At 40.8% G+C, this 57671-nt stretch carries 55 protein-coding genes (1 of these 55 running past the window's edge); 34 read left to right on the forward strand and 21 right to left on the reverse strand.

What is annotated here, in order from left to right; translation table 11 throughout:
* Window positions 1–676 precede the first annotated feature (676 nt).
* The 4 genes from KHS79_RS20560 to KHS79_RS20575 all read left to right on the forward strand — a co-directional run bounded on the left by KHS79_RS20560 (window position 677) and on the right by KHS79_RS20575 (window position 4298).
* Window positions 677–2245 carry an OprD family outer membrane porin gene (locus KHS79_RS20560; protein ID WP_212721474.1) on the forward strand — a complete coding sequence of 523 codons (1569 nt, stop codon included), beginning with the start codon at window positions 677–679 and terminating at the stop codon, window positions 2243–2245.
* Between the two features lie 162 nt (window positions 2246–2407).
* Complete coding sequence (locus KHS79_RS20565; protein WP_027707760.1) at window positions 2408–2674, forward strand: MoaD/ThiS family protein; 267 nt, start codon at window positions 2408–2410, stop codon at window positions 2672–2674.
* Between the two features lie 4 nt (window positions 2675–2678).
* A complete protein-coding gene (locus KHS79_RS20570; RefSeq protein WP_212721476.1) occupies window positions 2679–3479 on the forward strand; it encodes a HesA/MoeB/ThiF family protein in 801 nt (266 codons plus the stop codon).
* A gap of 198 nt (window positions 3480–3677) precedes the next feature.
* A complete protein-coding gene (locus KHS79_RS20575) occupies window positions 3678–4298 on the forward strand; it encodes a type II secretion system protein N (RefSeq protein WP_212721477.1) in 621 nt (206 codons plus the stop codon).
* 29 nt (window positions 4299–4327) lie between these two features.
* Here the strand turns inward: KHS79_RS20575 and gspM are convergent, their stop codons facing one another.
* The 4 genes from gspM to gspD are packed head-to-tail and all read right to left on the reverse strand — an operon-like array spanning window position 4328 to window position 9431.
* Window positions 4328–4798 carry a type II secretion system protein GspM gene (gene gspM / locus KHS79_RS20580; RefSeq protein WP_212721479.1) on the reverse strand — a complete coding sequence of 157 codons (471 nt, stop codon included), beginning with the start codon at window positions 4796–4798 and terminating at the stop codon, window positions 4328–4330.
* The gene (locus KHS79_RS20585; RefSeq protein ID WP_212721481.1) at window positions 4795–5934 is read right to left on the reverse strand and encodes a GspL/Epsl periplasmic domain-containing protein; all 1140 of its coding nucleotides are present in this window, start codon (window positions 5932–5934) and stop codon (window positions 4795–4797) included. The genes gspM and KHS79_RS20585 overlap by 4 nt, the downstream gene beginning before the upstream one ends.
* 6 nt (window positions 5935–5940) lie before the next feature.
* Window positions 5941–7488, reverse strand: coding sequence for a type II secretion system ATPase GspE (gene gspE, locus KHS79_RS20590; protein WP_212721483.1), 1548 nt, complete (start codon window positions 7486–7488; stop codon window positions 5941–5943).
* Window positions 7485–9431, reverse strand: a complete 1947-nt coding sequence (gene gspD / locus KHS79_RS20595) for a type II secretion system secretin GspD (protein ID WP_212721485.1) — start codon at window positions 9429–9431, stop codon at window positions 7485–7487. The genes gspE and gspD overlap by 4 nt, the downstream gene beginning before the upstream one ends.
* Before the next feature lie 136 nt (window positions 9432–9567).
* Between gspD and KHS79_RS20600 the strand changes: the two genes are divergently transcribed.
* The 3 genes from KHS79_RS20600 (at window position 9568) to miaA (ending at window position 12390) form a co-directional block, all read left to right on the forward strand.
* Window positions 9568–10239: an expansin EXLX1 family cellulose-binding protein gene (locus KHS79_RS20600; protein WP_051311143.1), complete on the forward strand. Its 672-nt coding sequence runs from the start codon at window positions 9568–9570 to the stop codon at window positions 10237–10239.
* Window positions 10240–10379: 140 nt separating this feature from the next.
* Window positions 10380–11120, forward strand: coding sequence for an MIP/aquaporin family protein (locus KHS79_RS20605; protein WP_094787298.1), 741 nt, complete (start codon window positions 10380–10382; stop codon window positions 11118–11120).
* A gap of 295 nt (window positions 11121–11415) precedes the next feature.
* Window positions 11416–12390 (forward strand): tRNA (adenosine(37)-N6)-dimethylallyltransferase MiaA, encoded by a 975-nt coding sequence (gene miaA / locus KHS79_RS20610; RefSeq protein WP_212721488.1) that lies wholly within the window; start codon window positions 11416–11418, stop codon window positions 12388–12390.
* 199 nt (window positions 12391–12589) lie between these two features.
* Here miaA and KHS79_RS20615 read toward each other — a convergent pair whose 3' ends face one another.
* A complete protein-coding gene (locus KHS79_RS20615; protein WP_212721491.1) occupies window positions 12590–13237 on the reverse strand; it encodes a DNA-3-methyladenine glycosylase I in 648 nt (215 codons plus the stop codon).
* On the reverse strand, window positions 13215–13664 hold the full coding sequence (locus tag KHS79_RS20620; protein ID WP_212721494.1) for a hypothetical protein: 450 nt from the start codon (window positions 13662–13664) through the stop codon (window positions 13215–13217). The genes KHS79_RS20615 and KHS79_RS20620 overlap by 23 nt, the downstream gene beginning before the upstream one ends.
* 108 nt (window positions 13665–13772) lie before the next feature.
* On the opposite strand from KHS79_RS20620, the gene KHS79_RS20625 reads away from it, so the two are divergent.
* On the forward strand, window positions 13773–14162 hold the full coding sequence (locus KHS79_RS20625; RefSeq protein WP_094787289.1) for a SirB2 family protein: 390 nt from the start codon (window positions 13773–13775) through the stop codon (window positions 14160–14162).
* A gap of 59 nt (window positions 14163–14221) precedes the next feature.
* Here KHS79_RS20625 and KHS79_RS20630 read toward each other — a convergent pair whose 3' ends face one another.
* A complete protein-coding gene (locus KHS79_RS20630; protein WP_212721496.1) occupies window positions 14222–16903 on the reverse strand; it encodes a collagenase in 2682 nt (893 codons plus the stop codon).
* Between the two features lie 452 nt (window positions 16904–17355).
* Here KHS79_RS20630 and KHS79_RS20635 point away from each other — a divergent pair, with 452 nt between their 5' ends.
* The 8 genes from KHS79_RS20635 (at window position 17356) to KHS79_RS20670 (ending at window position 23928) form a co-directional block, all read left to right on the forward strand.
* Window positions 17356–18066, forward strand: coding sequence for a WbqC family protein (locus KHS79_RS20635; RefSeq protein ID WP_212721498.1), 711 nt, complete (start codon window positions 17356–17358; stop codon window positions 18064–18066).
* Window position 18067: 1 nt separating this feature from the next.
* On the forward strand, window positions 18068–18805 hold the full coding sequence (locus KHS79_RS20640) for a class I SAM-dependent methyltransferase (RefSeq protein WP_212721500.1): 738 nt from the start codon (window positions 18068–18070) through the stop codon (window positions 18803–18805).
* Window positions 18806–18822: 17 nt separating this feature from the next.
* The gene (locus tag KHS79_RS20645) at window positions 18823–19674 is read left to right on the forward strand and encodes an NAD-dependent epimerase/dehydratase family protein (protein ID WP_212721502.1); all 852 of its coding nucleotides are present in this window, start codon (window positions 18823–18825) and stop codon (window positions 19672–19674) included.
* A complete protein-coding gene (locus KHS79_RS20650) occupies window positions 19667–20653 on the forward strand; it encodes an ATP-grasp domain-containing protein (protein ID WP_212721514.1) in 987 nt (328 codons plus the stop codon). Before KHS79_RS20645 ends, KHS79_RS20650 begins: the two co-directional genes overlap by 8 nt.
* The gene (locus tag KHS79_RS20655) at window positions 20631–21320 is read left to right on the forward strand and encodes a metallophosphoesterase family protein (RefSeq protein WP_212721527.1); all 690 of its coding nucleotides are present in this window, start codon (window positions 20631–20633) and stop codon (window positions 21318–21320) included. The genes KHS79_RS20650 and KHS79_RS20655 overlap by 23 nt, the downstream gene beginning before the upstream one ends.
* A 7-nt stretch (window positions 21321–21327) precedes the next feature.
* The gene (locus tag KHS79_RS20660) at window positions 21328–22302 is read left to right on the forward strand and encodes a glycoside hydrolase family protein (protein WP_212721529.1); all 975 of its coding nucleotides are present in this window, start codon (window positions 21328–21330) and stop codon (window positions 22300–22302) included.
* Window positions 22303–22312: 10 nt separating this feature from the next.
* The gene (locus KHS79_RS20665) at window positions 22313–23272 is read left to right on the forward strand and encodes a glycoside hydrolase family protein (protein WP_212721532.1); all 960 of its coding nucleotides are present in this window, start codon (window positions 22313–22315) and stop codon (window positions 23270–23272) included.
* Between the two features lie 152 nt (window positions 23273–23424).
* Window positions 23425–23928, forward strand: a complete 504-nt coding sequence (locus tag KHS79_RS20670) for a GNAT family N-acetyltransferase (protein WP_211233616.1) — start codon at window positions 23425–23427, stop codon at window positions 23926–23928.
* 106 nt (window positions 23929–24034) lie between these two features.
* On the opposite strand, the gene KHS79_RS20675 is transcribed toward KHS79_RS20670, so the two are convergent.
* From KHS79_RS20675 to KHS79_RS20690, 4 genes are all read right to left on the reverse strand, one after another.
* Window positions 24035–24637, reverse strand: coding sequence for a hypothetical protein (locus KHS79_RS20675; RefSeq protein WP_094787280.1), 603 nt, complete (start codon window positions 24635–24637; stop codon window positions 24035–24037).
* Between the two features lie 385 nt (window positions 24638–25022).
* Window positions 25023–26054: an asparaginase gene (ansA, locus tag KHS79_RS20680; RefSeq protein WP_212721537.1), complete on the reverse strand. Its 1032-nt coding sequence runs from the start codon at window positions 26052–26054 to the stop codon at window positions 25023–25025.
* Between the two features lie 136 nt (window positions 26055–26190).
* Window positions 26191–26700, reverse strand: a complete 510-nt coding sequence (locus KHS79_RS20685) for a hypothetical protein (RefSeq protein WP_027707744.1) — start codon at window positions 26698–26700, stop codon at window positions 26191–26193.
* 66 nt (window positions 26701–26766) lie between these two features.
* The gene (locus KHS79_RS20690; protein WP_212721547.1) at window positions 26767–27474 is read right to left on the reverse strand and encodes an SDR family NAD(P)-dependent oxidoreductase; all 708 of its coding nucleotides are present in this window, start codon (window positions 27472–27474) and stop codon (window positions 26767–26769) included.
* Between the two features lie 623 nt (window positions 27475–28097).
* On the opposite strand from KHS79_RS20690, the gene ptsP reads away from it, so the two are divergent.
* The 7 genes from ptsP (at window position 28098) to KHS79_RS20725 (ending at window position 38445) form a co-directional block, all read left to right on the forward strand.
* On the forward strand, window positions 28098–30629 hold the full coding sequence (gene ptsP, locus KHS79_RS20695) for a phosphoenolpyruvate--protein phosphotransferase (protein WP_233468533.1): 2532 nt from the start codon (window positions 28098–28100) through the stop codon (window positions 30627–30629).
* Window positions 30630–30692: 63 nt separating this feature from the next.
* Complete coding sequence (ptsG, locus tag KHS79_RS20700) at window positions 30693–32468, forward strand: PTS glucose transporter subunit IIBC (protein WP_027707741.1); 1776 nt, start codon at window positions 30693–30695, stop codon at window positions 32466–32468.
* Between the two features lie 274 nt (window positions 32469–32742).
* Window positions 32743–33396 (forward strand): 50S ribosomal protein L11 methyltransferase, encoded by a 654-nt coding sequence (locus KHS79_RS20705; protein ID WP_212721550.1) that lies wholly within the window; start codon window positions 32743–32745, stop codon window positions 33394–33396.
* Between the two features lie 498 nt (window positions 33397–33894).
* Entirely contained in the window at window positions 33895–34890 is a 996-nt protein-coding gene (locus KHS79_RS20710; protein ID WP_027709359.1) for a penicillin-insensitive murein endopeptidase, read from the forward strand.
* Between the two features lie 95 nt (window positions 34891–34985).
* On the forward strand, window positions 34986–36074 hold the full coding sequence (locus KHS79_RS20715; protein ID WP_212721553.1) for a HEAT repeat domain-containing protein: 1089 nt from the start codon (window positions 34986–34988) through the stop codon (window positions 36072–36074).
* A 403-nt stretch (window positions 36075–36477) separates the two neighbouring features.
* Window positions 36478–37185, forward strand: coding sequence for a substrate-binding periplasmic protein (locus KHS79_RS20720; protein WP_212721556.1), 708 nt, complete (start codon window positions 36478–36480; stop codon window positions 37183–37185).
* 102 nt (window positions 37186–37287) lie between these two features.
* Window positions 37288–38445: a tyrosine-type recombinase/integrase gene (locus tag KHS79_RS20725; RefSeq protein WP_212721558.1), complete on the forward strand. Its 1158-nt coding sequence runs from the start codon at window positions 37288–37290 to the stop codon at window positions 38443–38445.
* A gap of 145 nt (window positions 38446–38590) precedes the next feature.
* Here the strand turns inward: KHS79_RS20725 and KHS79_RS20730 are convergent, their stop codons facing one another.
* From KHS79_RS20730 to KHS79_RS20745, 4 genes are read right to left on the reverse strand one after another with little or no spacing between them, the layout of a single operon-like run.
* Window positions 38591–39037: a DoxX family protein gene (locus tag KHS79_RS20730; RefSeq protein WP_157365536.1), complete on the reverse strand. Its 447-nt coding sequence runs from the start codon at window positions 39035–39037 to the stop codon at window positions 38591–38593.
* Window positions 39027–39836 carry an HvfC/BufC N-terminal domain-containing protein gene (locus KHS79_RS20735; RefSeq protein ID WP_212721563.1) on the reverse strand — a complete coding sequence of 270 codons (810 nt, stop codon included), beginning with the start codon at window positions 39834–39836 and terminating at the stop codon, window positions 39027–39029. The genes KHS79_RS20730 and KHS79_RS20735 overlap by 11 nt, the downstream gene beginning before the upstream one ends.
* On the reverse strand, window positions 39820–40689 hold the full coding sequence (bufB, locus tag KHS79_RS20740; protein WP_051311638.1) for an MNIO family bufferin maturase: 870 nt from the start codon (window positions 40687–40689) through the stop codon (window positions 39820–39822). Before bufB ends, KHS79_RS20735 begins: the two co-directional genes overlap by 17 nt.
* A complete protein-coding gene (locus KHS79_RS20745; protein ID WP_230413378.1) occupies window positions 40689–40955 on the reverse strand; it encodes a BufA1 family periplasmic bufferin-type metallophore in 267 nt (88 codons plus the stop codon). The genes bufB and KHS79_RS20745 overlap by 1 nt, the downstream gene beginning before the upstream one ends.
* Before the next feature lie 296 nt (window positions 40956–41251).
* On the opposite strand from KHS79_RS20745, the gene KHS79_RS20750 reads away from it, so the two are divergent.
* The 6 genes from KHS79_RS20750 (at window position 41252) to KHS79_RS20775 (ending at window position 48915) form a co-directional block, all read left to right on the forward strand.
* The gene (locus KHS79_RS20750; protein ID WP_212721566.1) at window positions 41252–42178 is read left to right on the forward strand and encodes a tRNA-dihydrouridine synthase; all 927 of its coding nucleotides are present in this window, start codon (window positions 41252–41254) and stop codon (window positions 42176–42178) included.
* A 42-nt stretch (window positions 42179–42220) separates the two neighbouring features.
* Entirely contained in the window at window positions 42221–42556 is a 336-nt protein-coding gene (locus KHS79_RS20755) for a DUF2970 domain-containing protein (RefSeq protein WP_233468535.1), read from the forward strand.
* Window positions 42557–43265: 709 nt separating this feature from the next.
* Window positions 43266–44924 carry a nitrite/sulfite reductase gene (locus tag KHS79_RS20760; protein ID WP_212721569.1) on the forward strand — a complete coding sequence of 553 codons (1659 nt, stop codon included), beginning with the start codon at window positions 43266–43268 and terminating at the stop codon, window positions 44922–44924.
* Entirely contained in the window at window positions 44908–45402 is a 495-nt protein-coding gene (locus KHS79_RS20765; RefSeq protein WP_212721572.1) for a DUF934 domain-containing protein, read from the forward strand. The genes KHS79_RS20760 and KHS79_RS20765 overlap by 17 nt, the downstream gene beginning before the upstream one ends.
* Window positions 45403–45601: 199 nt before the next feature.
* The gene (locus KHS79_RS20770; protein ID WP_094787261.1) at window positions 45602–46771 is read left to right on the forward strand and encodes a cation:proton antiporter; all 1170 of its coding nucleotides are present in this window, start codon (window positions 45602–45604) and stop codon (window positions 46769–46771) included.
* 161 nt (window positions 46772–46932) lie between these two features.
* On the forward strand, window positions 46933–48915 hold the full coding sequence (locus KHS79_RS20775) for a monovalent cation:proton antiporter family protein (protein ID WP_212721586.1): 1983 nt from the start codon (window positions 46933–46935) through the stop codon (window positions 48913–48915).
* Window positions 48916–49013: 98 nt separating this feature from the next.
* Here KHS79_RS20775 and KHS79_RS20780 read toward each other — a convergent pair whose 3' ends face one another.
* The 3 genes from KHS79_RS20780 to KHS79_RS20790 all read right to left on the reverse strand — a co-directional run bounded on the left by KHS79_RS20780 (window position 49014) and on the right by KHS79_RS20790 (window position 51518).
* Window positions 49014–49787 carry a substrate-binding periplasmic protein gene (locus tag KHS79_RS20780; protein ID WP_212721588.1) on the reverse strand — a complete coding sequence of 258 codons (774 nt, stop codon included), beginning with the start codon at window positions 49785–49787 and terminating at the stop codon, window positions 49014–49016.
* 26 nt (window positions 49788–49813) lie between these two features.
* Complete coding sequence (locus KHS79_RS20785; RefSeq protein ID WP_212721590.1) at window positions 49814–50587, reverse strand: substrate-binding periplasmic protein; 774 nt, start codon at window positions 50585–50587, stop codon at window positions 49814–49816.
* Between the two features lie 133 nt (window positions 50588–50720).
* Window positions 50721–51518 (reverse strand): substrate-binding periplasmic protein, encoded by a 798-nt coding sequence (locus KHS79_RS20790; RefSeq protein WP_212721593.1) that lies wholly within the window; start codon window positions 51516–51518, stop codon window positions 50721–50723.
* Between the two features lie 359 nt (window positions 51519–51877).
* Between KHS79_RS20790 and KHS79_RS20795 the strand changes: the two genes are divergently transcribed.
* A complete protein-coding gene (locus tag KHS79_RS20795) occupies window positions 51878–52402 on the forward strand; it encodes a GNAT family N-acetyltransferase (protein WP_212721596.1) in 525 nt (174 codons plus the stop codon).
* Here KHS79_RS20795 and KHS79_RS20800 read toward each other — a convergent pair.
* Together KHS79_RS20800 and KHS79_RS20805 are read right to left on the reverse strand one after the other, a co-directional pair.
* Entirely contained in the window at window positions 52368–53024 is a 657-nt protein-coding gene (locus KHS79_RS20800) for an OmpA family protein (protein ID WP_027710110.1), read from the reverse strand. The two genes, KHS79_RS20795 and KHS79_RS20800, sit on opposite strands and share 35 nt — an antisense overlap.
* A gap of 334 nt (window positions 53025–53358) precedes the next feature.
* Complete coding sequence (locus KHS79_RS20805) at window positions 53359–53754, reverse strand: hypothetical protein (RefSeq protein WP_212721600.1); 396 nt, start codon at window positions 53752–53754, stop codon at window positions 53359–53361.
* A gap of 107 nt (window positions 53755–53861) precedes the next feature.
* Between KHS79_RS20805 and KHS79_RS20810 the strand changes: the two genes are divergently transcribed.
* The 4 genes from KHS79_RS20810 (at window position 53862) to KHS79_RS20825 (ending at window position 56883) form a co-directional block, all read left to right on the forward strand.
* A complete protein-coding gene (locus KHS79_RS20810) occupies window positions 53862–54641 on the forward strand; it encodes a substrate-binding periplasmic protein (RefSeq protein WP_094787254.1) in 780 nt (259 codons plus the stop codon).
* Between the two features lie 255 nt (window positions 54642–54896).
* Entirely contained in the window at window positions 54897–55463 is a 567-nt protein-coding gene (locus tag KHS79_RS20815) for a DUF4360 domain-containing protein (protein ID WP_027708725.1), read from the forward strand.
* A gap of 87 nt (window positions 55464–55550) precedes the next feature.
* The gene (locus KHS79_RS20820; protein ID WP_027708724.1) at window positions 55551–56180 is read left to right on the forward strand and encodes a DUF4360 domain-containing protein; all 630 of its coding nucleotides are present in this window, start codon (window positions 55551–55553) and stop codon (window positions 56178–56180) included.
* 70 nt (window positions 56181–56250) lie between these two features.
* On the forward strand, window positions 56251–56883 hold the full coding sequence (locus KHS79_RS20825; RefSeq protein ID WP_027708723.1) for a DUF4360 domain-containing protein: 633 nt from the start codon (window positions 56251–56253) through the stop codon (window positions 56881–56883).
* Between the two features lie 221 nt (window positions 56884–57104).
* Here the strand turns inward: KHS79_RS20825 and KHS79_RS20830 are convergent, their stop codons facing one another.
* On the reverse strand, window positions 57105–57671 hold the 3' portion of the coding sequence (locus KHS79_RS20830; protein WP_212721603.1) for a 2,3-dihydro-2,3-dihydroxybenzoate dehydrogenase. Its footprint extends 210 nt past the window's final position; the window shows 567 of its 777 coding nt (coding positions 211–777); the start codon falls outside the window, past its right edge — the gene reads right to left on this strand; it ends in the stop codon at window positions 57105–57107.

Raw genomic sequence — 57671 nt, forward strand, 5'->3', positions numbered from 1 at the left:
GAGCACTTGGATATTTGATAGTTTTACATTACCACGCTGAACAGGTAGCAAGTGTTCTATTATTTTAAATTGTTCTGTTGTAATTTCCATGAGCCTATTGTAACAGAATTAGTGTTAACAGGCCCTAACTTAAGAGGTAGTGGTTTGCTTTTTCTGGGGCAAAAGGAAATACTGAAAATCCAATTTTTGCTATATCCAATCAGCTCTAAAAGAACACTAATGGGATTTTTAATGATGATGGATTAGATCGAACAAAGGCATTATCCAGCCTTTGGGTTATATCAATAGTGTAGAGAGAAGTAGTTGGCAGTTATTCGATTCTCTTAGAATGTGCATGAAAAGCTACGACACTAATTGTGACCTATATGCTGTATATTTTATCTATATCTTTTAAAATACGCCGCGCAACAGTAAGTACTACACCTCAATCATACCTATAAAAATCAAATTAATTCGCCTGTTTTTAGTTAGTATTGAAATTACTGCTAATTATATTTTTGGCGAATATGAAATTGCATTAAATAAAAGAAGAGAATGTATAGAGAGCTTTTTAGACTCAGCTATATCCTTTAAACCCTGCGTTTAGGATATATAAGCTCAATTTTTGGTGAATAACTACAGACGAAATGATCATGTAGTTAGTATCATGGCCTGTTATGGACGGCAGTTGTAAACAATGTGGAACTTTCTTAAACGCTGGATTTTAAATAGCCATTTATCGACTACATTGGCTTTGCTTTTTTCCTTTAATATCTATGGATTGAGCTTTGATTCTCAATCGGTGAACAATTCACACTTTAATAGTGATCAAAAGCAAAATTCTTTTGATATTAGTTATGATAATCATTTTTTATCCAAAAATACTTCACAACGAAGTGAAATTTTTGACCTTGATGAGTGGGTGCATGGTTTAAAAATAGATTTTCAATCACGTTATTATTTAAATTTTATTGGAGTGGATGTATCTCTTGGTAGTGCGACCTATATCAACAATGGTATAGCCCAGGGTGGGAATAATAGCAATGGTTCAGGGAGCAATAATGTGGGGGTTGGTCAAAATCAGCAGCCAGGAACGGTTGAGGGAACCGGGGGGGAGCAAACATTTAATTATGTGAATGCAAGTTATGAAAGCCTGACAGGCGCATTAGGTGATGAAATTAAAACATGTAGTGCTAACCCAACTATAGGTTGTCAAAACATAGTGAATTCCACCAGTCAAGAGCGCGTTGACTACCTCCGTCAACCACAATTGGGTAACTCTTCTGTCAATGAAGTCTCTGCGGTAACCCAAGCTTACACGAAAATGCGTTTTGGCTCTGAGCAGCAACCATTTAATCTTCGTTTTGGCTTACAAAGTCTACATTTAGAAACGTTTTCTACTTCCGGGTCTTATGTACTGCCTAGCTCAGTATTTGGTACATTAATAAGTACTAACCTGTCTGGGGCTGATGTGTATTATGGGCGTTTTAATCAATATCATCAGCGAGGCTCAAGTCAGTTTATTCAGCCATTTACCAGCTACTCACAAGAACAGAGAGTGAAATACATTGATGTATTAGGCACCCAGTATACTTTTGAAAATGGCTTGGTAGGCCAATTTGAGATGGGGCGTGCAGGTAATCAGCTAAAAAAATACTTTGCCAAGCTTTATTACCTGATGGATGTAGCTGAAGGCATTTCATTGTCTCTTGATGGTCGGGTCGGGTTAGCACAGGGTAAACAAGCCTATGGTTATTATGACTGGCTTTCTCCTCTCAATCAGTTTTTCTATGTCCAGCATGAAGATTACAAAAGTCGTTATTACAATGTCACTGCCGCACTGCATACACAAAATAGCAAGCTCTACTTTGGCGTGAATAAAACTGAGTTAGCTGATTGGGGAAGTGGTTATTTTTATGATGACCAAAGTGCATTTAACTCCACATTAGCTTTGTATAAAAATTATAACCATAAAAATGAGTTGGCCTGGGTCATTGGCTTAGACTATGACTTTTCAGGTATAAAGTTACCAGGTCTTAATCTGGGAATTCATTATGCTCGAGGGAAGCGACCGGGTGAAGATATTGTCCTCGAACTGGATGAAAAAAATACTGAACAGGAAGTGGGTGGTTATATTGCTTATACCCTTCAGTCTGGCCTGCTTGAGGGCTTAACGTTAGGATGGCATTTTGCTCGGTGGCAGGGCTTTGAAAATAATGAAGAAAGTAGTCGTTTTCTTCTGACGTATAATTTGGCTGATTTTTAAGCAGTTTGGGTAAGTTGAGACTTAAACTTGCGATCGATAAAAGATTTGCCTAGCATATAGATCCGTCACATGCCGTATATACCCTTCGCGAATTCTGTTACCAGAGATGAGTGAAGGGTTAACGATTATTGGCTTTAAGGATCACATGGATAGGTGTATAACATGAAGTTAACGGTCTTTTTGCAAGGTCAGCTCCGTCATCTCATTGGTAAAGATGAAGTTGTTTTGTCACTTCCAACCCCTTCTCTCTCAGTGGCATTACATATGCTTTGTGAGCTTCCATTTGGCAGTCGCTTATTAGCGCAAGACGGCTCAATTTCTCCTAGCATCCTTTTTTTTCTTGGCGATCAGCAAATATGTGCAACTGATGATGTATCGTTCAAGCATGGAGATACGCTTACCCTGCTTTCTCCTATCTCTGGGGGGTAATGCCATGCAGCAAGAAAAGATTGACTTGTCTGATCAGACCAAAACATTGCCTGAATTGACGCCAGAAGAACATGCGATCTATGAATGGCAGATGTGGACGCCGGGTTTTGGTGAGTTAGGGCAACAAAAGTTAAAGTCCACGTCAGTACTGATTTCTCGAGTGGGAGGACTAGGCTCGATAGTTGCCTACCAGCTTGCTGCTGCAGGCATAGGTAAGTTAGTGCTGGCCCATGGTGGCCAAATTAAACCCTCCGACCTTAACCGACAGATTTTGATGACCTATCAAGGACTAGGCCAATCCAGGGTTGATTCGGCTAAAGAGCGGTTATTGCAGTTAAATCCCCGGCTTGATATTCAAGCATTTGATGAAAATATTAGCCGGGAAAACTGTGAGAGCATAATGGCCGAAGCAGACTTAGTCATTGATTGTGCTCCGCTATTTGCTGAGCGGTTTGCCATGAATGATGGTGCGCTTACTAAACGCATTCCGCTGATTGAATGTGCAATGTATGAGCTTGAGGCACAATTGACCACCATTATTCCAGGGAAAACGCCGTGCTTACGCTGTATTTACCCTGAAACACCACCCTTGTGGAAACGGGAGTTTCCTGTTTTTGGTGCGGTTTCTGGGACTGTAGGTTGTTTGGCGGCTATGGAGGCTATAAAGCTTATTAGTGGACTAGGCGCTCTACTCACTAACACACTGCTTACCATCGACTTACGAACCATGACAACGCGTAAGCTGCAGCTTAAACAAAGTCAACAGTGTCAATGTCAAGTGCTCACCAGCGCTCCACTTAGGTAGATTTTTTTATATAGTAGAATTACGCATATAAGGTGTCTTTTTATATTTCAAACTTATTGGTATTGGCTGGTGACTAACTTCACAAACAAGTTAATTACGCATTTGAGGTTGCAGCATAACACCGTATAGTGAGCGCCAATCATTTATGACGGGATATGTCATATTAATAAGACGCTTAGAGGTCGATGGATCATGTTAATGTCATCAAAAAAGCTTAAAACTTTAGACTATATTACTGCTTTGACAGTACTTTCCCTTGCCCTCACCTTTGCTTATTCTTCTATGTCAGTTAACTCTTTACAGTCTTCAGCATTAAGCTTTAATTTAGCTTTAGATACTGCATCTCATCAGGATACGGCCGTTCAACCATTAGCTTCCATCAATACTGAAATACCAACCGATTTATTTGGCGTAATCACCCAAGAGAAAAAAATAACTACACCCAAAATAGAGCCTAAAGAGACTAAGCTTGCGCTTACATTAGAAGCAGTGTTTCATTCATCGAAAGAGGCAGATTCTGTTGCTGTTGTTAAAGTGAATAAAAATGAAGAAAAGCTGGTTAAAGTGGGAGACGAATTACAAGCAGGTATAATTGTCAAAAATATTAATAAAAATCAAATCGTTTTTTCCCATAATGGAAGCCTAGAACGCTTAGCTATGGCAGATTATGATCATGGAAGCCATGCTGGTTCAATGGTCGCTTACCAGCCTACAACAAATGCAAAGAGAACAGCACAAGCGCCATTAAACCTCGCAGGTAAAATGACTCAAGAAGAAAAAATACGAGCGCGATTGCTTAATCTTCGTTCTAGCCTTTAGTCTACAGTTAAACGCTTATTAAACAGGTTCTAATAAAGCGCCACGCGAATATTCACCTTGCCACTTTGCTGACGGTCAACAGAAAGGCTTTTAATAACTAGCATATCTTGCTGTGTTAACTGCTGAAGCCAGCTCATACTTGCATTAAAAGGGACATTATTGAACCACACAGTGAGTTGCTCTTCAGCAGGTTCAACTCGCTGAATCGTTAATTTTAATTCCTCTGCTCGTTTGATTATCTGTTGGCGTTTTTGGGTAAGACTTACCAAATGTTGTGTTGTTTTTTGTTGTTGGCTGATTTTTACTAATTGTTGTTTGTGCTGTAAAACATAATGTGCATTTTCTTGCCAGGACTGCCACTCTTTATTTGCTGAATCTACAGCATTAAATGAAGGTAGAATGATGTAGTCAATTAAAATATAAAGAAAAATAAAAAAGCCTAGAAACCTTAAGGCATTTTTTTCCTGTAGTGAGAGTCCATTCCAGTACGCTTTAATCATAGCACCATACTCATGTACACAATGGCTTTAACGCCTTCATTTTGCTGGTTTGCGGACTTGAGCTCTATAGAAATATTTTGTTGCTTACTGGCTTGCTCGATAAACTGATCAATAGTTTTAATTGTACTTGCTTGTAGCACCACATTGATTCCGCGATCTTCATGAAAATTAAGTGACTGTAATGAAACACTGGTTTTAGGTAATTGTGTTATTGAATGTTGAATGTGCTTTAACAAGACAAATAGCGGCTGCTTTTTGGGACTTCTGCGATTTATGAGTCGTTCTAGCTGTAACTTAGGCTCGGTAAACTCAATGTCAGGAAAAAGCTTGCGAGTAAATTGTATGGTTTCATCTTGTAGAGCGATTGTTTTTTGCTTAATTTGATATGCCTGCCAGTAATTAAAGCCAGTGATCGCCAATAAAACAATGAGTGAAGCCACCAGTGATGTGCGAAACTGTCTTATCAATGAGGGTGTTACAGTGCCTTCACCGGAAAATGGTTTTACTAAGTCTGATCGATGTTTAGCATACATATCCAGCAGTTGTTGGAAGTACTCATTATCATCCAAAGCAACAGGCACAGTATTTTCTAATTCAGCAAATAAACCTAGGAGTTGTTTGTCATTGGGTAAACAAGTAAACCCTTTACTGCAGTTTATAATATAGTGGTTGTTTAGCTGGATTAGCTGCCACCCTAAAAGGCAGGTAAAGGGTGATTCTGGCAGTACTGTGCAATTTGGTAACGGTACTAAGGATAGCAGTTGTTCAAGACAGGATTTTTCTATTGCACAAATACATAAATAGGTTTTATCAGCGCTGTAGTATATAGAAAAAACATAGTGTTCAAGCGTGCCACATAATTTTTCCTCAATTAAAAATGGTGCTGCTTGAATATTGTGCTTTATGTTTTTTGAGGGAGGCTCACTAAACCAAACAATGGTATGGGGGAGAGGAAAAAAAATAATTACTTCCTTTAAGGTAGCTAAGGCTACATTCTCACTTAGTTCGCTCAATAAGCATTGGTTATACTGTATTTTCTTATCATGCCGGTCATCAATAGCATAGAAAACCGGTTGTTCAATGAGTTCATTGAAAGATTTAGGCTGTAAGGGAAAACGAATATAAAGCTTGCTCATGATTCGTTAACGATCCTGAGTTACTCGCATAACTTCTTCAAGTGTCGTAATTCCCTGCCTCACCTTACCTAAACCATCATTTCTAATCGATAAACTATGCTGATGAGCATAGGCTTGCATGTCTTGTTCTGCGGCCTGTTCGTAAATCATTTTTTGCAATACGTGATCTACCATAATAATTTCATAAATGGCAAGGCGCCCACGAAAACCTGACATATTACACTGATCACAGCCGACTGGAATGTAAAGAGCAAAGGATACATCAGTATCTGCAAGTCCGAATTGTTCACGAGCCAAAGGCGATGCAGGTTGTTGTTGCTTGCACTGATCACATAAGCGCCTCACTAGCCGTTGCGCAATTAAACCAATTAAACTGGTCGCTAATAAAAATGCTTCAATGCCCATATCACGCAATCGCGCGATAGCTCCAATGGCTGTGTTGGTATGTAAAGTCGATAAGACTAAATGACCTGTTAAGCTGGCTTGGACAGCAATATGGGCAGTTTCACCATCACGAATTTCTCCAACCATAACTACATCAGGGTCTTGTCTTAAAATTGAGCGTAACCCTCGTGCAAACGTCATATCCGTTTTGGGGTTCACCTGGGTTTGGCCAACACCTTCAAGATAATACTCAATAGGGTCTTCTACGGTTAAGATTGTCCGACTTTCTGTGTTTAAAGTGCTAAGTGCGGAATAAAGTGTGGTGGTTTTGCCTGAACCTGTTGGCCCTGTTACCAGAATAATGCCATGTGGCGCGTGGAGTAATTTACTAAAGTCCTGAAATGGCTGTTGTTCCAAGCCAAGGTTGTTGATATCCAGTCGACCAGCTTGTTTATCCAGCAAGCGGAGGACAATACGCTCATTAGCAGTTGCTGGTAATGTTGAAACCCGGATATCCACTTCACGACCGGCAATTTTGAGAGAAATTCGGCCATCTTGCGGAATGCGCTTTTCAGCAATATCGAGCTTGGCCATAACTTTAATGCGGGAAATCAGCAAGGGGGCCAGCTGTCGTTTAGGTTCAAGAACTTTACGCATTACCCCATCAACCCGAAAACGGATAACAACACGTTTTTCAAAGGTTTCAATATGAATATCGGAGGCTTGTTCATGGATAGCTTGCGATAGTACCGCATTAATTAAACGAATAATCGGGGCGTCATCCTGTTGTTCTAAAAGATCTTCACTTTCTGGCACTTGATCCGCCAGCTGCGCCAGATCCACATCATCTCCCAGTTCTTCCATTGCCTCACGGCTTTCTGCGGGACCTTGGTATAGCTTACTTAGTAATGCAGTAAAGTTTGCTTCTGAAACCTGGGCATACTCTAAAGCTTGCGTATTGGGCTGCGGGTCGTGTTTTAACTCATTAATAGCAATACGCAGTAGTTCACTATGCACCGCAGGACATAAAAATGCTTTGTACGTACACAACAGTGGCGCTGCTTCAGCCTGCTGAATAAGCAATACACCATGCCGTTTAGCGTAACTGTAGGGTACGACAGGATCTTGAACGTAACCTGACAGTGCTGCTGGGTCAATTTCATGGATCATGGCTTATTATTCGACTTAGTAGAGGTGTTATTGGAACTCCTATAAGCATTACCAAACCGTGATGCTTCAAAGCGTTTAAATACCTCATCCAAACGCTGTTGGAATGGTTGATTATTTGATTTTAGGTTCTGATAGCGAGTCTGTGTGATGTGTTTAACTTGCTTCTTGTTTTGAATAATCGTCGGGCGAAGAAATACCATTAAATTACGTTTTGATTGTTTAGTGCGTTCGCTTTTAAATAAATAGCCAATCACCGGTAAATCCCCTAAAAAAGGGACTTTGACTTCATCCTCTTCCTGCTCGTCACTGATTAAGCCTCCAATAACGAGCACAGTGCCACTTTCAACTAAGACACGGGTTTTGATAGAACGCTGATTAGTAATAATATCTGAGGCTTGGGTGGAATCCGTGACACTGGATATTTCTTGGAAAACTTCAAGAGTGACGGCATCACCTTCATTTATTTGTGGGGTAATTTCCAATTGAATACCGACATCTTTACGTTCAATGGTTTGGAATGGGTTGGATGTACTGGATGACTCGCTGGTGGATCGTCCTGTTACAAAAGGAACGTTCTGCCCTACTGTGATTTTAGCTGTTTCATTATCCAGGGTTGATACGGTTGGGGTTGATAAAATATTCACGGCATCATCACTTTGCAGTGCACGAACCAGAGCGCGCAGTGAACCGTTATGGTAAATACCCAATGACAGCCCTGAACCGAGGCTCACAGGATCACCTGGAAAAACATCTAATGATTCAATATTGTTGAGTGGGTTGCGAGTTCCACCAAATACACCCTCATTATTTAATGCACCAGGTGATGTATTCCATTGAATACCCAGCTCATGACTGGTTTCTTCCCCAACCTCTACGATCAGTGCTTCAACCATTACTTGAGCACGTCGAATATCAAGCTTACGCACCACACTCTTGAATTTTGCCATCAAGGGTGGTGGTGCAGTGATAACTAATGCGTTGGTACTGTCATTGGCTTGAATAGATATTTCCGCACGCTCAATACCAATATCTTTTTGTTCTTTTTTAAAACCTCCGGCCAGGTTTTGCAGTATAGGTGCCACCTCTGAAGCTTTAAGATAATAAAGATAGACGACTTCAGTATCACCACTGCCTGTTTGTGGCTTATCAAGTAAGGCGATAACATTTTTTAGTTGTTGTTTTTTTACCTGTTCACCGACAAGTAAAATACTGTTGGTTCTGTCATCTGCTGCAAAGCTAACCCCTAGTGCTTGGGAGGTATTTGCACCTCCACCTTTAGGTACCAGGTTAGTTAAAATGCCCACAATAGCCTTGGCTTCAGCGTGTTTCAATGTAATTATTTCAACATCTAGCCCCCCTTGTTGATCAATGTGTTGGATAATTTTGAGTAGTTGATCAATGTTGGCTATACGGTCTGATAAAATTAAAGCATTACTTTCTGGGTATGCGACTAACAAGCCTGACTGGGGAATAAAGGGTTTTAATAAACTGGCAAGCTTATCAGCAGCAATATTTTTTGGTTTGAGTACACGTACTACCATTTGATCGTGTTGAGGAGATGAGGGTGATTGGTCGATCATGGGCAGAGCTGAGTGCTTAGCCTGAGTATCAGGAATAATTTTGATGACCTGGCCAGTGGTAACGGCGGTAAAATTGTGTACTTGTAGGACAGATAGAAAAACTTGATAGGCTTCTTCTGGCGTTAAAGCCTCATGAGAAATAACATTGATTTTGCCTTTTACGCGTGGATCAATCACAAAGTTTTTAGCTGTACGTTCAGCAATCCACTTAATAAACGTACGTATATCAGTGTCCTGCATATTGATAGTGACCGCTTCACTACTGACTTCAGTGTCAGTGTTAGCAGGAACCCCGACTAAAGGGTTTATCACAAAAAATGCACAAACTAATCCGCAAAAAAACTTCAAAGTACACAACTTCATAGAACTACATACCCTTTACCAGTAACATGCAGCACTTCATTTTGTCAGGGTATTGCCTGGATAAGCCATTGATTTCAGGTTAGCAATAAGGTTCTGGTATAGCCAATTAGTCAGTGTTGGTGTTGTGGGGTATTGAATGAGCGGTATACGACAATATTTGAGCTATGCGTCACTTTTATTATTGATGATTACTATTAATCAGTCTTACGCGAGTGCCTGGTATCAGCAGACGTATAAAGGTCAAGCAAGTTATTATCATGCTAATGGTACAGGCAACTGTAGCTTTTCACCCTCCCCGCAAAATCTCAATGTTGTCGCATTAAATAATCGTGATTACCAACGTTCTAACAGTTGTGGTGCTTTTATTGAAGTAGAAGGTCCCAAAGGTAAGGCAATTGTCCGTGTGGTTGATCGGTGCCCAGGGTGTAAGCCTGGTGGTTTGGACTTAAGTAAACAAGCCTTCCAACAAGTAGCGGATTTACGGCAAGGTCGTGTCCCCGTTCGCTGGCGATTTATACCTGGTAATGTCACTGGTAATATTCAAGTGAAGTTTACAAAAGGTACAGGGGGACGTTTTTTAGCACTGACTGTATTAAATCATAAGTACCCAGTACGTTCAGTCGCTTTACGCAATGGACAAGGCCAGTGGTTTGAGCTTCAACGAAAGCCTTACAATATATTTGTTCGCCGTGCACGCTTTGGTCAAGGCCCTTTTACTCTGAGGTTAACAGATATACGTAATGAAGTGCGTTTAACACCAATACATATCAAACGTGGCCAACATGTAACAACAGAGGTGCAGTTTTAACTATAAAATATTGTTTCTTATCCCATTTGCAGGTTAAATGTGCGTTGCAAGGATTGACGATAACTGTCGTATAAAAGTTGTTCAATAATAATAGCCCCATATTAAAAGAATAATGGGCGATCCTGCTTGGGAGAATAATAATGACACCGTTTATTGCAGAATTAATAGGAACGTTCTTTCTTATACTACTAGGTGCAGGCGTAGTTGCAAATGTGAGTTTACAGAAAACCATTGGCCATAATGCGGGTTGGATTGTCATTACATTTGCATGGGGGTTAGCCGTTTTTACTGGCGTAATTGTTGCCGGACCTCATAGTGGCGCTCATTTAAATCCTGCGGTAACAGTTGGTTTAGCCATTGCTGGGTTGTTTCCCTGGTCATCTGTCATAACTTACTGTATTGCACAAATGTTAGGTGCTGCCTTAGGAGCTTCTGTCGTCTGGTTAATTTATAAAGACCACTTTGACGCCACTGAAGATGACCAAACCAAACTGGCTGTTTTCTCGACAGGTCCTGCCATACGTAACCTTCCCAGGAATTTTTTATCCGAATTGGTGGGTACCTTTGCTTTGGTTTTTGTCATCTTATATATGGCAGGACCCAGTCTGCAGCTGGATGGTTTAAGTCAGGCGAAGATTGGCTTAGGGTCTATAGGTGCACTTCCTGTGGCATTATTAGTAGTGGTTATTGGTATGTCACTGGGAGGAACAACTGGCTATGCGATTAATCCCGCCAGAGACTTAGCGCCGCGGTTAGTATATTCAGTTTTACCCATTGCAGGTAAAGGCAGTAGTAACTGGAGCTATGCGTGGGTTCCAGTGTTAGGACCTTTAACGGGAGCAGGGATCGCCAGTATGCTCTATTTGCTGCTTTCCCATTAACTAAGTTAAAGTTAAGTCTTCTCTTCTAACAGTAACCTCTGACGTTAATACTTATGGCTAGAGGTTACTGCACTTCCTGCAACTTTTGCTCAAAGCCTGCATAACTCCCATCGAACTACAGACTTTGTTTACCACTGGTATACATTAGAATATTAAGCACGCAGCCTATTGGTATACTCTTTATCTGCATTTAACTCTTTCGATAGCACTTGCCTCAGTATAAATAACTTTGTTAAGTTAGCTGGCGCAGTACACCCTGTTTATTAAATTGACTTTGATAGAGATTTTCCTGGTCATGCCTTCTTCCCTCGACTCGACTCGTTTTGCTGCTGTGCACAACAATCCTGATCAAATCAATCTTATTGTGGTGCTAGGACCTACCGCTTCAGGTAAAACACATTTAGCGGTGCAATTAGCAGGTTGGTTGCAAGGAGAAATTATTTCAGCTGACTCACGACAAGTGTATCGTGGTATGGACATTGGCTCAGGTAAAGATCTAGAGGAATATGGTTCCTGTCCTTATCACTTAATTGATATTGTGAACCCTGGTGATGAATACAATGTTCATCGTTATCAACGGGATTGCTTTAGTGTTATACAAGGCTTATGGCAAAAAAACTCCTGGCCTGTGATGGTTGGTGGTACAGGTTTATATATTGAGTCAGTGATCAACGGTTATCGCTTTGTTGATATTCCAGAAAATCCAGAACTTGATGAGGAGCTTAAGGATCTTTCAATTGAGCAATTACAGCAACGACTGCTTACATTAAGTCAACATCGCCAGCAACCATTACATAATTCGTCTGACTTACAGCACCGTGCTCGCTTGGAACAAGCGATTAAAATTGCAGAGGCTGAATTGGCAGGCTTCTCTGTACCTAAATTACCCACCATTAATCCCTTATTAATAGGTATACGCTGGGATCGACCTACTCTACGTAAGCGTATTACTGAACGCCTAATGCAGCGGCTCAACAATGGCATGATTGAAGAAGTGGAAGGCTTACTGCAACAGGGGGTGACCCACGAAATGCTGGATTGGTGTGGTCTTGAATATCGATTTGTCAGTTTATATTTGCAAAACCAGTTGAACTTTAATGACATGAAGCAAAAGCTCAACTCGCAAATCCACCAGTTTGCCAAGCGGCAAGATACCTGGTTTCGTCGTATGGAGCGTCAAGGGTGGACTATTCACTGGCTAGAGGCTAAACAGGATATTACCCAACAACTGCAGTCTGTTTTAACGCAAAATCAGTTATATATGCCTTAAGTATCAAATAAAAGTCTAAGCTTTTGATGTGGACATAACAGCGCTTTATCATTTAATAAATATTTTTTATTGATTAAGTGTATTCAAGTAATCATGCCCCTAAGTAAAGTTAAAAAGTTTGCTTTACTTAGTCCTTAGAATTCTTTATTTAATTATTTTTTGTATTAAAGTTTTAACTCATGTTTTTTATCTGATTTTATTAAGTAAATTCTTTTCCTAACTCTTGACACTCCTGGTGCTGAGGACACATCACCAGATGGTCGTTGATCATACCTACCGCTTGCATAAATGCATAGCAAATGGTGCTACCGACAAATGAAAAACCGGCTTTTTTAAGTGCCTTGGACATTGCGTCAGACTGGGGAGTATTTGTGGGGGCTTGATCCAAGCTTTGCCAGTGGTTTTGAATAGGACGTCCATCGACAAATTGCCAAAGAAACTCACTGAATGATACGTTACTGGATTGGATAGCCAGAAATCCGCGCGCATTTTTGATGATTGATTCAACTTTAAGCCGATTTCTGACAATACCTGGATTTTGTAAAAGTTGTTCAACTTTCTGTTGATTATAGCGAGCGATAATTTCTGGGTTAAATTGGTCGTATGCAACTTCGTAATGTTGTTGCTTTCGTAAAATAGTAATCCAGCTTAATCCGGCTTGTTGTCCATCCAAGCAGAGTTTGGCAAAGAGTTCTTGATCATCTTTAACAGGACGCCCCCAGACTTCATCGTGATAACTGACATAGAGTGGATCGGTACCACACCATGGGCAACGTTGAGGCTCATTGCTTGCAGCGATGGATGCCTTTGAAGCTTTAGATTTTTTATGCGTCGTTTGTTTTTTCATTTTTTTCATCAACCAACTGATTACTGCAATAGTCGCCTAATTGGGTCAACGTAGAGATACAAGCTTGCCCTGACTGGTTTTGCTCAGCACAAAATGTCGTCGCCCAAGTCACCATGGTTACACTACCCTCTTGGTATGGGATTGATTGACAAAAGACTTGAGTATCCTGGGTATTATCAAAGCATACTTGCATAAATAGTTGTGCTTTTATTAAACAACTCATACCAAATGAACCACAATCACCAGCTTGTTTGGCAGACTCTGTTGCGCAGTCTGATGCTGTACGGTTTTCTGCAAATTGAGTTGCATAATCCATCATCTCAGTAAAGTCATCTTCCTGACTTTTAATCCAGGACGTAAACCACCAAACACCAATACCCGCTAGTACCACAATGACGAGCAAGATACCCAAGATCCACTTAACCATATTGCCTCTTGTATCTGTTTTGATGGATTGACATATTTGTCATGAGCATGTTGTATACGGCTAAATCAGACGCTTTTTATATCAGTAAAGTGAAGCTAAGGCGAATTAATGAGTTACCTTTTGTGGAAACATATTCATTTAACCTGTGTGGTCCTAACCTTTATTTCATTCAGTGTACGAGCCTATGGCATGCTGACGGTGTCGCCTTGGCTCAATAGCCGTATAGCACGAATTTTACCACACATTATTGATACAGTGTTGTTAGTGAGTGCCATCGTTTTGACGATAATACTGCATCAGTATCCTTTTGTTTATGGCTGGCTAACGGCAAAAGTCTGTGCATTAATTGTTTATATTCTATTAGGTACAGTTGCGTTAAAACGCGGTAAAACCTATCAGCTAAGGCTGTTTGCACTTATTGGCGCATATTTAGCCTTTTTTTATATAGTGGCTGTGGCATTAACACGTAGCCCCAATTTAGGTTTACTGCCATTCTAAAAAGCAAAAGGCGACTGCAGGTAAGCTGCAACCGCCTTTTATTGTTGCTTTAAAACAGGTTAGTTACGGCGTGGTGGTCTTGCTGTACTATAGCGACGTTGCTGTAGTGGAGAATGCGCTAAACTATCCCGTTTGTGATATATGGTTGCCGCTTGTAAATCACTGGCTACATAACGGTCAGCTGCAATCATAGGACTTGATTGTGTAAGTTTGCTATCGCGCCACGTAGTGAATTTATCACCAAAGTGTTCACCCAATTTTCCTAAACGCTCTTTGTAGATTGCTGAGTCTTTTTCACGTAAAGCACTGGCCAGATCTAAGTATTGTGTAGGAGTGTTTTCATCTAAATACCAGTGGAGTAAGTAAGACCAGCGATAGACCATATCATCACCCTGATCATACGACGTTTGTGCGATATCGGTAAAACCTGGACGGCGTGCAGGTGTATAACGTTGCATAACACTCATACCACGTTTGTTGCTTTTACCATGGGCCATATATTCTGCCAAGCCTTCTGCCCACCAAGTGGTCAATTGCAGTGGGTGATGACCAAAACGACCATACTGGTTGAAACGGCTATCCAGATAGTGCACATATTCATGACGTAAATTCCAGACTTGCCATTCACTTAAGTCATGGCGTTCATAAGCATAGAAACGTGCCTGATTACCTTTTTTAGAAGGATCACCCTCTATATAGATACCTCCATTGTCAGTGGACACCTGGAAAAGCACACCACCGTATTTATGCCAGTCATCTGGACTGTCAAAAATCACCAGCTCTAAGTTTGAGTTATAGTCATCAGCAACAGGCTGCTGTTTAGTTGAGCTGGTGAACTTCTGATGGAAGGTGGCTTCCATATCTTTTAGTTCACTACAGATGTAGCCCAGTTGTGCTGTGGTTAACTCTTGCGCTTTGACTTTAAGTGTGGAGCTACAGGTATGCTCAACAGGTAGTATTTCATCAACTTTGTAAATATGACACAGACCAGAGAAGTCTTTTTCGCAAGCTTCCTCTGCCGTAGTATTACGATCATAATAACGTGTTTTATTTACGTAGTAGACGTAAAAGTTACTTTTTAACTCTTCCTGGTCTGCATAGTGTTGATATTGGCGTACTAAATTTGCTGCATAATTATCAAGTTGCTTATTCCAGTCGGAATCATCACGTAAATACAAATTTCCCAGAGCTTCAATGGCATTAAAGAGTACGAATGCATCTTTACCTTGCCAAAGCCCTTGTTCGCTTCCCCCTAGTTTGGCAACACGTTCTGCGAGATTGGCTTGTTTAACCTTTTCTTTCACTGACTTATAAGCAGTTTCGCGCATATTTTTCGAGTGATAACCCAACTCATCAACAATATTAAGGGTCTCGAAAATGCTGTCGGCATGGCGCTTAATCTTACTGATGCCATCCTGCTGAAAATGAGTCAATAGCTGAGCAACAACATCAATATGTGATAAGAGTTGTTCTGCGATGCGAGCTTGTCGGAATAAACCGCTTAGTGCGACAACGTAACCTTCTTGAACGGCAGCTGCTGATTCCTGGTTAGTATAAAAGTCTGACATTTGTGTTACAGCCAGAAGCGCATTATTAAGTAACGCTAAATCTGCAACAGGTATTTCCTTCATATTTCCATAGTAATTGAAGGCACGGATGTAATAGAGCAATTTGTCTAAATCACCATCTGTGGTATCACCGTTGCGTGCAAGAAAGTCGATAGCAAGTGCTACATCATGCAAGCGATTAGTGGCACCATGGTTAAATGTTGGAGAAAAAAAGTCATTACTTAGCACTTCTTTTACATTGGCAGAGAAATCGTCTTTTGATCGATACTGGTCAATAGGTTTTTCGGGGGTTTTGGTCGTAGGCGTTGATGGTTTATTTGGTGATTTATTACCAACTGTAGGCTGCTTAGGTTCTGTTGGCTGTTTTGTTGTTGGTTTTTTAGCAACAGGTGTCGTAGGTTGTTTTGGGGTATTTGGATTATTGGTGGTGGGTGTCGTGGGCGATACAGGTTGTGTAGGTTTGAGGTCTACATAATTAAGCATTAATTGTACGGTGGCAATTTTAGATGTGCTTTGACCATCCGACACTTGAAACTTAAATTCATCATAATTCGCTTGGTTACTTTGAGGAGTATAGGTATAGCGGCCGGTTTTACGGTCAAGTTTAAGCTTTCCATGTTTAGGTGCTTGTACTACCTGAAAAGTCATTTGATCCCGGTCTTTATCTTGAGCCCAGACATGGCTGTGATGAGGAGCAAAAGACGTCAGTTGTTCAGCCTGGCCCCTTGCTTCAGGTGCTTGGTTGTTACTGTTATTAGTGTTGTTTGTATGTTTAGGGTTGGTGGGCTGTTCTGGCTGTTTCGTATGGGTGGTTGGTTTATTGGTTTGCTTAACCGTAAAGTTAAGTTGGACGGGTGCTGATGCAGACCACTGCTGTCCATCAAATACCCGAAAAGAAAACTCGTCATAATCTGTGGACTGACTTGGCTCATAGGTATAACGACCAAGTTTGGGGTCTAATGTAACCTTACCATGCCGTGCAGGTTTGACGATTTCAAATGTCAGTGTTTGACCTTCTGGGTCTTGTCCCCATACCCAGCTTTGATGCTTACCTGCTTGACGAATGGTTTCACTTTGACCGCGCACTTCAGGTGCTTGGTTAGCAGCCCATACTGCTACAGATAACTGACTAAGACCCACTAATAACACTGTGGATATTGATTTATGTACCATGATGCAATTCCTGCTATTTCTATCTATACCCTTTGTTAACGATTTAACACATCGTTAGGAGTATTTTGGGCTTGTAAATATCTAGAAAAGAGTGCCAACCTACTAATATTCTGAGTCATACTGTTATAAACACGTAGGCGTCACTGGTTGTGCAAGTTAATCAAACCACAAAAAAAATGTAATCTATGTTTTATTAATAATGTGAAATTGAGCAACTTTATGGTGTGGCAATTGTTATAGCTTGAACAATAGTGCTGTTGATTACAGAGTCAAATACCGCTTTGACTGGAGCTGATTTGGTCATTAGCAAGTAAATTTTGGACACTAAAAGAACAGTTAGTTTTGAGCTGAAATACAGGTTTAACAGGAGTGGACTATAGTGTTAACTATAAGGTTAAATTTTAACCACACTTAGGCTGTTTAATTTATATGCTAAGCTGATGAACCTTGTGATGAAAGTAGCCATTATGCAACCTTACCTGCTACCTTATATTGGTTATTTTCAATTAATAAACGTTGTTGATCAGTTTGTGATTTATGATCGTATTGAGTTTACTAAGAAAAGCTGGATCAAACGCAATCGTTATTTATCAAATCACCAGGCAAAGTATTTTTCGTTGCCAATAAAAAAAGACCATGATCATTTGTCTATTATTGAGCGGCAGCTTGCGCCAGATGCACAACAAGACTTAAATAAGTTACTGCGTCAGTTTGAACATGCCTATCATAAAGCGCCCTATTTATTGTATGTTAAGCCATTAATTAAGGATATTTTTACTGTAAAAAATTACAATTTATTTTGGTTTATTTTTCATTCCTTAACTAAAGTCTTAAGTTATTTGCATATTAAGACGCCCCTGATTGTTTCTTCAGATATTAAACAGATTGACCACAGCTTACGATCAGAACAAAAAGTAATCTCTATCTGTCAATCTTTGGGGGCTACGCAATATATTAATCCAATAGGAGGAAAACAGCTCTATAATCATTGTGCTTTCAACGCAGCAGGTATCAAGCTGGCTTTTTTAAAGCCCAACGCAATTGAGTATACCCAGCTTGGTAGTACTTTCGTGCCGTGGCTATCGATTTTAGATGTAATGATGTTCAATTCTATTGAGAAAATACAGCAACTGTTGCAACAGTTTACTTTGGAAACAGAATAATATGAGCAACCCACTTGATCAACTTGTTGCAGCCTATGATGATAGTAACCCCTACGCTTTTGATAATGAGATTATGCTGCATTGGTATGCCCATCGTATTGCCAAACTGGTTGGTGTTGTGCCGAGGCTTTTAGAGCTTGGTATAGGACATGGTATTGCCTCTGAAATGCTGTCTAAACAGGCTAGTTCTCATACGATTATTGAAGGTTCTGAATCGATTATTCAACGTTTTAAAAAGCAGTACCCTGGATGCACCAGCAATATTATACTGAGTTATTTTGAAGACTATTTGCCTCTTCACAACACGCTGTTTGATGTCATTGTTATGGGGTTTGTTTTGGAGCATGTTGATGATCCCCATGCTATTTTAACAAAATATAGACATTACCTTGCTCCTAGGGGCAGACTATTTATTGCTGTACCTAATGCAGATGTATTAAACCGGCGATTAGGTTTTTATATGGGGCTGCTTGATGACTTAAAGGAGCTGTCACCGAATGATATAGCCCTTGGTCACCAAAGATTTTATAACATAGACAGTATTTGCCAAGAAGTCCGCAAAGCAGGTTTTATTATTACTACGAAAGAAGGCATTTACCTAAAGCCGTTCACCAGTGAACAAATGAGATCCCTTAAGTTAAATCGTTCAGTTTATCATGCACTTTGTCAAGTTGGCATCGAATACCCTGAGTTATGTTGCGGCTTACTGATAGAAGCCTGTGTAGAACCATCACCGTAAAAGGAATTATATGGGTTATGAAGATTCTACTGACCGGTGGCAGCTCTTCATTAGCACAACAGCTTATTCCTTATTTGTCACGTTATGCTGATATTATTACGGTAGGACGGCGCCATTGTGATATTTATTTTGATTTAGAAAATCCTGTAGAAGACGGTATCGTAGATAGTATGGGTAACATATCAGTACTTATTCATACAGCGGCTTATTTTGGAAAGTCCGTAAAAGATAATCCAGAAGATGTTCTGAAAGCTGAAGCAATTAATGCTATAGGTACCTATAAAGTCTGTTTGCTTGCAGAAAAATTAAAAGTACAGCATGTTATTTATATATCGACTATTTTTACACTACTTGACCGTCACTCCCCCTTTTTTAATAGCTATGCATTATCTAAAAAGCATGGAGAAGAACTTGCTGCCTTTTTTTGTGCCGGATATAAAATTCCAATAACTATTTTGCGCCCCGCCCAGTTTTATGGAAGTGCTCAGTGTAAAAAACATCAGCCTTTTTTTTATAAGCTTTTAGATGATGTCTTTTTAGGTAAAACCATAGCGCTTTATGGCACAGGTAAAGCAAAACGAAATTATATACATATTGATGATGTCGCTCAAATTATTGACAAAGTGGTAAGACAACGGGTTGTTGGAACTTATCAATGCCTTCATCCTAAGAATATAAGCTACAAAGAGCTTGTCCAAACAGCCGTTGAGGTATGCCAAAGTAACAGTAAGCTTAAATTTAACCCTGATCAAACAGATGGACTGGATAATATATTTAGTTATGCGCCTACGCTCTATCAGCAAATTGGATTTGAACCCCAAATAACCCTTGCTGCAGGCATTAAAGATTATTATAAAAACTATGGATGAACAAACTGCAATCTTAGTCACTGGTGCCAGTGGCATTGTTGGGTATGGTATTCTTAAAACGCTTAAGGAAGCCCCTTTTCCTTTAACACTATTTGGATCATCAATTCATCCAGTGTCAGTTGCTAGTAAATTTTGCCATACCTTTATACAAGCACCAGCTACCAGTAATAGTGGTTACTTAAATTGGTTGTTGGAAACCGTCACAAACTTTAATATTCAGGCCATCATACCAGGAATAGAAGCTGATGTATTTTTTTTAAACAAGCACCGCCAACAACTTGCCGATAGTAACTGCTTTCCTTTACTTAATCAGGAAAAATTAATTAACCTTTGTCGAGATAAATGGCTTTTTTTTGAGTTTTTACAACATTATAACTTACCTTGCCTTATCCCTACCCAAAAATGGAACGGTAACATTAGCTCACTTAATCATGCCTCTTATCCTATATTGTTTAAACCAAGAGAAGGCTATGCTGGCAGGGGACATCAATTGGTTGAAAATAAAGCTGGCCTTTCTTCATTACCACCTTCATTTGTTGATACTTATATTGTTCAACCCTATATTGGAAACAAAGCGAAAGAGTATAGTGTTGCTGTATTTGGTGATGGTCAAGGTGACTTCTTTAATAAACTGTGTTTAAAGCGTACATTGTCTCCAATGGGATACACCGACTTCGGCCAATTTGTTGAGCTAAATGATATTGATAGCACTTTAAAAGCGCTATGCACTATTTTAAAACCATTGGGTCCTACAAACTTTCAGTTTAGGCTTCATAAAGGAGAGTATAAGTTACTCGAAGTTAATCCGAGGATATCATCTTCCACCTCAATACGTGCTTTGTTGGGCTATAATGAGGCTGTAATGGCACTGAATTACTTCTTAAAAGGACACAATCCACCATTACCTGTCATAAAACCTGGCTATGTTGTCCGTTACATTGAGGACTGTGTATTTTATGAAGATGGGAGTCATTTCTGACGTACATGGCAATTATGTAGCATTACAACGCGTTCTTAAAGCGTTAGAAACTGAAAGCGTTGATGCTATTTATTGTTTGGGTGATATTGTTGGTTATTACCCGCAAGTCAACGAGTGTTGTAGAGCGCTCAGACAACAGCATATCCATTGTATTATGGGAAATCATGACTGGTACATGGTGGGTGGATATTGCGCACGTTCGAAGAGTGTTAACATATGTATTGATTATCAACGTTCGATTATTGATGAAGACCATTTAAATTGGTTAAGCACGTTACCTCTGTATAGAACTGTTAATGACATACACATGTTGCATGGTGGATGGACAAATCCTCTAGATGAATACCTAAAACCTGAAGCAGCATATTTTTCCAAGCTTCGAGGACAGTTTTTTTTCTCTGGGCATACTCACAGGCAAATATTGTGTGACTATGGTGATCAAATTTATTGTAACCCTGGCTCAGTAGGTCAGCCTCGAGATAATGATCCAAGGGCAGCATATGCCATTTGGGATCATGGGGATATTCAATTATTCCGTATAGAGTATCCAGTAGATGAGGTATTTAAACTTATGAATAACGCCGGTTTTGATGATTATTATTATGGGTGTTTGTTAACAGGTGCTTCTCATTTATGCAAATTGCCTCCTGATTACAGAATATCGTAGGTTTAGTATGTTTGTATGGCAAAAGCTAGGACGCATTTTTGACCCTCAAACCGTTTACACTCTTTACTGGTTAAAACATTTTGCCCAATCCCCTACCCTTTTAAAATTAGGTGATCGTTTTCGTATTTTTTTTTCAAGTCGACCTGATCCTGATGAGTTTGGTAATTTTGTAAGTTACACAGGTTATTTAGACTTAAATAAACATGACTTTTTTGATATTCAATGTATTTCCGCTGAGCCTGTATTAAGTCTGGGTAAGTTAGGCTGTTTTGATGAGTTTGGTATTTACCCTGCCTGCATCGTTGGTCACGACAACCGTTATTGGCTTTTTTATGCGGGCTGGACCCGTTGTGAGGCTGTTCCATTCAACGCCGCTATAGGGTTGGCAGTCAGTGATGATGGACAACACTTTGAACGGCTGGGTGATGGCCCAATTATTAGTTATAGCATTGATGAGCCCTTTGTTATTGGTAGCCCTAGAGTACGCATTTTTAATCATCAGTGGTATATGTGGTATAGCGCCGGTGTTGAGTGGTTGCCAGCTTCACTACAGTGTTCGCGTCCTGAGCCTATTTATAAAATTAGGATGGCAGTTTCTGATGATGGTATAAATTGGCTGAAGCAAGGAAAACCTGTCATTCCAGATATTTTGGATGAGCACGAGTGCCAAGCCAGTGCTGATGTCACTTTTTTTGAGGGACTATACCATATGTTCTTTTCATACAGGTATACGACTAATTTTAAAAATGCAGCACGTGGCTATAGGATAGGATATGCTTATTCTGCAAACCTGTATGATTGGACAAGGGATGACTCTAAAGCAGGCATCAAACCTTCTACAACCGGTTGGGATGCTGAGAGTGTCAGTTATCCGCACATATTTGAGCATGATAATACGCTATATATGTTGTATCAGGGCAATGGCATTGGCAAAACAGGTTTTGGACTCGCTAGGTTGATTGATTATAAGGCTTTAAAATAAATCATATTATATGAAATGGCGAAAGTTAGGATTAATTTTTAATCCGTATAATCATAATTTACCTTTCGGATGTTTTGGTTATGCGCAAGCACCACAGGTATTAATACGGGAAAATAGTATCCGTATTTACTTTTCTCTGCGGAAAGTTGATCAGAATAATAAATACCTCAGCCATATTGCGTTTATTGATATGGATGAATCATTAACAAATATAACAGTGTTATCTCAACATACCGTGCTTGAACTTGGAAAACTAGGATGTTTTGATCAACATGGTATTTTTCCTCTTAATGTGCTCCATCATGGCAATAGAATTATAGGTTATACCAGTGGTATACATCGAAAACAGTCGGTGCCGATTGATACCGCTATCGGTTTTGTTGAAAGCTTTGATGGTGGAGATACGTTTCAAAGAGTGGGGCTTGGGCCAATACTCTCAGCTACACTTCACGAGCCTTGTATTATTGGAGATCCTTTTGTAAAGGTTATAAATGGTCAGTTTCATATGTGGTATATTTTTTCACCTGAGTGGCTACCTGCATCTAGAAAAAATATGATGCCTGAAAGAGTCTATAAAATAGCATATGCATACTCTGATGATGGACTCACCTGGCAACGAAGTGGAAGACAGATTATACCAGACAAGATTAATAAGTATGAATGCCAAGCACTACCTTCCTTGTTTTTTTTTAATCATCGTTTCCATTTGTTTTTTTGTTATCGACATGCCACAGATTTCCGCACAAACCCTTCATGTAGTTATCGAATTGGTTATGCTTATTCTGATGATCTTGAACATTGGTATAGAGATGATGAGAATGTAGGTATAGATGTGTCTAAGACTGGTTGGGATTCAAATATGCAGTGTTACCCTCATGTTTTTGTTAACGATGGAAATGTCTATATGTTGTACAATGGCAATGACTTTGGTAGGGAAGGTTTTGGTTTGGCGGTATTAGAACAGATATAGTTTTAGTTAAGTAATTTTTATTAGAATAAATGTTAGGATGGTCTATATTACATTTAGATTCACTACTTTGATAATGTTTTTATGGCGCGAATACGTCTTACTGGTAAGATCTGTGTAAAGAGAAGATAAATGAAACGGTTAGGAGTTTGCTTGTGAGTTCATCTTTTCAACTCGATGATTCTCGAATATCACTGCGCTGGGCAAAACCAGAAGACATCCCTCTTATTCACTCCATGATTAAAGGCTTAGCTGACTATGAGCAGCGCCCACATGATATGATCGCTAAGCCAGAAAACCTGCATGACTGCCTATTTGGAGAGTCTCCTCTTGCAGAAACAATTCTTGCATTCAATCAAAGTCAACCTGCTGGTTTTGCTTTATTTCAAACCTTATACAGTACCTTTTTAGGGAAGCGTTATATCTATTTAGAAGATATTTTTATTCTCCCTGAGTTTCGTGGCAACGGTATAGGTAAACATCTGTTTACTTCACTAGCGAGAGTTTGCTTATCGCGTGGTTACGCCGGTATGGAATGGAGTGTACTTGATTGGAATGACCCGGCTATTAGCTTTTATAAAGCCATTGGTGCTACTAAAGCATCGGGGCATTTACATTATGCGTTGACAGGTAATGCTCTTCGTCGGCTAAGTAAATAAAGCCGTTAAAAGTTTATTTAATCCTGTTTACTGTAACAGCAAGCTATAAAAACAAGGTGTATTGCAAATACACCTTGCTCTACTATATAACATTTACATGTAACACTTACTGCATACAGGCTTTTTTCCGCTGAGGACACCAAACCAACAAAACTGACAGCATAAGGCCTAAGCTCAATGGTTCACTGACCACACTGGCGGTGAGCAACTGTACCTCATCAATGAGTAACTGGCCTTTACCAGGCATACCAAATCCTTGATAGCCAAATGCCTGGTTAAAAGGAGTTCCATCGCTGTCAAAGGTGTATGTAAATGTATGCCATTTTCCAATTTCACCTGTCAGATCTAAGCGTTCAGATACCGATATACCATTGTCCAGCATAAGAAAAGTAGCTGCGACATTGGCATCAGTAATTAACCATTTAAACTGAAGCTTATCACCAGCATGCCACGTCAGCATATTGTTGAGTAAGGCACTGCTAGTAGGCAGGCTAGCCATATACGCCCCTTCGGCAGCTTTGTAATGCCTTCCATCTTGCGATATTACATCTTTAACAGCAGCTACTGGTTCGGGGTTAGCATCATAATACCAGCCATCATCTATATCTGCTGACTCAAAACCACCATTTCGAATAATCCCAGCCTGTACTGTTGATGCACTCAAAAGTGCTACAGCAATAACCACAAAGCTGGCAAGTTGTTTTTTCATGATCCTATCTCAAGGTAAAAAGTCCATATTGAATACATGAAACCAACCCAGGTAAAACGCCACCCGCCCCTGCCAGCATTTAATTTTTATCATCATCCTTGTTGGCAATAATATAGTATGTGGCTTCATCCCTGATGTTGAACATGTAACCACGCAGTTTTACTACCATTGAATTTTTAAAAGTGTGCAGGCAACTTATTACAGCTTTTTATACAGCTTTGTTTATATACCCTTCACTCACTATCTTTATAATTCAGTAGTAGTACTACGCGTGTCAGTATTTCATAAGTTGTAGGAAAAAACTGTCGTAAATTCCACATTTTAGCCTTGATACTTAATAACTTGCTTAAATAGTTAATATCAGTGCTTGTAGCTAAGTTGTTATTTAAAGGTGCGCTGTCAACTCGCCTCTTAAATTCTGTTGAATTAACTGCTCTACTTGCTGAGATGAATAACCTTTACCAAATAAGTAGAATAATTTTGTGAGCGCTGCTTCAGGCGTCATATCATAGCCACTCACCACCCCCGCAGCAGCCATACCTGTTCCTGTCGCATAACCTGTGATATTTACACGTCCCGACCAACACTGCGTGCAATCAACTAATACCACACCTCGTTGATGTGCTTCTTGCAGTGCTGCCACAAACTGGGGATCTGCACTAGGCCCATTACCCACACCATAGGCTTGTATCACTGCCCCTTTGAGGGGAGCCTGTAAAAAGTTACTGACGACCTCTGCCGTGATTCCAGGAAAAAGCCAAAGAATCCCTACATAAGGATCCATTTCTTTGTGTAGGCTTAAGCCACCATGTTCAATTGTTGGCTCTGCGCGAACTAGTTGTTGGTTAACCTCAATATTGATACCGGCAACAGCCAATGGAGGATAATTGGGCGAAGCAAAGGCTGACAAATTATCACAATGCGCTTTAACTGCACGACAACCACGGTATAAATACTGGTCAAAGTAAAGCGATACTTCAGGAATTGATTCATGAGCTGCGATGAGGAGGGAATTGGTTAAGTTACGGATGGCATCTGTCCGAGGTTCAACCATAGGTATCTGTGAACCTGTAAATACGACAGGTTTATGTAAATTTTCCAACATAAAGGATAGTGCAGATGCACTATATGCCATTGTATCCGTACCATGCAAAACAATAATCCCATCGTAGTCATCAATGCGCTGTGCTACCTCTTCAGCAATCATCACCCAATTACGTGGAGTCATATTTGACGAGTCTAACAAGGGTGAAAATTCGTAGATGTCATATTGAGGCATAATATCACTATGAAAAACCGGGTTATTTTGCATCATCTCAGCTAAAAAACCCGGTGCCGGTGCCCAACCACTGGCCGTCTTTTTCATACCAATGGTGCCACCAGTATAAGCGATAAAAACTTTCTTCTTGCAAGACATGCATTGCTCCATGATTAATGACTTACCATTGTGTCACTGACACGTAAGGCATAACCTCGTCACGGTTATTATGGCGCGCATTGTAAAGAGGCTAATAATAAATTCCTACCCTCTTATGAAAGGCTGTATGCCAAGTCTATACCTGAACTGCTCGCCCCAAATAAACCGAGCCTTCATTCACACGGATCGCCAACTCTGGCAAAATTTTTAACAATACGGCTTGTGGCGACAGATTTTGTTCTCGAGCATGATCCAGACGATGAAACAAGTCTTGTAACTCTCCCTCCAGAACATGAACGCCATCACCCGCTAATGTAAAGAAGAAGTCATTACCATATTCTTCTGGCTCATATTCAATAGCATTAAAGTATGAAAAAAAACGCTGAGCACCTGCCTTTGCTAGCGCTTGAATTAAATCACTTGAAGCAATTCGACCACTGTCCAATTCCCACCAAATACATGTCAAACCACTCTCTCCTACTGACTCTATGCAATCCGGACAAGGTACCTCTGCAATTTCAAGAGGACGAGGGTTTGTTTTTTCTGAACTGTTTTTATGCTGTAACTGATGTAAAAGCACTGCCACGCGGTTACGTGTGACGTCATCATTAAAAAGTGCATGAAGGGCCACCGATAATGCAGACATAATGAGAGTCTTCCCTATTTTCAATTTTTTGTGGTAAGTAGACGTCCCTGTTCAACAACTAAGAATTTACCTCTTTTGTTTATTAATGACTATATCTGCCGTGTAACAACTAGGCATTTCCTGTAAATTTGCCATAATTACACTCGCTACCTCATCAGGATTCATATAGTGTGAATACTGATCATGGTTAACGCTATGCGCTTGCCAAAAGTCTGTTTTCATACCACTGGGATACACACCCACTACTTTTATATTAGTATCAGCAAGTTCCGCTCGTAAGGCCTCAGTAAAGCCTCGACATCCCCACTTCATTGCACAGTAGACTGTTTCATTGGCTTTTCCTATTTGAGCAGCACTGGACATCACGTTTATCAGTAATCCTGGTGTATGCTGACGACACATTAAACCTATAGCAGCTTGTGCTACTAGCATCATGCTGAGCAAATTATCATTTACCATTTGCTGTATCGCTGCTTGATTATACTCCCCTATGGGACCAAACTTGCCCGAACCTGCACAGCAAAAAACCTTAGTAAATGGCTCTTGCCAATTAGCCAGTGTAGAAAATATTTGCTTCACATCCTTTTCACACGATAAATCCACTTGAAAGGGAGTAACCTGCTTATACTGTGCGGCTAACTTCTCAAGCTTACTCTCAGTTCTTCCTAGTGCTGCCACATGATAACCCTGGGTGGTTAACTGTGCTGTTAGCGCAGAGCCTAGACCACTTCCAGCCCCTGTAACAATTGCATTCTTGTTTTCCACTACTGACATAAAAAGGCTTACTCCACTTACATTTCAGTCAATCTGTCCATGATGCGAGGTGCTTTACTTCCTTTCTTCTTTTTCTACGCTATGCCACATCTTATGTATAGTTATTTCTATATCAGTTAATCCATTTTAAAACTACTTTCTGGATCAGTAGATCTACGTTACTGTTTTGTGAATTCAACCAGTAGCTGTTCGCTAATCCCTTATTGTGTTAGTGAAGATAGGTACATTACTATACACCACGCTTCACTTCCCTAGAAAAACTGCTATGGACCTGTTTTAGATAAGCACTAAGTTTTCATCTATTTCATCCATTGTTAAATTAAATATATCTTTACAAATACCTCGCCTTTTTTACGTTAGCATCTTCTAAGCAACAAAAAAGATGCTTTGTCTTCCTTTGTAATATTTCTGTTACAAAGCTAAGTTTAGTTGAGTATATCCTTACACTTTGTTTCTTAGCTCATCCTGCTTAATTGCGATAAATCAAGTATTTTAAGGGTAACGGTGCCTACACTGAATTTACTAAATTAAGCAGCAATCAAGACTGTATATAACAATATCCGCAGCATGCCTTGCCCAAAAATGGCTTTTAATCCGTGTGGGTATGGAAGGAGATGTTAATAATGCCCCAAGCAGTTTCTGCCAAGAAAATTGTCCTTAAAGCCCCCTTTACGGGATATTTACTTCCCATTACCGAAGTACCAGACCCTGTGTTTTCACAAAAAATGGTTGGCGATGGTATTTCAATTGACCCTGTCACTAATTGCTTACTGGCACCTTGTAGAGGTGAAATAAGTCAGCTTCACTCAGCAAATCATGCAGTCACCATTGCCACTGACGACGGTATCGAAGTCATGATACATATCGGCTTGGAAACGGTAATGCTGAAAGGAGAAGGCTTTAAACCGCTCGTAAAAAAAGGCGATAAAGTAAAAGCAGGTGATGCTCTGATTGAGTTTGATATGGATATTGTAGCGACTAAAGCTGCAAGCCTACTCACTCAAATTGTTATCACAAATAGTGATCAGGTGGCTAAGTTTCAATACGCCGAAGGTCCTGTTGAAGCTAACCGTGACACCGTATTAACTCTTCATCTAGGAGAATATACTGAATCTGCCGCCGCAGCTCCTAGTGAAACGGTTACTACTGAGTCTTTTCCAATCCCTAACCCTTCTGGCTTGCATGCCCGCCCCGCGGCAGTGCTTAGCAGTATTGCTAAAAAATATAAGTCAGCCGTTCATCTCCATAAAGGAGACCAGCAAGCTAATGCCAAGTCCGTTGTAGCCATTATGGGACTGGATGTTGGCAACAATGAAATCGTTTACCTTTCTGCCTCTGGTGAAGATGCTGAAGCAGCCTTAGCAGAAGTCAAGAATGCCATGTTAGACGGGCTGGGAGAAAAAGGTGCGGAACCTGTTAAGAAAAAGCGGGTACCACATGGTGTCAAACCTCTCCCTGAAACCAGCAATGATCCTAACCTGCTATGTGGAGTAAGCGCCTCTCCAGGCCTGGCTCATGGCTTTATCGTTCAGAAAAAACAGCAACAATTTGACATTCCAGAAAGAGGTGAAGCACCTGCTATTGAACGTCAAATGTTACAAACGGCTATTGAGCATAGTAAGCAACAGCTTTTAGCTCTCCAGCACAAAATGGCTGCCGATGGTGATGCTGAAAATGCCAAAATATTTGAAGCCCATTGTGAGCTGTTAGATGACCCTGATTTACTTGATATCGCTAATGACGCTATTGATCAAAACAAAAGTGCTGCTTTTGCCTGGCAAGGTGCTGTCAATACGCATGTTAAAGTACTGTCCTCTCTTAGCAATGACTTAATGGCTCAGCGTGCTAACGATTTAAGAGATGTTGGTCGTCGTGTACTGAGCTGCCTACTGGGTGAAGAAGAAAGCCATATAGAACTACCTGAGAATGCTATCTTAGTCGCAGAGGACTTAACTCCATCCGACACCGCAAACTTAGACCGTAGCAAAGTTATTGGACTTTGTACCGTACTGGGTGGAACCTCCTCACACGCAGCAATTATTGCCCGCTCTCTAGATGTGCCCTATGTTGCTGGCCTGAATGAACGCTTACTCGAAGTGGCTAACAACACTCCAGCGATCTTAGATGGTGGAAAAGGTGAGCTTCGCCTAAACCCTGATCAAGCAACAATTGATGAAGCTATTGCTCGCAAAAAGGCTATTGCTAAGAAGCGTCAAGCAGACTTAGCAGCCGCAAATGACCCTGCAGTAACCACTGATGGCCATCGTATTGAAGTGGCGGCTAATATTGGTAATGAGCAGGAAGCTGTTGAAGCCGTTAAAATGGGCGGTGAAGGCGTTGGTCTATTACGCTCTGAGTTTCTTTATCTTGACCGCACTACCGAGCCTAGTGAAGAAGACCAATTCACTATTTATAGCAACATCGCTAATACCCTTGGAAAGAATCGTCCACTTATCATCCGTACGCTGGATGTAGGTGGTGATAAACCCCTACCCTACTTGCGCTTACCTGACGAAGAAAACCCCTTTTTGGGACAGCGTGGTATCCGGATTGGCCTTGCCTACCCAGATATTCTCCGTACTCAAATTCGGGCAATCTTAAAAGCCGCTAACGGCTGTAAGATGCGCATTATGTTTCCAATGATTGCTAACCTTGACGAACTCCGCCAAGCAAAAGCAATGATTCGGGAAGAGCAAGAGAAACTAAATGTTGGCTCCGTTGAAATAGGAATCATGGTTGAAGTGCCTGTTACTGCAGTGATGGCAGAGCAGTTTGCCCGTGAAGTTGACTTTTTCTCAATCGGCACCAACGACCTTACTCAATACACCCTCGCGATGGATCGGGGACACCCCGAACTGGCAGCGAAAATTGATAGCCTCCATCCAGGTATTTTGCGCCTGGTAAAACAAACGGTTGAAGGTGCTCACCAGCATGGCAAATGGGTAGGAGTATGTGGTGCTGTTGCTTCTGATCCTCAGGCAGTACCTCTACTTGTCGGGCTAGGTGTTGATGAGTTGAGTGTCAGTGTTCCTTGTATACCTGAAATAAAAGCTCAGATTAGAGGCCTCAAACTTGCTGACTGTCAGCAGTTAGCAGAGAAAGCCCTCAATCTTGAGTCTGCAGCCGAAGTAAGAAAAATTAATTTAGAAAAATGAAATGAGCAGTACAAAACAATTTAAATAAAAAAGCAGTTTCCTTGAAAAAGGAAGGAGGACACAATGATTGACTTCAAGTCTTCTTTTGCATTCTTGCAAAAGATCGGTAAGGCGCTGATGCTACCAGTATCAGTACTACCGGTAGCAGGTATTCTGTTAGGCGTCGGTGCCGCAGATTTCACTTGGTTACCAGAAATGCTCTCCAGTGTAATGGAGCAAGCGGGTGGTGCTATTTTTGGCAACCTGCCACTAATCTTTGCCATCGGTGTAGCATTAGGCTTAACCCAGAATGACGGGGTTGCCTCTCTAGCAGCCGTTGTAGGATATGCTGTACTTCTAGGTACGATGGGTGTTATCTCTGGTGCTAACGGTGTTGAAACCAAAGCCATTATGGGGATCAACTCCATAGATACTGGGGTATTTGGTGGTATAGCCATAGGTGGTATTGCGGGAGGCTTATTCAACAAGTTCTACCGCATAAAGCTTCCCCAGTACTTAGGCTTTTTTGCCGGTAAGCGCTTTGTGCCAATCGTGACCGCATTTGCTGCCATCGCATTAGGTGCCGTCTTAAGCTTCATTTGGCCTCCTATTGGCGGCGCGATCAAAAGCTTCTCTCACTGGGCAGCGAGTGAAAGCCCTGGCCTTGCCTTCACCATCTACGGGGTTGTCGAGCGCTCATTAATTCCTTTCGGTTTACACCATATCTGGAACGTACCTTTCTTCTTCGAAGTGGGTGAGTTTGTTAACAGCGCAGGTGAAACTGTTCGTGGTGAAATCCACCGTTATATCGCTTATGATCCAACCGCAGGAAACTTAGCGGGTGGCTATCTGTTCAAAATGTGGGGTCTACCTGCAGCTGCTATTGCTATTTGGCATACCGCTAAGCCTGAAAACCGTGCCAAAATTGGCGGTATCATGATGTCAGCCGCGTTGACTTCATTCCTGACAGGTATCACTGAGCCTATCGAGTTTGCCTTCCTGTTTGTTGCTCCTGTTCTATATGCTATCCATGCTTTATTAGCTGGTGCAGCTTTCTACACTTGTATCGCTCTGGGTATCAAACACGGTACTACCTTCTCTCATGGCTTGATTGATTACATAGTACTGTTTAATCAATCTTCAAATGCACTGTGGTTCTTAGTAATTGGACCTCTCTGGGCAGCTGTTTACTACTTCGTATTCCGCACAGTAATCGTCAAATTTAATTTGAAAACACCTGGTCGTGAAGATGAAGTTGTGGGGCATACTCTGGAAGAAGCTCATGCAGATGGAGCCTTTGCCTTCTCTAAACAGCTTGTTATCGCTTTCGGTGGTAGACAAAACATCACCAGCCTTGATGCATGTATCACTCGTCTACGCATCTCAGTCAACGATGTAGCGAAAGTTGATCAAGCTAAACTAAAAGCCTTAGGTGCTGCTGGCTGTGTTGTAGTCGGTAACGGGGTTCAAGCAATCTTTGGTCCTCAGTCTGAGAACTTCAAGACAGATATGGAAGAATATCTGAAAAACTCATCAGCCGATGATGAAGTTGTTACACCTGTAGCTGCAACTTCAGCTGAAGGAGTACCCACCAGCCCAAAGGCGCATGACCCCAGCGTACCAGAAAAAGTTAAAAACTTTATTCTAGCGTTGGGGGGAGCCTCCAATATCAGTAACGTTGAATGCTGTGCAACAACACGTCTACTGATAGAAGTAAAAGATGGTAACGCTGTTGATACAGCTACCCTTGAACAAGCTGGTGCAAATGGGGTTGTTAAACTTGATAACAACAAATTGCACTTACTTGTTGGCTTAAATGCTGAAGCATTTGCCAAAGAAATGAGTAACCAACTCGTATAACTACTTGGAGCATTAACCTTTGAGGGGCATTTGCCCCTCTTTTTTTTGCTTACGTATTTTTATGCCACCTCATTTGTAATTTCCAAGTAAATGTGATTACATAATGGTGTTCATTTGTTAGGTCAAATATATTAAAGCGGGTGAAGTCTATTACTCCATCCGTTATTTTTTTATTCATATTTTATCTTTCCCTGGTTATCTCCTTTCTCCTAATCTAACCCTAATAGTCAAAATGGAATCAAAGAAAGCACCTGATTAATCACAGGGAGCAATCGTGCGTATTCCAGAAAATATTTCTCAAGAAACCTATTGCCAACTCTGGCTCACAGCGAATCAACAGCGCTTCACTAAAAGTTATAGCGTTGCCAATATTCCCATCATTGTTTATCAACAAGTTTTTTGTCCAAGCACGGAGCTGACCCACTCTACTAGTTTTCTATTAACTAAACTGCCTGACCTCTCTGAAAAAGTTGTGCTTGATCTTGGAACTGGTAGTGGTATTTTAGCGCTTTACTCAGTATTTCAGGGGGCCAGAAAAGTCGTTGCTTGTGATATTGACCCAGTAGCCATTGCAAACTGCAAAGAAAATATTGCCCGACACCAAGTAGATAATATTTGTGTTTATCAGGGTTATCTCTTTGAAGCATTACCAGCAAACAGCAAGCTTTTTGATGTAATCATTGCCAACCTTCCAATCCTTGAAGGTGGCTGGGATTATTTAACTATTAACATAAAAAAACTATATGATGACTTTTTAAGTCAAGTCCACTTTTATCTAAAGACTAACGGTCAATGCTATTTAAGCTTCGCGAGCTTTGGTGACTATCAGACATTAAGTGGATTAGACACATCTCCACTTTATTGGCATTTACACCAAGCCTATCGATTTGGTTGCTATTGGCAGGTATTTGAAGCAACGAAAACCTAGTGCCTAACAGTAAAAACTGAAACTATTCTTATACCTTGCTTTTAACCAATCCATTTTTTCAAAGAGCCATTCCTAAAACAGCTGCATCTAGTTGCCCCGAAACAGTAATTGTCCTGCACATTAGAAATGTGTGGATACATCCAGGCTTATAACCATTCGAGCCTTGCAATATCGCAGATATTACGAGACTTAAGTTGCAAAATTTTAGAGACATCAATAGCAGATTGATTAATAAGTTTTATAAAAAAATAACAATTGAACAGTCTGTTACATACTTCATATACATTCTTTTCTTTTATTTGCACTCTATACACCTACCAACTCAATCAACACTACACGTATCAGTAAAAGCATGCATTTACCCCCATATGGCAAAAACCACAAGCAATACAACACAGTTAAAAAAATACGGGGGATTTGTCGTATCGTTTTTCTGGGGTGTTCGCGATTTCAATTATTTTTCAAACATGAGTCGCTGTTGGCAATAGGTCTTAATTTATGCAAGTGAAGTTAACTGCTAGCAGAGCATTACTACAAAAATTAACCCTAGTATTGCTGTATTCTTTTAGCTTAATCAGTGTTAGCGCATATGGTGGTCAGAGCATTAAGGTCAACGCGACAGCACTTAATGTGAGAAGCGGGCCTGGTACTCAACATAAGATCATCGGTCGTATCAGTCAAGATCAGGTCTATGTATCCATTGCTAAAAGCAGTGGCTGGCACAAAATCTGGATTAATAATCAGGCTGGCTGGGTTTATGGTCAGTATGTTGTTTCAAGCAGCTTACCAAATGGCGTTGTTACCGCAACACAGTTGAAAGTTCGAAGTGGTCCCGGCACCTCTTATCGTGTTGTAAACTTAACGAGCAAAGGGGCCGAATGGGCTTACTCTATAAAACGCGGGCCTTGGTTTAAGATATTTTTTAATGGCAATGAACGTTGGGTTCATGGCAAATACTTAAACGGTGTTAGCTCCTCCCGTCCTAAATCCAAAACCAGTTTTATCCAAATGCCTGCAGGAGGCCGTGGCTTTTATACTTATACATCAGCTAAACGTGCTTGGGGAAAGCCTAGATTAGTTTATGGACTGCAACGTGTTGCCGCCGCGTGGAAAAAAGAGAAGCCAACCTGGGGAGAAATTGGGATTGGTGATATATCCTTTCAAAAAGGTGGTTTTATTCGAGGCCATGCAAGTCACCGTAAAGGTATAGATGTTGATATTCGGCTTATTAGAAAAGACGGGCTTCGCCAAGGCTCAACGATTTATAAAAATAGTTATTCATACAAACGCAGCCGAGAATTTCTTAATAGCTATCTGCAAAAATACTTCAAAGTTAACTTAGTCTTTTTCAATGACAAAAACATGTTCAGCATGCTACCTCGTTATGCAGGTAAGCGAAGAGCTGAATGCCGGCAGAAACCCGGTAAGTCTGGCTTATCATACGTCATGTGTTGGCCAAACCACCATGATCATTTTCATTTAAGAATAAATTAACACGTTATGACAGTTTTCAGGATGAACACTCAACGCATGTTCATCTTAAGCATATATCTTAAAGGAAGAGAGTGTCTCAGTCGTAGGAGATTAAAATGAACCTGAACATGAAGCTTAGCGCAACTGTGTTATGCTCTTCGTTGATCAGTACTGTAGTTGGTTTTTATTTGGGACATTCAAGCACTACCACAACACCAGCAGTCCCTCCCTCTCCTGCTGTAGTTCAATCAGATACCACTATTAATACGTGTTCTGATCCTAACATATCGGCTATTACTCTCGCTGAAAACAAGCCAGATTTAACAACTCCCATCCCCAAGCCTGAAGTTGAAGCACAAACATCAGAAGTGACTGAACCACCCAAGGCTTTAATGGCTAAGGATTTATTTGGTCAATTAGAAGAAGCCCTTAATCAACCATCACCTTATGCAGAAAGCATTCAAAGTGCGCTTCAAGCACAGCTGTTGTATGAAATGAGCCATAACCCAGCTGCACTAAAATGGGCTATTACACAGTTTAAAAATGGGTTAAATTCAGAAACAGGTCAGATCTTAGGCGCTTTACTGGGTGTCATTCAAGATCCTGAAGTTGAAGCGGCATCCCTAGAGCTTGTGGAAGGAAGCACATCAGAAGAGAAAATTGCCGGGTTAGAGCTAATGGCAAGGCTGGGTATCTATGGAGAAAAACAGCGAGGCCATGTTATCAAGCTTCTTTCCAGTACAGCCAATAAAAACGTTATGGGGGCAGCCCTTTATGCGTTACCAAAACATCCTGCAAGCCCACAAGAAACAACTCAAATAATTAATACCTTAAAACCATTAACGCAAAATGATGATCCTGAGTTACGTCGACGCGCAATGATCGCTGTTGCTAACTGGGCTAATGATAGGGAAAACCTTGACCCGGTTGTTGACGCATTACAGGACAACTCAGCAGATGTTCGTGCTGGTGCCGCTTTTGCCCTTGCACAATCTCGATACTCAGATCAATCTGTTGCCAGTGCACTTGCAGATCTTGTTAAAAATGATGATGAAGACTGGGTTGTACGAGAAATTGCCTGGCAAGCACTTGCTGACCTTCCCATGTCAGAAACTCACTATAAGGTCTTTGAGAAGTTTCAAGCAGAGTTAGATGCTTCTGCTGAAGTGGAAACTGCATCGACCACAGAACCTGTGGCTCCTTAAACAGGTAAAGCAAGCTACCGCTAGAATTAACTGCTACTCTGATTACTCATGGAGGTGTGGTCATTATTAGTATATATACCCAATACGAATGGTTTTTAGGTGCGGCCATCGAGTGACGAAGCCCCATGAGTCTATATTACCCATGAGCCTATATTAATAGGTGATTGGGGTGAGGAATGAAGATAACAAAACCTAGAAATCATTCGTGAAGGGTATAGTTAATTCATGAAGCCGTTTATTACTGAGCCCCTGAATGAGTACTCATTGGCTTTACATAGCTTTGCTTCTAATCGTTTCATCAATAGGTAGTGCAGCAACAACTGATAAGCCTGCTACGATCAGTTTCTGTTACATACCTAAAGCAAATTTTCCTTTTGTGCTCAATACAAAGGACGAGCCTATTGTGAGCTCAAAGCCAGGTATTAGCCTGCAAATCATCCAACATCTGGCCGAGAAGTATCATTTTAATGTGGTCCATGTCCGCTCCCCATGGAAACGTTGCCTAATGCAACTTAAACAAAATAGTATTGATGCCACCTTCCACTCAGTCTACCTACAAAAGCGTTTAGAATTTGGTGTTTACCCTTTCAAAAACGGCCAAATCGATACCACTAGAAAAATGATTAGCAACAGCTTTCATCTATTTAAGCTAAAAGATGCTCCAATTACGTGGGATGGTGCAGCCTTTGAAAATTTAAATGGCCCTTTGGGAGCAACACTGGGTTTTTCTATTGTGGATACACTTAATAATATGGGTATTGATGTTGTCGAAGACTTTAGTCAGGAAAAACTACTATTAAGAGTAAAAAAAGAACACCTAGCGGGCTTTGTTGGCTTCTATACAATCGCAAAACCACTTTTGGAAAAGGATGACCGCTTTAAGGATATAGTGATGGAACCCATCCCTGTCGAAACTATTCCAATGTACTTGATGTTTTCCAAACAGATGCAAACAAAGTACCCTACATTTGTTAAGGAAATATGGGATGAATTAGGGGATATTCATTCAAAAGGACTATACCGCCAGTGGATGCAAAGCTATTTTGACTATGATGCATGCAGCGACCCTGATTCCGTCAGCAAATGTGTCAAGCAGCTTGGCGAATATTAAATTAAGGCCTATACAAATTATTTATAGTATTCTTGTGGTTCAGCTGGCATCTCTCTAATATAGAATACTTCGAGAGTCAGTTGATTTATAGCTCAAACCAGAATGAAGCCACTTGAATTAAGCATCACAGCTTTAGCTGAGACATCCACCCTATCACATTTACCCTCACCTCCCTCAAATAATGGTATTGGTGCAAATAATGATGTAGAAGCAATCGCTATTTTTCTTCAAGCGCGTGGTGGACGCTCTGAACACACTTTGCGTCGCTACCAACGAGAATGCCAACGTTTCCTGGCCTGGCTCAATTGGCAACAAGGTATAACACTCAAGCAACTTACTTTGAAAGATCTACAGCAGTACTATCCCTTTTTGCAAGCGCCACCCTCACATTGGCGCTGTGCTCCAAACCAAGCCTCGTATACCATTGCAGAGTTATTTCCATTTCCTGTAAAAAAAGGCAGTGGTTTTGACAATATTATGCGGGTTATTGCCTCGCTACTGAGCTTTTTACACCAACAGGGTTATTTAGATCGGAATCCTGCTTCCGGGATGCAAAAACTCGGTGAAAAGTATGCACAAGGCCACGGGTCTCAGGGGGCATACAGTTTAGATGAATGGTCTTTTATTTGTCACGCAGTACAACGGCTACCCAAGTCAACTCAACGACAACAGTTGTATTATGAGCGGGCACGCTACTTTATTAGTATTGCTTATGGTACTGCCGCAAGGGAACATGAATTATGCACTCATACCCATGACTCTATTTATAAAACAGACTTTGGTTATACATGGGAAGTGCTGGGTAAAGGCTCAGCAAGAAGGAATATTCCACTGAATGATATGGTGATGGAAAGTATTTATCGATTTCGTCGAATCCATGGAGCACCAGAGCAATTAACTGCATTTGATACATTTCCTTTTGCCCCTTCCGTTAAGCCAATTAAACAACACACACCTCTTCTCTACGGCAATAATATTAGTACACGCCAACTGAGGACCTTTTACAAGTCTTTGATTATCAGCTTAATAGAGCAGCAAGCAGGTATTGACTCGCATATGGCGCAGTCAATTGTTAGTAAGGGGTTTCATGCATTACGTCATACTGCACTGACTCACTTGTTGAATCAACACAAACTAGATCTCGAAAAAGTCAGAGTGTTTGCAGGCCATAGTAATGTAAATACAACGGCAGGGTACATCTTAACAGAGCGAGAGGAATTAGCTAAACAAACTCAATATCATGGTTTAGATTGGATATAACAGGTTTTCCTACTTGTGTTTAGACTTAATGTGTTTAGTGGTATGGATATAGGTAAGTCTTTATGTTGGGATGGTCTAAAGATGTTAAATATTAAAAGACGTAATACATACGCCTTTTTTATAAACAAGATACAGCTAACTACTCTTAATTACTCTGGCTATTAACTAAACGCCGAGAAATCAAATAGTCTAAAGATAATGCACCCCCACCACGAAACCATAAACTTGCAAGTATCAGCAACCAATAATAATGCTCTGTAGTATTTGGATAGACAAAAATCTCAATAACCAGTGTCATGATAGCTAAGCCAGCAGCCGCAAGACGAGTACCAAGCCCTAGCCAAAGTAATACAGGCAATGCTAACTCAGCAGACATCGCTAAATAAGCGGCAATATCAGGCGATAGTAGTGGTACATTATACTCATATTCGAAAAGGAAAATCGCTTGGTCAATACCATTAAACTTAGTCATACCTGACTTCCAAAAAACCCAGCCGATAAATAAGCGCATCGCCAAGTCCACCATGGGAGCCACATAAATATTACTCTTTTGGCATAACCCGCAATAAACACATAACAATTTATTCGACATTACCCGTACTCCCATTATTATCTGCCACTACTGGCAGTACTTCAGCAATAACACCAGAGCCAACATACTTTTGTAAGCTTGCAGCTAAATCAAAATCAGCACTACTCACAAAAGCATGCTCAGATGCCTGGTTTAGAGAAGCTGTATGATCTATTGCATGTAAAAACAACCACTCACTTGATGGTATTGGCTCAATAACAAAGTGATCAGCCTCTCTAAAAACAACTAGATATTCGTCCTTTTCTACTAAGTGCACTGTCGGCGAGTTAACAACGGTTGGCTGATTAGCCTGCCAGATTGACAAAATTGGAAACTTAGACTTCACAAGCTGTACGCTACTGGCTAAAAATAAATGAATATCCAGTAAATTATGGTTTACCAAAGACGCTAAAATATTTGAGTCAATGGATTTTAGCTTAGGTTGTAAAAATGCCCTATGTACAGCCCACTCAAGCCTTGCAACATCTGATAAATAAGGATATTCATTAAATGCAGCCTGGCATGAAATAAAATCAGCAAGCTGGCCACCATAGTGATTAAGTGCTGCTTTTTCGGGAGGACTCTGCTGAATAAAGCAGTGGCATAGTGACGAAAAACAGGATGCTCCAAGTAGTCGCTCCAGCACAGGAAAAATACTCTGCAACGAATGCGTTATATTAGCAAAGACATTATTGCGATAGAGACCTAATCGCTCTAGATGCCCTATTGTTAACGCTGATTGCTGGATGTTGCCCTGCTGTGTATCGCTTGATAATAACCATTGAGCAAATTGACATTGCCAATCATGAAGCGCAGTCATACGCATTATCCAATATATATTGTGCTTTATTCGCTTCACCGACTAAGCAGTTTAAAGAAGGCAGGTCTGTATCCCATTCGATTAATGTCGGTTTAGGACCATACTTTGCGATAGCATATCGATAAAGCTCCCATACCTCATCACACACTACATCACCATGGGTATCCACTAATATTGTTTCGGATTCTAAAGTCACAGAGGTATGTCCAGCCAAATGTATTTCTGCTACCCAATCAGCTGGAATTGCATCAATAAAGGTTTTAGCTGAAAAACCATGATTCTGAGCATTTACATAAATATTATTAATATCCAACAGAATTAAACAGCCCGCTTGTTTAGCGGTAGATAGTAAAAATTCCCACTCTGTCATTTCACCACCAGGTACTTGTATGTAACTGGATACATTTTCAATCGCAATTGGCCGCTTAAGATAATCTTGTACCTGCCCTATTCGCTGAACAAGATGTGTAATAACCTCACTGCTTTGAGGCAATGGCAGTAAGTCTTGAAAATAAATGCCCTGCTGGGAAGTCCAACATAAATGTTCAGAAATCAGTGCCGGTTCATAAATAGCGATCAACTCTGCCAGCTTAGCGAGATGCTCTTCAGATAATGGATCCGTCGAACCTAGCGATAGTCCAACGCCATGCAGGCTTAAGGGATACTGTTGCCGTATTTTTAATAACCACTCAGCAGGCGGGCTATGGATATCAAAGTAGTTTTCAGGATGAACCTCAACCCAGCCTACTTTTGGCTGCTGGCTAAAAAAATCATCATAATGAGGCTGTCTTAAACCTATACCCGCCATTGCAGGAAGTTTCCTGCAATGGTTTTGATAAGAAAGTACGCTCATCACTTCTTATCTTTAGGCTCAGTACTTGATCCAACAATTTTGTCACATGTTCCTTCAGGCACTAATATCCACTCATTAGCGTCACCATCCTTTGCAGCTTGTCCTGCACAGGAGTGTCCATTAGCACCACAGTCATTTTTACCCGCTTTAACAATACCGTAACACTTTTCCATGCCTGGCTTTCCTGCAACAGCTGTTGTAGAAATGCTTGACATTGCGACAAGTGTACCGACGGCTAAAGATAATGCTGCTGTCTTTTTCATCATAAGGTTCCTATTGAATTAATACTTCACAATGCAGTGTAGACAATCAAATAAACGTTATTGACTGAAATCAATAAAAGTCAGTACTAAGGACCTGCCTTTATCAACAAAGCTTTCACTGCACAAAGATTTTTTTATTGCCTCTGCTGAGTGACATACTCTTCAGGGCGTTCAGTAAAGGTTTAGTTGATATTTAAACAGTCCATTACACGGCAGCGTCTTCAACACACTGAAACATCAAAACCCACTAAAAAAAACAACATGTTTTTGTTAGAATCCCACTTTTTATAGGTTTGTTTATGCGCTTATTCCTTGCGCCAATGGAAGGTGTTGTTGACTATTTAATGCGTGATCTGTTGACATCATTAGGCGGCATCGATTTATGCATCACTGAATTTGTTCGCGTTGTTGACCAGCTTCTCCCTCCCCGTGTCTTCTATCGTTTATGCCCCGAACTACACCAGCAAGGAAAAACCTTGTCAGGCGTTCCTGTTCGAATCCAGTTACTGGGGCAACACCCTGAGTGGCTGGCTACCAATGCACTACGCGCTGTAGAGCTTGGCTCCCCCGGTATTGATCTTAACTTTGGCTGCCCTGCCCGTACGGTTAACAACAGCCGAGGTGGTGCAATTTTATTGACTGACCCTGAGCTGTTGTACCGTATCGTTGCTACAGTGCGCAGTGCTGTACCAGAGGAGTTGCCAGTAAGTGTAAAAATGAGACTCGGTTATGAAGACAAGACGCTTGCCTTAGAAAATGCCTGTGCTGTTGCCGAGGCAGGAGCAACGGAAATCATCATACACGCTCGCACTAAAACAGAAGGTTATCGCCCTCCTGCCCATTGGCACTGGTTGGCCAAAATCAAGGCCGTCGTTAATATTCCCTTGATTGCCAATGGTGAGATCTGGACTGATCAAGATGCCAAACAATGCCAGACGTTATCCCAGTGTCATGATTTAATGATTGGTCGTGGAGCCTTAGCTTTACCCAATCTACCAGCCGTCATCAAAAAACAACAGTCGCCAATTAACTGGGAACAGATAAAAACCCTTTTATGGCAATATACCACTTACGATCTCCAGCATGACAAATGCCGCTATTACCCGCAGCGCATAAAGCAATGGTTAAGTTACTTACGGCTTCAGCATACAGAAGCACAATGCTTATTCGAACGCATTAAGCGGCTAAAAACCACCGATGAAATCGTCCAGATAATCAACGCATAAATATTGGTTGACGCCTTACATACTATTTCGATACAAAAGTGGATGATTTATAAACTCAAAGAATCAATGGAAGCAAAACTGATGGACATGGATCGTCAATCGATAATTACGGAGTCTAACGCCCAGCTCAAAGACTCTCGCAACAACACTAAAAAGCCACCTAAACTAGATAGTCCAGATCAGCACAAACCTGTCAGTTTTTTTGGCGTACTACAAAGTGTCTTTGCGGCTGCATTTGGTGTACAAAGTCAGAAAAAAAGACTACAAGATTTTAGCCAGGGCAAACCATTTCATTACGTGCTGGTAGGTATTCTATTTACAGCCGTCTTTATTCTAGTCATGGTAGGCTTAGTTCAAGTCGCTCTCAAAGCACTCTAGACTATAAGAAGTTAACAAACCTAGATAGATACAACAGGGAAAGTCCTTAATTAACAAACTATTAACTATGACAAGGCTTTGACAACATTGCAGATATTTTGCAGTGCATCATATCTGTCGTATCTATTGATTAAATAATTATATTTAGCAATATACCCATAGCGAAGAATTTTTAGGGAATAATAAGAGCAAATACAGCAAACCCTATAATTGATTCGCGAAGGGTATCGTGCTTTAAGGGTAAAGTGTTTTATTGTCCACTCACCCAGTAGACCATAGCGGTAACCGCAATGATGATTAATGCAATAACCGCAATTGCGTCGATACGACCATCTGTGTTTGATGATGTTTCCTCTTTCATCGGCTCTTCTCCTTGACCTGTTTTTTTCATTATTCCTATACCCTTACCCTTGGGTATGCTATCTCCTTAAGCATCCTCGACAGTGTATCTTAGATATACGCCACATGTACACTACCTATCCATAGCTAGATTGATCCATTGCTAGTAGATTGCTATGCGTCATCTATATCAATTAATTCTAGATATATAGAAAAATATTCATTTATCGAATATATAGGTTCTGCTAAGTTACTCATATTAATTTTGACTGCCGCCTTGTAACTCGTTTGGTACTAATAACGCTTTAGGCAAACATGCCTTGACTTATTATACCCATTCACCAGATTGTACAGGCTGAAAGCGAGCATTATGTATAAATACGACGCCTACGATAAAACAATCGTCGCTGAGCGAGTCGCTCAATTCCGTGATCAGACCCAGCGTTATCTTGAGGGAAAACTGACTGATGCTGAGTTTCTACCATTGCGCCTGCAAAATGGCCTGTATGTCCAGCGCTTTGCACCCATGCTGCGTGTCGCCATCCCCTATGGCATGGTTTCAGCTCCACAAATACGTAAGTTGGCTGAAATTTCCCGTCGCTACGATAAAGGCTACGTTCACTTCAGTACTCGACAAAACGTGCAATACAACTGGCCTAAGTTAGAGCGAGTCCCTGACATTTTAGCGGAGCTGGCTACTGTTGAAATGCACGCCATACAGACCAGTGGTAACTGTATTCGTAATACTACGACTGATCAGTTTGCAGGTGTAGCGGCTGATGAACTGGTAGACCCTCGGCCTTATTGTGAAATTATTCGCCAGTGGTCAACATTTCACCCTGAATTTGCTTACTTACCGCGTAAATTTAAAATTGCAATCAATGGCGCCAAACAGGATCGTGCTGCTGTTCAAGTGCATGATATTGGTTTACATGTCGAGCAAAACAGTCATGGAGAATTGGGTTTTCGTGTGCTAGTCGGTGGCGGCTTAGGTCGTACGCCAATGATCGGTACAGAAATCTGCAGTTTTCTCCCTGAGCAGCACTTGCTAACTTACTTAGAAGCTATTTTGCGAGTTTACAACCGCTACGGTCGTCGAGATAACAAGTATAAAGCACGTATTAAGATTCTAGTCAAAGCGCTAGGTGCTGAAGCCTTTCGGGCTAAGGTTGATGCTGAATGGCAACATCTCAAAGATGGCCCTCAGACCCTGACCGAAGCAGAAATCAAACGAATCAGTCAGCATTTTAGCAGCCCAGATTATATTGACTTGCCTGCAGAAAGTGCCTTGCTCCAGCAACACCTTCAGCAAGACCCAAACTTTCGACACTGGTATCAACGTAATGTAACTGGCCATAAAGTGCCAGGCTATGCCATCGTCACTTTATCACTGAAAGCAACAGCACAAGCACCTGGTGATGCCACAGACAAACAACTTGAGGCTGCTGCAGATCTGGCGGAGCAGTATAGTTTTGGAGAAATCCGTGTCAGCCATCAGCAAAACCTAGTCCTTGCTGATGTTCAGCAGGATCATTTATACACACTGTGGCAAGAAGCCTTAAAGTTTGGCTTTGCCACCCCCAATATCGGCCTACTCACTGATGTTATCTGCTGTCCTGGCGGAGACTTCTGTGCATTAGCCAATGCCAAATCCTTACCCATTGCCGAAGCAATTCAGCGTCGCTTTGATGATTTGGATTATTTACATGACATTGGTGATTTAGACCTCAATATTTCAGGCTGCATGAATGCCTGCGGTCACCACCATGTGGGTCATATTGGTATTTTAGGTGTTGATAAAAAAGGTGAGGAGTTTTATCAAGTCCAACTAGGTGGCTCAGCTTACAATGATGCCAGTTTAGGCAAAATTTTAGGTCCCTCCTTTGCCCGTGATGTGATGCCAGATGTAATTACATCCATTATTGATGTTTATCTTAAACACCGTACGCCAGAAGAACTTTTTATTGACACCTATCGTCGTATTGGCATCCAGCCTTTTAAGGATCGCGTTTATGCCAGTAATAATTAAAAATCAAACAGTTATCAGTGATACTTATACCTTTTACGCAACTTATACAGAAGGTGATGTACTTGCTAAACACAGTATCATTCCTGTTGATGACTTTTTAGCAAACCCTTCACTGCTTGAACAACATCCAGGCACTATTGGTGTCTGGCTTGACAGTCACCATGAACCCGAAGCACTCTCGCCTTACCTTCACCAGCTTGCAGTTATTGCCGTCAACTTCCCATCATTTACCGATGGCCGAGGTTACTCTATTGCACGGATTATACGTGAACGCTTGGGCTATCAGGGAGAGTTAAGAGCTATTGGTGAAGTCCTACATGATCAGTTGTTTTATCTAAAACGTTGCGGATTTGATGCTTTTAAACTTCAGGCAGAAAAAGATCCAGAAGAAGCTTTACGAGGGCTTAACGACTTCTCCGTTAGCTATCAAGCGGCCACTGACCACCCCCAGCCACTATTTCGCCACCGTCTACACTAAACGACTCCTGCCTTAGTTATCTGTTTATTATGACAATAATGGTGCCATACCCAGTATGGCACCATTATCTACTACAGTTAAAAATGCCTGCTAGGTAGTAGCAACTTTATGTACATTTTGTTATTAAATAATTTCTGTACACTAGGAATAAACATAAAGACCAAGGGTAACACTCACTATTGCGAGTAACGAGGCAAGTATGGACAACGGGTCGCTAGTATTTTCTTTTTTCCTCATTTTTTCTGGCGCTGCGTTGTTAGCCACCATAGCACTTTATACTCGGCAACCACTACTGGTGGCGTATATTGTCCTGGGCGCTTTACTTGGACCCTATGGTTTGCAGTGGATCGGTGATACCCGACTATTATCAGATATTTCCCATATTGGCATTATCTTTCTGCTCTTTTTATTAGGGCTGGATATGCAACCGAGTCATTTAGTAGGCATGTTAAGTAAAAGCGCGGTTATCGGTATTGCCAGCTCAATTATTTTTGCCGCCATGGGCTACTTTATTGCCATTGCCTTTGACTTCTCCACACTGGAAGCCGTCATTATCGGCTCTGCCATGATGTTCTCCAGTACAATCATTGGCATCAAACTGTTACCTACGACGGTGCTTCATCATCGTCATACTGGTGAACTGGTAGTCAGTATTCTGTTACTGCAGGATGTCATAGCCATTATTGTGCTGCTCTTTTTATATAGCCATCAACAACAAGACAGTAGTGGTGTTCAGCTAGCGATAGCACTGGCAGCACTTCCAATATTAATTCTTGTGGCATGGTTGGCGGTCAAGTTCATTATTTTACCGATTATGCAACAGTTTGACCGTATTCATGAATACTTATTTTTAGTGGCTATTGGTTGGTGTCTCGGACTCGCCGAGCTTTCAAACTATGTTGGCTTATCGGCAGAAATTGGTGCATTTATTGCGGGGATTACCATCGCGACTAGCCCTATCGCACAATACATTGCCATCAGCCTTAAGCCATTACGTGACTTTTTTCTAATTTTGTTTTTCTTTTCTGTCGGCGCCAGTTTTAACTTATCCCTGTTAGATGAAGTAATCATACCGGCATTAATCCTCAGTATTGTGGCCCTCATACTAAAACCTTGGGTATTTCGCTACCTGCTACAATGGCTCAAAGAACCCTTGCATACCTCATGGGAAGTGGGATTTCGTCTGGGGCAAGTCAGTGAGTTTTCCATACTCATCGCTTATATTGCAGCCAGTACACAGCAAATTGGTACCGAAGCGTCTCACGTCATCCAAGCAACGACAATCATTACCTTCTTGGTTTCTTCTTATGTGGTTGTCTTCAACTTCAAAAGCCCCATAGCGGTTTCAGATCACTTGCGTCGTGACTAAAAAAAGGAGTCATTTTGATCAAGCCATTTAGGAAGTATTTACTGAACATCTGTAGTCTATACCTTGGATCAAGTGTTAAGGTATTAATTTGAGTTTTATCTGTTCACTACTTGAGAAAGTTTCCTTAATTCGCCTAGGGTAATTTGGTTAGCGGAAATATTATGGATTTTTCACTTTTAAACCAGCTACTGGTTATCTTTATCTGCTCTGTTATCGCTATTGCTGTTTTTCATCGCTTACGATTACCCGCTACCTTAAGTTACCTTATTGTGGGTGTATTGCTGGGACCTGCGGCTACAGAGACCATCGCTGAGTCAGAAAATATCGCACTATTAGCTGAGATGGGTGTGGTCTTCCTGCTTTTTTCAATTGGTTTAGAGTTTTCATTTGCTCATATGTGGGCATTGCGGCGTATTGTATTTGGACTGGGTGGTTATCAAGTCTTACTTTGTGGAATAGGTATTGCCATTGTCGCCTTCTTACTGGGCCTGCCACTTCCTATCGCACTCATTTTGGGAGCAGGTTTAGCGCTGTCTTCCACGGCCATTGTTTCGAAAGAATTAACCAGTCGCAACGAGCTTAAATTACCTGTTGGCCAGCAAACAATGGGTGTCTTAATTTTTCAAGATATTGCTGCCGTTTTTTTCCTGATTCTTGTCCCTGTACTCGCCGGTAATGGTGAACAGAACCTATGGTTTGCACTTGGTTCAGTGCTTGTCAAAAGTAGCTTACTCCTGGGTATCATGCTCTTGATTGGACGCTGGATCCTACCTCACCTGTTTCATGAAATAGCCAAGGTTCGTTCTGAAGAATTATTCGTACTAACCGCACTGGTTATTGCCTTGCTGGCAGCCTGGGTTACCCACTCGATGCATCTTTCTATGGCCTTAGGCGGCTTTCTTGCCGGTATGATGCTGGGTGAAAGTCATTATCGCCATCAGGTTGAACACGATATCCGGCCTTTCCGTGATGTACTGCTGGGCTTGTTTTTTGTGTCTGTGGGTATGATGCTAGACCTTTCGCTCTTTCTGCAGCACTGGCTCCTTATTTTAGTTCTCACTGTACTGTTATTGGCCTTTAAAGGGATTGTCATTACCTGGCTAGCTCGAAAACACTCTGACACGCCAAGCACTGCATTAAAAACGGGACTATACCTTGCCCAGGGTGGAGAGTTCTGTTTAGCATTGATTGCCCTGGTCAACCAACACACATTATTAACCAATACCCAAAGTGCTGTGGTGCTATCTGTCACTATTCTCTCTATGTCAGCAACACCCTTCATCATCCGCTATAGCCACTGGTTTATTAACAAACTTACTAGCCAAAAGCTACCCACGCTTAATAGTGAACCCAGTGTTATTGCTGCCGCCATAGAGTCCGTTACCAATCACACGCTGATATGTGGTTATGGTCGGGTAGGTCAATCCATTGGCCGCTTTTTAGATAAGCAAAATTTACCTTATGTCGCCATGGATGATGACCCTGTCCGAGTTAAAGAAGCCTGCCAGGCTGAGCGTAAAGTCTTTTTTGGTGACTGTCGCCGTCCAGATTTATTAGAGGCTGCAGGGCTTGACCGTGCCAACCTGGTTGTGATTTGTGTAGATGTTGATGAAAATGCAGAAAAAATCACCCAAGCGATCCGCTTAAAAAATCAGCAAATTCCAATTATTGTGCGTACCCGTGATGACTCAAGCCTAGAATCACTTCGTAATACGGGTGCTACAGAAGTTATTCCTGAAATATTTGAGTCCAGCTTAATGATGGTAAAACATGTATTAGTCATGCTGGGTACACCTATTGAACAAATTCGTGAGCAAATAGATGCGGTTCGTCAAGAGCGTTATCAAATGCTACATGGCTTATATCAAGGAGAGCGCACATCCATTACTGATAAAAAAGGACTTCCCAGAACATTCCTGCATGGTATTCAGCTTGCTGCTGATGCCAGCAGTATTGGAAAAACACTGGAACTCATCGATTTAGAAGCTCGCTTTGGTATCGAAATTCACCACCTGAAACGTCATGATATTGAGCTAGACGACTGGAGAAACCAACCCTTACTGGCCAATGATATTGTCGTTATCTCTGGAAATCACGAGCAGTTAGAACAAGCAGAAAACCTGCTATTGACCGGCTATAGCTAATCTAGTCAGGAAATTTACATGCGAGAGGCCATGGATGGCCTTTAGCTGACGAAGAATAAGTTGATTTACTTTAGTAATTTAGTACTCAGTACAAAAAATTATGGCCGATACTTGCCGAGCAAAACATCCTCCATAATTTGATCATGTGTGCCATTAGCAATAATCTTTTTTAAACCTTTATTGAATTTCTCTAACCAATAAGATGCTTTAGGGCTTTTTTTAGAAATAAGCAAATACCAATGTCCTTCGCGTAATGGACGAGAGTGGTTGGTCAATAAATCACGACTGCTGTCTGGAAAATTCTCTGCGAGTAACTCATAGCCCACTTCAGGCTCTACAACAAATAGCTGAATACGCCCCGCCAACAGTTTATGTAGATTGATAACATCCGAGTTTGCTATATCCACTTCCATAATTTTTTGCTCGATTGCCTTTTTTAACCCATCACCATAATAATACCCTCGTGTCACACCCAGCTTATATCCCTTCAAGTCTGACCAGTCCTGCCAATCAAAAGGCATATCTTTACGATGGAAAAAGACGGTTCGTAAAGTCATTACAGAATCACTATAGTAAAAAAACGCCTCCCGTTCTTCATTCTTACTCCATAACAAAGTCGCATCCCAATTGCCCTCTTGGGCTTCTTTCATGGATCGTTTCCATGGATAAAATCCATACTGAACTGCGATACCCTCTTGCGCAAAAGCTTCAGTGACCAGATGAGAGCCTGCACCATAATGCTTATACTTCTGAGACATAAATGGAGGCCATTCACCACTGGTAATACGAATAACCTCCCTAGCAAGCGCCGATTGAGAGCCAAAGGATAAAGTGATAATAAGCGCTAAAAAAGTATATATTACTGTTCCCATGTACAATAAATTCAAAACCATGTTGATTAGGGACGGTATTTACCATCAATACTGTCACTCAACAATTGCTCATACTTACCTGATTCTTTAAGCTTTTTGAGTCCACTATTAAATGCATCAACATATTTTTGAGCATCTTTAATTTTTTTATTAATAATCAAATGATAATTGGTTGTTCTTACTGGACGAGGATGATTCGTCAGCACATTTTTGGTGCCTTCGGGTAGTTTATCTGCAATTAATTCATATCCTACTTCCAATGTAGCTGGGAATAAGTCTATTTTCCCTGCTGCCAGCTTTTTCAGGTTATTTTCATCCTTTGAAATACGAGACACTTTGATTTTTTTACTCTTTTCAGCATCTTCAAAGTCTTTACCATAAAAGTAACCGATGGATGCACCGATTTTATAATTTTTCAGGTCATCGATTGTCTTCCAGTCAAACTGCAAGTCTTTACGATGAAAAAAAACATCTTTTAGTTCAATAATGGGTTCAGTATAAAAAAATGTTTGTTCACGTTCTGCATTTTTACTCCAACCAACTGAGCCTTGCCATTCTTTCCCTTGCTCGGCTTCTTTAAATGCACGTTTCCATGGAAAAAAACCATATTCGACAGTTATACCTTCCGCTTTGAATACCTCTTCAACAATATGAGAGATCAGCCCTTTGTGTTTATAATTCTCAGACATATAAGGCGGCCATTCACCATTGGTTAGCTTAATCTTGCTCTCAGCAATGGCAAACAGACTGTTAATTAACAGAAAAACAGAAAATAGTGTTTTCAGAAAGGTAACCATCATAACCCTAACTCCAGTTAAACCTTAAACTCGCTCTGGTCTAAGTGTAGCCTCATTAACAGGAAATGATGTCTAAATTTTATGCGCTGGCAGATAACTGGAGGATAATAAAAAGTATTTTGCTAATGGTTAAAATTTATTTATTCTTGTTCAACCGATAATGACCTTGTATTACATCATCCAAAATACGATCGTAGTCTCCCCTATTTTTTAGCTCCTTAAGGCCCACATTAAATAAAGACATCCAATATTCGCTCTGCTTCACACTTCTGGTAAGCAGTAAGTGAAAGCTCGTCTCACGAAGCGGACGAGGATGGCTGGTGACTAGCTGACGAATACCTGATGGAAAATGGGTATTCAATAATTCATAACCAATTTCTGTATCAACGACAAAAAGATCTATCTTTCGTCGAAGTAACCGCTTGATATTTTGCAAATCAGTATCTTGGCGAACAACCTCAATCAGTTGACTTTCTTCTGCCTGTTTAAATCCTTCTCCATAGTAATACCCCCGGGTTGCCCCTACTTTTTTTCCTTTAAGGTCTGACCAGTTTTTCCAATCAAACAAAGTATCGACCCGATGAAAAAAAACGGTTCGCAACGTTATCACAGGATCACTATAATGGAAGAGTTGCTCACGCTCTTGATTCCATGTCCATACTAAAGAACCATCCCAATGCCCTGCAGCCGCCAATTTCATTGCTTTATCCCACATAAAAAAACCGTACTCAACATTAATACCTTGAAGTGCAAACGCCCGCGAGACAATATCAGATGCTGCACCATAGTTTTTATAATGCTCAGACATAAAAGGTGGCCACTCACCATTGGTTAAGCGCACCACATCAGTATTTGAGGTTTCTGCCTTAGCGTCACTGAAAAACAGCACCCAACCACTGCTCACCAACGCTATGACTAATAGCAATAACTTCACAAGCAAATCCCAGCTCATCGAACAATATACAGAAGTATAAACCCAAATAATCTGACACTGAGTGCTAAGATTGCTTACTTATACATACCAGGGCCATTTCATATATACCCAATACGAATGGTTTTTAGGTGCGGCCATCGAGTGACGAAGCCCCATGAGCCTATATTAATAGGTGATTGAGGGGAGGAGTGAAGATAACCTAGAAATCATTCGTGAAGGGTATACATTTGCTGCACATAACCTTTAAGTTTGTATGCTAATGTTAATAATGACCTTTTTTAGCAGTAATATTGAACAAAGCGAATACGGCAAATCCTTAGCTTGTTTCGCTTCCAGCATCAAAAGCAGTATTATGTGTAATGAATGAGTCTTCTTTAATTCGCCTTATTGACACGAGCAGGCGCAAGGAAAAAAAACGTATAGAAGATTTGATTAGAGAAAGTTTTGCTCATAATTCAACGACACTTTCGTATCAAAGCACTTCTTCCTATCAAAGCATGTTGGCTTTGCCTACCAATAGCATTAGCTGGGGAATATATCGTAGACAACAACTACAGGGCGTGATTTTTTGTGAGCAGATTGCGCCAAGACTGATTTATATTCCTTTACTGGCCGTGCAGCCAAGCTATTTCCGTCAGGGATTAGGATATGCGTTATTTAACTTCCTTTTAAAACGCTTCCCTACCAGTCAATTTTATGGGGAAGTCGCACAGCGAAATGTTGCCGCGATGAGTCTTTATACCCAGCAGTTTAACTGCCAGGTGTTAGCAACTTGGGGGAACACCTCATCTGATCAAATGACCACACTGTGGCATCCTCCCCGAGTAAAAGAGTTATCTTGGAAAACGACTAGTACTGTACACCAGACATTGGCAGCAAGTTAATCTCTACACGGCGATTTTGCGCACGCCCTTGGGGATTACCATTACTGGCTATGGGTCTATCTGGTCCCACACCATAGTAGCGGACACGGTTAGCAAGTACGCCCTGATTTATCAAGTAACTAGACACACTACGCGCACGGTTTTCAGAAAGCTGCATATTATGTGCACGTCCACCCGTACTATCCGTATGACCTACTACTTCAACTACCGACTGATCAAACTCACGTAAAACCATACCCACTGAGTTTAGAGTACGATAAAAGCCTGCTTGAATATTATAAGAGTCAGTATTAAATGTAATATTTCCGGGCATAATCAACGACAGCTGATCACCATTACGAACGACTTTTACGCCTGTACTTCTAAGGTGTTGACGTAATGCATCTTCTTGACGGTCGACGTAATAGCCCCATCCAGCACCCGCTGCAGCACCAATAGCAGCACCCGCTAAAGCACCACGCTTACCATTTGCCAATGCTCCTACAGCCGCACCTGCCAATGCACCGATTCCGCCATACTTTGATGTTTTATTAAACTCTGATTCACCAGTATAAGGATTGGGTGATTGACATCCTGTGGTAAACACGGCAGCGGCCGTGAGTGCTAAAACAGTTTTCTTCATTGATAATACCTAATTCATTTAATGCACGTTATTTATATCAAATATTTGGTCTCAGCGGATAGACCCCAAATGATAGTAGAATCCGAACTTGTAGCTTACAAAACGTGTAGTAGTTCACTCTATTATAAACATGCAACGTTACCGCACAGCGTTTTGAACAAAAGTAAAACAGATGTTTCAAAACAGTAGTATAGCGAGTCAAATATAAGCTTCCGCCAATTTACATGACATATTTATAAATTCAATACAAGCCAACACTTGTATATCCCTTAATCGTTAACACCTTAACAATTATACTCAATCAAACAGGTTTTAACGGGCTAGTAATACCTAATTACTCTTGTGAGCGCCTTACACAAATAGCCTGTGCCTCAACAAATGCCTTGCCTAATGACTGCTCTATGGCACTTTGCAGCTCATGAGACGTCTTGCCAGTCGTTTTGGCTAGTTGTTCTAACATAGCGTCATGACTTATTGAGGGTTGTTGTTGACGAATAATAAACGCCTGTTGTAACCAATCATGGGTTTGTGCAGGTAATTCGTTCAACATACGGTTCGCTACGCAAGGACATACCCTAGGATCGCCCGAATTATCAGCAGCGCGTTTACACTGCCGCTGATGGTCCTGTAAAAAGTAATCTCTATAAGCAGGATCTAACGTGGCTTGTGTTGACAGCAAATGACAACCAGAAACAAGCAACATTGTGAGCATACTCACCATTAACTTCATATCTATGACTCCAGTTCAGGCTTGAAACACCTTTGTGACACATTAAAACACTCGTCTTATGTGATGAATAGTCTACCATTTAATGAATACATATTAGTGAACAGCAAATGATGTTAGGCTCATCCTCTTTCAAACGTATATGCATACTCATAGCTTGCTGCACTTTATCAGCACAAGCAGAAACCATTAGTTTTGCGGTCGCTGAATGGCCACCCTATTTTACTAAAGAGCCACCCCATGGCTACCATGCTATTGCGTTGAAAAAGCTTTTTGCGACTGAAGATATTGACGTAAAATTTATGTGGTATCGTGACTGGAAAGCAACACTTTCAACAACCTATGCGGGTCGCCATCACGCCACACCATCCTGGTTATGCACACCAGAATATATCGAACAGTTTAGAGTTTCCGAGCCGATTTTCGAAACACATATTGTGTTAATGCATCTTACTGATGAATCTATAAACTGGAATACGCTTGATGACTTACGGTTTTTAGCCCCCATTGGGGTGACAAAAAGCTATACTTATAATTTAGCCTTACAACAAACGATACAAAAATATGAAATACCACTACATACTGTCAGAAAAGATGAATTACTTACCAAGCTACTATTAGCAAAACGAATTAAAGTGGCTGTAGTTAACCGGTTAAATGGTTTATCACTTATTGAAAAACTTCCAGAAAATAACAGAAAAAAACTCACCCTACATCCAAAGCCATTATCTAATGCAATTTTACATATTCTAATCAGCAAAAACATTCCAAACAGCAAGCAACTTACCAACAAAATAAACGAATTAATAAAAGTACAGAAAAATATTTTACAGCCTGACATCACATCTAAAAGTCTTTCTGATAGCTGTTCATTTATTAAAAATAAATAGCACTTAAATCGTCTTATTGTCTAACAAACAGCTACTGCTCAGCCTAATAGACTACAAATAAAGTATTTCACATTTTCTCTTGACACAAATCATAAAACTATTAGGCTACATGCTCTGTAATAATGGGCATCGCAGTGTTTATTAAAACAACTCGATAGGCTCATTATTAGTTTATACATCAAGAGCCATCTAATAGCCTCTGTATACACTGGATAACGCATACAGAGTAGTATTATAAAAACAAGGAGTAGCATAATGAAAACGCTAGCTTTAGTATCTGCTTTAGCTCTATCAACTTCAGCCATGGCATTTGATAGCAACATTGGCATTGATCCTGATAAAGTTCGTTTTCTTGGGGGATGTTCTGGCTTCGTAGATACAAACCCTGATAAATCATTTGATATCATTTTTGACGACCAGCCTCTTGCTGAGTCATACACCTTAAATCGTGTTCGTAAAACCTGTGTTATTAAATTTCCTATTCGAGTGCCAGCAGGTTTCCAAATTGCGATTAGTCGTGTAGGCCTAGAGGGTACGGCTGAAATCAATGACCAAGGTAAAGGACTGATTACTTTACGTCACCGTTTAGCCGGTACTACAGGTAATGCAGCTATTCAGGAGTTTTATCCTGCTGATTTCACTCAAAACCTAGTTATTAGAAAAGACTTTGCAGGCTATTCTTACAGCCCCTGTGGTCAAGATGTTACCTTTAAAACCTCTGTTACTTTAGAAGCTAAAAATGGACGTGTGGTGATTGACGAAGCAGCTGGCAGCAATGCTGTTGTCACCTACGGCTATCAAATGGTTCAGTGCCAAAACTAATTCTAAAGCACAACTAACTTGTTTTCTGGCCAGCATTTGCTGGCCTTATTTCAATCTTTTACAGGGATACTAGAAGGGTAAAATACAATGTCGTATAAAGATTTAATTAAGTACAGTTGTATTCTACTTACTGTACTCGCCACTAGTGCCCAAAGTTACGCAAATGAAAGAACACACTTTTCTTTTAGCGACGGCATTATCAGTGACATAAAATTACTAGGTAAAGGTTGTGAAACAGGCTCAGCCCTAAGTTACGATGAGTTAACGGGTAATATCAACGTATCATTTACTGAATTAAAAACAGTAATCGATGCTGAGATAAACGAAGATCGTTCTGTTTGCCTGCTGAAATATACGGTTAATGTTCCTGCTAATAAGCAAGCCATTATCCCTCCAGCTATTGTCAAAGGTAATGTCAATATAAGTGAAAATAGTAAAACTGTTGTTAGCCTTCGTTATCGTTATGCCGGTGATGTAGGTCCCGCATCCATTTGGGAGTTTAATGGTACAGCAAGTGGCGAAATGTTATTAAAAAAAGGACTTGCTGAAGAAATGACACCCTGCGGAAAAACCAGTTATTTAAAACTCTCTATTATTCTCAATACCCGCAATCTTGATCCCACTGTTGCCTTAACATCAAGCCAAACAACACGTGTTGACCAAGTTACTATCCCACCAGTGACATTTGAAGATTGCCCACTGCCTGAAGATGTATAAAACCATTCTAAGTGTAGTATTTTTTTAAATAGGAATAGTCAGTAGTTACAGCAATTAAGGAAGTAGGTTAATGGTTGTTTATAAGTCACTTTTTGCATGTGCTCTTGCCACATTTTCACTGATGGCTGAAGCGTTTACACCTGAAATTGGCAATGTCACCATTGGAGGTGAAAACGTAGGAGAGCATGCAGAGCCGCCACCAACTCGTAATCGTTTTACAAAGCGGCGGTTAAGCTATTGCTCAAAAAGTGGCACTATTATTGATGCGAATGATGACGGTACAATTGACATAGTTTTTAGTCAATTCTATGCGAAAGCTTCTGGTCGAGGCCAGGCTATTAGCATTTGTACCATAGATATCCCCATCAAAATTCCAACAGGCTATCGCGTAGGATTTAAAAGCTTAGGTGTTGAAGGCACTGCTCAGTTTAATAGCCATGGCGCAGCAAAAGTAACGATTAGAAGACAGCTGAATAATCATCGAGAGCATAAAACTCGACGTTCTTATTATTATGATTACGGCAGCACTCAAGATATTGTTTTAATATCAGAAGGTAAAACGCCATATACTCGCTGTGGAGAACAGTCCGCTAATTTAAAAGCCAGACTTCGTTTAGCCGTTAGAGGCAAAAATTCAATTATTCATATTGATGAAGGTGCTGCAAATATAACGTATAAGCTGGATTATCAACGCTGTCGTTAATACCCCAGGACCATTACACATAAGAATACACCGCTGACAAGACTTACAAGAAGAAAAGTAGCTTTTAAATGTTGTGTCAATGCAATATACGCCACTGACAAGACAAAGGCTGGGTAACGCACGCAGAACTGTTTGCCGCAAGGAAGCGGCAACCAAGCCTCCAGGGAAGGATTAACGGCGTGTTCGGCGAGTGTTATGCAGACTTTGGACAAAGGTGTTTTTTAGCACCCCAGAGTAGCACCACCATCAACACGCAAATCATGCATTGTAATGTGATGAGCCTGATCAGATAATAAAAATAAAATCGCTTGTGCAATATCATCTACCGTTGCGATTTTTTGTAACGGAATACCCAACCGATGGTTTGCTAAATCCCCGTCAATAACTCGTTGCGGACCTGAGTCATCTGTCCATAGTTGCCGCTGCATTTGCGTATCTGTAGAGCCTGGCGACACAATATTACAACGAATATTCGCAGCCGCTAATTCTAACCCTAAACATTTAATAAAACTTGTGACTGCGGCTTTCGAAGCTGCATAAGCACCCATATTAGCTCTTGGTACAGAAGCCGCGTTAGAACTGACAGCCACAATAGCACCTGATTGTCGTTGCTGCATTCTTACCGTTACCGCACGACAAAGATTAAAAACACCTGTTGTATTCACTGCAAAAGTGCTATGCCAGTCTTCATCGCTTAAGGTATTTAAAGCGCCCATTCGCAAAATACCCGACGAACACACTAATTTATTAATAGCGCCAATATTTTCCTCCACATGCTGAATAGCCTG

Origin of the sequence: Zooshikella ganghwensis (assembly GCF_018263875.1) — a bacterium.
Lineage (GTDB): Bacteria > Pseudomonadota > Gammaproteobacteria > Pseudomonadales > Zooshikellaceae > Zooshikella > Zooshikella ganghwensis.

Excerpts from the sequence above, each read along its gene's own strand:
- KHS79_RS20560 (WP_212721474.1), top strand. The coding sequence starts at position 677 with ATGTGGAACTTTCTTAAACGCTGGATTTTAAATAGCCATTTATCGACT.
- KHS79_RS20565 (WP_027707760.1), top strand. The coding sequence starts at position 2,408 with ATGAAGTTAACGGTCTTTTTGCAAGGTCAGCTCCGTCATCTCATTGGT.
- KHS79_RS20570 (WP_212721476.1), top strand. The coding sequence starts at position 2,679 with ATGCAGCAAGAAAAGATTGACTTGTCTGATCAGACCAAAACATTGCCT.
- KHS79_RS20575 (WP_212721477.1), top strand. The coding sequence starts at position 3,678 with ATGTCATCAAAAAAGCTTAAAACTTTAGACTATATTACTGCTTTGACA.
- gspM (WP_212721479.1), bottom strand. The coding sequence starts at position 4,798 with ATGATTAAAGCGTACTGGAATGGACTCTCACTACAGGAAAAAAATGCC.
- KHS79_RS20585 (WP_212721481.1), bottom strand. The coding sequence starts at position 5,934 with ATGAGCAAGCTTTATATTCGTTTTCCCTTACAGCCTAAATCTTTCAAT.
- gspE (WP_212721483.1), bottom strand. The coding sequence starts at position 7,488 with ATGATCCATGAAATTGACCCAGCAGCACTGTCAGGTTACGTTCAAGAT.
- gspD (WP_212721485.1), bottom strand. The coding sequence starts at position 9,431 with ATGAAGTTGTGTACTTTGAAGTTTTTTTGCGGATTAGTTTGTGCATTT.
- KHS79_RS20600 (WP_051311143.1), top strand. The coding sequence starts at position 9,568 with ATGAGCGGTATACGACAATATTTGAGCTATGCGTCACTTTTATTATTG.
- KHS79_RS20605 (WP_094787298.1), top strand. The coding sequence starts at position 10,380 with ATGACACCGTTTATTGCAGAATTAATAGGAACGTTCTTTCTTATACTA.
- miaA (WP_212721488.1), top strand. The coding sequence starts at position 11,416 with ATGCCTTCTTCCCTCGACTCGACTCGTTTTGCTGCTGTGCACAACAAT.
- KHS79_RS20615 (WP_212721491.1), bottom strand. The coding sequence starts at position 13,237 with ATGAAAAAACAAACGACGCATAAAAAATCTAAAGCTTCAAAGGCATCC.
- KHS79_RS20620 (WP_212721494.1), bottom strand. The coding sequence starts at position 13,664 with ATGGTTAAGTGGATCTTGGGTATCTTGCTCGTCATTGTGGTACTAGCG.
- KHS79_RS20625 (WP_094787289.1), top strand. The coding sequence starts at position 13,773 with ATGAGTTACCTTTTGTGGAAACATATTCATTTAACCTGTGTGGTCCTA.
- KHS79_RS20630 (WP_212721496.1), bottom strand. The coding sequence starts at position 16,903 with ATGGTACATAAATCAATATCCACAGTGTTATTAGTGGGTCTTAGTCAG.
- KHS79_RS20635 (WP_212721498.1), top strand. The coding sequence starts at position 17,356 with ATGAAAGTAGCCATTATGCAACCTTACCTGCTACCTTATATTGGTTAT.
- KHS79_RS20640 (WP_212721500.1), top strand. The coding sequence starts at position 18,068 with ATGAGCAACCCACTTGATCAACTTGTTGCAGCCTATGATGATAGTAAC.
- KHS79_RS20645 (WP_212721502.1), top strand. The coding sequence starts at position 18,823 with ATGAAGATTCTACTGACCGGTGGCAGCTCTTCATTAGCACAACAGCTT.
- KHS79_RS20650 (WP_212721514.1), top strand. The coding sequence starts at position 19,667 with ATGGATGAACAAACTGCAATCTTAGTCACTGGTGCCAGTGGCATTGTT.
- KHS79_RS20655 (WP_212721527.1), top strand. The coding sequence starts at position 20,631 with ATGAAGATGGGAGTCATTTCTGACGTACATGGCAATTATGTAGCATTA.
- KHS79_RS20660 (WP_212721529.1), top strand. The coding sequence starts at position 21,328 with ATGTTTGTATGGCAAAAGCTAGGACGCATTTTTGACCCTCAAACCGTT.
- KHS79_RS20665 (WP_212721532.1), top strand. The coding sequence starts at position 22,313 with ATGAAATGGCGAAAGTTAGGATTAATTTTTAATCCGTATAATCATAAT.
- KHS79_RS20675 (WP_094787280.1), bottom strand. The coding sequence starts at position 24,637 with ATGAAAAAACAACTTGCCAGCTTTGTGGTTATTGCTGTAGCACTTTTG.
- ansA (WP_212721537.1), bottom strand. The coding sequence starts at position 26,054 with ATGTCTTGCAAGAAGAAAGTTTTTATCGCTTATACTGGTGGCACCATT.
- KHS79_RS20685 (WP_027707744.1), bottom strand. The coding sequence starts at position 26,700 with ATGTCTGCATTATCGGTGGCCCTTCATGCACTTTTTAATGATGACGTC.
- KHS79_RS20690 (WP_212721547.1), bottom strand. The coding sequence starts at position 27,474 with ATGTCAGTAGTGGAAAACAAGAATGCAATTGTTACAGGGGCTGGAAGT.
- ptsP (WP_233468533.1), top strand. The coding sequence starts at position 28,098 with ATGCCCCAAGCAGTTTCTGCCAAGAAAATTGTCCTTAAAGCCCCCTTT.
- ptsG (WP_027707741.1), top strand. The coding sequence starts at position 30,693 with ATGATTGACTTCAAGTCTTCTTTTGCATTCTTGCAAAAGATCGGTAAG.
- KHS79_RS20710 (WP_027709359.1), top strand. The coding sequence starts at position 33,895 with ATGCAAGTGAAGTTAACTGCTAGCAGAGCATTACTACAAAAATTAACC.
- KHS79_RS20715 (WP_212721553.1), top strand. The coding sequence starts at position 34,986 with ATGAACCTGAACATGAAGCTTAGCGCAACTGTGTTATGCTCTTCGTTG.
- KHS79_RS20725 (WP_212721558.1), top strand. The coding sequence starts at position 37,288 with ATGAAGCCACTTGAATTAAGCATCACAGCTTTAGCTGAGACATCCACC.
- KHS79_RS20730 (WP_157365536.1), bottom strand. The coding sequence starts at position 39,037 with ATGTCGAATAAATTGTTATGTGTTTATTGCGGGTTATGCCAAAAGAGT.
- KHS79_RS20735 (WP_212721563.1), bottom strand. The coding sequence starts at position 39,836 with ATGACTGCGCTTCATGATTGGCAATGTCAATTTGCTCAATGGTTATTA.
- bufB (WP_051311638.1), bottom strand. The coding sequence starts at position 40,689 with ATGAGCGTACTTTCTTATCAAAACCATTGCAGGAAACTTCCTGCAATG.
- KHS79_RS20745 (WP_230413378.1), bottom strand. The coding sequence starts at position 40,955 with ATGATGAAAAAGACAGCAGCATTATCTTTAGCCGTCGGTACACTTGTC.
- KHS79_RS20750 (WP_212721566.1), top strand. The coding sequence starts at position 41,252 with ATGCGCTTATTCCTTGCGCCAATGGAAGGTGTTGTTGACTATTTAATG.
- KHS79_RS20755 (WP_233468535.1), top strand. The coding sequence starts at position 42,221 with ATGATTTATAAACTCAAAGAATCAATGGAAGCAAAACTGATGGACATG.
- KHS79_RS20760 (WP_212721569.1), top strand. The coding sequence starts at position 43,266 with ATGTATAAATACGACGCCTACGATAAAACAATCGTCGCTGAGCGAGTC.
- KHS79_RS20765 (WP_212721572.1), top strand. The coding sequence starts at position 44,908 with ATGCCAGTAATAATTAAAAATCAAACAGTTATCAGTGATACTTATACC.
- KHS79_RS20770 (WP_094787261.1), top strand. The coding sequence starts at position 45,602 with ATGGACAACGGGTCGCTAGTATTTTCTTTTTTCCTCATTTTTTCTGGC.
- KHS79_RS20775 (WP_212721586.1), top strand. The coding sequence starts at position 46,933 with ATGGATTTTTCACTTTTAAACCAGCTACTGGTTATCTTTATCTGCTCT.
- KHS79_RS20780 (WP_212721588.1), bottom strand. The coding sequence starts at position 49,787 with ATGGGAACAGTAATATATACTTTTTTAGCGCTTATTATCACTTTATCC.
- KHS79_RS20785 (WP_212721590.1), bottom strand. The coding sequence starts at position 50,587 with ATGATGGTTACCTTTCTGAAAACACTATTTTCTGTTTTTCTGTTAATT.
- KHS79_RS20795 (WP_212721596.1), top strand. The coding sequence starts at position 51,878 with ATGAATGAGTCTTCTTTAATTCGCCTTATTGACACGAGCAGGCGCAAG.
- KHS79_RS20800 (WP_027710110.1), bottom strand. The coding sequence starts at position 53,024 with ATGAAGAAAACTGTTTTAGCACTCACGGCCGCTGCCGTGTTTACCACA.
- KHS79_RS20805 (WP_212721600.1), bottom strand. The coding sequence starts at position 53,754 with ATGAAGTTAATGGTGAGTATGCTCACAATGTTGCTTGTTTCTGGTTGT.
- KHS79_RS20810 (WP_094787254.1), top strand. The coding sequence starts at position 53,862 with ATGATGTTAGGCTCATCCTCTTTCAAACGTATATGCATACTCATAGCT.
- KHS79_RS20815 (WP_027708725.1), top strand. The coding sequence starts at position 54,897 with ATGAAAACGCTAGCTTTAGTATCTGCTTTAGCTCTATCAACTTCAGCC.
- KHS79_RS20820 (WP_027708724.1), top strand. The coding sequence starts at position 55,551 with ATGTCGTATAAAGATTTAATTAAGTACAGTTGTATTCTACTTACTGTA.
- KHS79_RS20825 (WP_027708723.1), top strand. The coding sequence starts at position 56,251 with ATGGTTGTTTATAAGTCACTTTTTGCATGTGCTCTTGCCACATTTTCA.